Below are 55078 nucleotides of genomic sequence, written 5' to 3' on the forward strand. Positions count from 1 at the left end.
ATCGGTGATCGCAACGTCACCACCGTGCCATGGCCGCTCGCCCCTCAGAGCAAGCCCCGTTCTCTCTCCAAAACTTTTTGCAGAACCTTCAGCACACTATCCCTTCCATGTACCAGACAGTGCGGCTGGTCGGAGACACCGTCAAGGAGGTCATCGCCAGTTCGTCGCCGGCGGGCGAAAAGGCGGATTCCTATTTCAACGCCTCCTTCATCCTCGGCGGTCAGATCAAGGGCAGCGCGCCGCGCCTGTTCATGATCTATCCGGAAGGCAATTTCATCGAATCCACCGACGACACGCCGTTCTTCCAGATCGGTGAGACCAAATACGGCAAGCCGATCATCATCCGCGCTTATGAAAGGACGATGAGTTTCGCCGAGACGGTGAAGTTGCTGCTTGTGTCGTTCGACTCGACGCTGAAGTCGAACCTGTCGGTCGGCCTGCCGCTCGACCTGCTGTTCTATGAAAAGGACACCTTCAAGGTCGGCCTCAAAAAGCGAATAACCCAGGATGATCAATATTATCGCACGATCTCGGATAGCTGGTCGAACGCGCTGAAGACTGCCTTTGCCAGCTTGCCTGATTTTCCCGAATGAAAACCTTCGTTTTTCGTGCTCTTTGATGGCGGCTCGACGAGGCGCTACGGAGGCGAAGATGAATAGCAACGAATTCCGCGAATGGTCGCTGCGAGCGGCCGAATGGGGCGCCGACTACAGAGACAGCCTTCGCGAAAGACCGGTGCGGCCGTTTGTCGAGCCGGGCGAAATCTTCAAAAGCATCGATGTCGCACCGCCGGAAAATGGCGAAACGATGCAGGCAATCTTCGCCGATTTCGAGCAAAAGATTCTGCCGGGCATGACGCACTGGCAGCATCCGCGTTTCTTCGCCTATTTCCCGGCCAATGCGGCACCGGCCTCGGTCGTGGCCGAGTATCTGGTTGCCGCCATGGCCGCGCAATGCATGCTTTGGCAGACCTCGCCGGCGGCAACCGAACTCGAGACGCGTGTCGTCGACTGGATGCGGCAGGCGCTTGGTCTGCCGGAGGGATTTTCCGGCGTCATGCAGGATTCGGCTTCGTCGGCGACGCTTGCCGCCGTGCTGACCATGCGCGAGCGCGCGCTCGACTGGCAAGGTAACAAGAACGGCTTGCAACGCCAGCCGGTCGTGCGGGTCTATTCTTCCGGCCAAGTCCATACTTCCATCGACCGGGCGATCTGGGTGTCGGGCATCGGCGAGGCGAACCTCGTGCGCATTCCGGTCGCCGGACGCTTCCGCGCCATGCAGACGGCGGCTCTGGAAGCCGCGATCGTCACCGACCGCGAAAACGGCATGCTGCCGGCGGGGATCATCGCCAGCGTCGGCGGCACAAGTACCGGCGGCACCGACGATGTGGCGGCTGTTGCCGCGGTGGCTAAGCGGCACGGGCTCTACCTGCATGTCGATGCCGCATGGGCTGGCTCCGCCATGATCTGCCCCGAGTTCCGGCATTTCTGGGCAGGCGCCGAACATGCGGATTCCATTGTCTTCAACCCGCATAAATGGCTGGGCGCACAGTTCGATTGCTCGATGCAGTTCATCCGTCAGCCGGAAGACCTCGTGCGCACGCTGGCGATCAAGCCCGAATTCCTGAAAACGCATGGCCGCGACGGAGTCATCAACTACTCCGAATGGTCGGTGCCGCTTGGCCGGAGGTTCCGCGCGCTGAAACTTTGGTTCCTGCTGCGTGCACATGGCTTGGAAAATCTGCGGACCATGGTCCGCAACCATGTCGCCTGGAGCGAGAGCCTCGCCGCAAGGCTGGCAAAGGAACCGGATTTCGAGATCGTCACCGAGCCGATGCTGTCGCTGTTCTCGTTCCGGCATCTCGCGGCTGCGGGCGCCGACTCTGACGAGCACAATTTGCGGTTGGTCAGCGCGATCAACGATGACGGCCGCATCTACCTGACGCAAACCCGGGTGGACGGGAAGGTGGCGATCCGCTTTCAGGTCGGGCAGTTCGAAACGACAGCGGCGGATGTCGATACTGCTTTCGAGGTCATTACTGAAATTGCGCGCGGCCTGGGCTGACCGGCATCATCGAGGGTGCGCCGGGGCTTTTCTTGCAGTCACCTGATCTTCCTGTTCATGGCTTTCGTTTTCCGTTATAGACAAGTAAAACGAAAACGAGAGGTTGCTAGATGTATCTGTCGCCGCGTCATTCCGAAATCATCCAGATGGCCAAGGACCATGGCCGCGTACTGGTCGAGGAGTTGGCGACGCATTTCAACGTGACGCCGCAGACGATCCGCAAGGATCTCAACGATCTCTGCGACCAGCGGCTTTTGTCTCGCATTCATGGCGGGGCATTGTTCCCGTCCGGCATCGAGAACATGGAGTATGAGGCTCGGCGCAAGATCGCCGCCGAGGAGAAGGAGGCGATCGGCCGCGCAGCAGCCCGGCTGATCCCCGACAACGCGTCTCTTTTCATCAATATCGGAACAACGACGGAAGCTGTCAGCAAGTCGCTGCTCGATCACAGCGGCTTGATGGTCATCACCAATAACATCAATGTTGCCAATAGGATGCGCGTTTATCCTTCGATCGAGGTGGTGATCGCCGGCGGTGTCGTACGCGGTTCCGACGGCGGTGTGGTCGGCGAGGCAGCGGTCGATTTCATCCGGCAGTTCAAGGTCGATTTTGCGGTGATCGGCGCCTCGGCCATCGATCACGACGGCGCACTGCTCGACTTCGATTTTCGCGAGGTGAAAGTCGCGCAGGCGATCATCGCCAACGCGCGGCATGTGATCCTCGTGTCGGACCAGACCAAGTTCGAGCGCACCGCGCCCGTCCGCATCGGCCATCTGTCGCAGGTCAACACCTTTATCACCGATCGTTGCGACATCCCATCGGTGCGTAAGATCTGCCAGGAGGCAGAAGTTCAGCTGATCGAAACGTCGCTCTCCTAGAGATGCCGTTGCGGCATCCTGTCGCCAATCATATTTCGTTTGACATTCGTTATCATTTCGAAATAATTCCCGTACGGTTTCGCAAGAACCCAAAAATGCTGCGATGCGAAATCGAGGGAGGATTGTTTGGGCGCATCACCGATCCATGACATTTTCGTCATCGGTGGCGGCATCAATGGCTGCGGCATCGCCCGCGATGCCGTTGGGCGTGGGTTTTCGGTATTTCTTGCCGAGATGAACGATCTGGCCAGCGGAACCTCTTCCGGCTCGACCAAACTGATCCATGGCGGCTTGCGCTATCTCGAATTCTACGAGTTCCGCCTGGTGCGCGAAGCGCTGATGGAACGCGAGGTCCTGTGGAGGAACGCGCCGCATATCATCTGGCCGATGCGCTTCGTGCTGCCATACGCCAAGGGGCTGCGTCCGGCCTGGCTGATTCGTCTCGGGCTTTTCCTCTACGACCATATCGGCGGGCGCAAATTGCTGCCGCCGACGAAAACGCTGGACATGGCCAAGGATCCGGCCGGCAAACCGCTAAAGCCGCTGTTTCGAAAGGCGTTCGAATATTCGGACGGTTGGGTCAACGATGCCCGGCTGGTTGTGTTGAACGCCCGCGACGCTGCCGAACGCGGCGCAACCATTCGAACCCGAACAAAGGTCGTCAGCGCACGCCGCGAAGGCAATCTCTGGACGGTCAGGCTTGAAAACGTGCGGACCGGCGATACCGAGGAGGTCAAGGCGCGGCTGCTGGTCAATGCCGCCGGCCCGTGGGTCGATCAGGTGCTGTCGGCCACCGTCGGCTTGAACGACGTGCACAATGTACGCCTCGTGCAAGGCAGCCACATCGTCGTTGGCAAGAAATTCGACGACCCACGCGCCTATTTCTTTCAGAACAAGGACGGGCGCATCATTTTCGCCATCCCCTATGAAGACGAGTTCACGCTCATCGGCACCACCGACCGGGACTATCCCGGCGATCCGCACGACGTCAGGATCAGTGATGTCGAGATCGACTATCTCTGCGCTGCGGCAAGCGAATATTTCGCGCAGCCGGTCAAGCCGTCGGATATCGTCTGGACCTATTCCGCGGTGCGCCCGCTCTACGACGATGGCGCCTCAAAGGCGCAGGAAGCCACCCGCGACTATGTGCTGAAGGCCGATGGAGGCGAGGGTGCCGCCCCGATCGTCAATGCCTTTGGCGGCAAGATCACCACCTACCGCCGATTGTCGGAATCGATGCTCGAGAAGATCGAGGGTTTTCTCGGCAGGCGCGGCAAGCCATGGACGGCAAACGCGCCGCTGCCGGGCGGTGACTTTCCCGTCACTGGCTTCGATACCGAGCTGGCGAAACTGAAAACGGCGTACCCGTTCCTCGACGCCCGGCTGGCCCGCCGGTTGACCCGGCTCTACGGCACCCGCGCAAGGAAGCTGCTGGGCCTCGCCAAATCGAACGTCGATCTTGGCCGCAACTTCGGCGCCGATCTCTACGAAGCCGAGGTGCGCTACCTCGCCGAAAACGAATGGGCAATGACTGCCGAGGATGTATTGTGGCGCCGGACCAAGCGCGGCCTGCGTCTCAGCCGTGAGCAGGCGGCAGTGCTCGAGGAGTTCATGCGCGGAATAAGCCGGCAGCACGTAGCGGCTGCCGAATAGGAACGGCCGACTGATGCAGAAAGCCTGGGAGGAGGCATCATGCTTGAACTGAGAAACGTGACGAAGACGGTGGGCGCGGCGGAACATATCCGCGATGTCTCGCTGACGCTTCAGCACGGCTCGCTCAACGTCCTGCTCGGGCCGACGCTCTCCGGCAAGACCAGCCTGATGCGGCTGATGGCGGGCCTCGACGTGCCGACCTCGGGCTCAGTCTGGTTCGATGGCAAGGATGTCACCGGCATGCCGGTGCAAAAGCGCAACGTCGCCATGGTCTACCAGCAATTCATCAATTATCCGGCGATGACGGTCTACGAAAACATCGCCTCACCGCTGCGGGTAGCCGGCACGGATCAGGCAACGATCGACAGGGAGGTGCGCAATGCGGCCGCCCTTCTCAAACTCACGCCCTATCTCGACCGGACGCCTCTCAGCCTGTCGGGCGGCCAGCAGCAGCGCACCGCGCTGGCCCGCGCCATCGTCAAGAATGCCAGCCTCGTGCTGCTCGACGAGCCGCTCGCCAATCTCGACTACAAGCTGCGTGAAGAATTACGCGCGGAACTGCCGAAAGTCTTCGCGGCCGCCGGCACAATCTTTGTTTATGCCACGACCGAGCCGCACGAGGCCTTGCTGCTCGGCGGCAACACGGCAACGCTCTCCGAGGGTAGCATCACCCAGTTTGGGCCGACCATCGAAGTGTTCCGCAAACCGGTCGATCTGGTGACGGCGAGGACCTTCGCCGATCCGCCGCTCAACACCATCGTGCTTGCCAAGAAGGGCCTGGATTTCCTGCTCGAGGGCGGCGTGAAATTGCCGGTGCCGGCGGAACTCTTCGGCATTGCCGATGCGATCTATACGATCGGCTTCCAGCCGCATCATCTGTCCCTCGATCGGCCCAACGCCGCCGCAGTGCCGGTGCGCGCAAAGGTGACGATCACTGAGATCACCGGATCGGAAAGCTTCATCCATCTCGATTTTGCCGATGCGCGCTGGGTCATGCTGACCCACGGTATTCGCGACTTCGAGCCGGACGAGGAGGTCGAGGTGTTCATCGACCCGCGCCACATCATGGTCTTCGACGAGCACGGCCGCGCCGTGGCCGCGCCGAAGCTGGCGGCTTAGGAGGAAGCGATGGCGCGCATCGATGTCAATCATATCCGTCACTCCTATCTGCAGAACCCGCGCACGGATGCCGATTTCGCGCTGAAGGAAGTGCACCACACCTTCGAGGATGGCGGCGCTTATGCGCTGCTCGGCCCGTCCGGCTGCGGCAAGACTACGCTGCTCAATATCATTTCGGGATTGCTGCATCCCTCACACGGCCAGTTGCTGTTCAACGGCAGGAACGTGACCAATCTGTCGACCCAAGAGCGCAACATCGCCCAGGTCTTCCAGTTCCCGGTGATCTACGACACGATGACGGTCTACGACAATCTGGCGTTCCCGCTGCGCAATCGCGGCGTGCCGGAGGCCGACGTCGACCGTAAGGTGCGCGAAACGCTGGAGATGACCGGGCTGGCCGATATGGCCAAACGAAAGGCCCGCGGACTGACAGCCGATCAGAAGCAGAAGATCTCGCTCGGGCGCGGGCTGGTGCGCTCCGACGTCAACGCCATCCTGTTCGACGAGCCTTTGACCGTCATCGACCCGCATATGAAATGGGTGCTGCGCTCCCAGTTGAAGCAGCTTCACCGCCGCTTCGGCTACACCATGGTCTATGTCACGCACGACCAGACCGAGGCGTTGACCTTCGCCGACAGGGTGGTCGTCATGTATGACGGCGAAATCGTACAGATCGGCACACCGGCAGAGCTGTTCGAGCGCCCGCGCCACACCTTTGTCGGCTATTTCATCGGCTCGCCCGGCATGAACGTCATGCCGGTGGCGATCGACGGCAAGACTGCGCGGCTGGGCTCGCAGCAGATCGAACTGCCGGGCGTGCCCAAGGCGGGTGAGGGCGCCATCGAGCTCGGCATCCGTCCCGAATATGTGCGCCTGGGCAGACAGGGCATGGCCGTCCGGATCAGCAAGGTCGAGGACGTCGGCCGCCACAAGGTGGTCCGTGCCAATCTCGAAGGGCGCGAGATCGCCGCCGTCATCGGCGAGGACGAGACAGTTCCGGCTGATCCGAAGGTGCGGTTCGACCCAGCCGGCATCAACATCTATGCCGATTCCTGGCGCGTCGAGATGGGAGCCTGAAGTGGAAAAGACCTGGAACAATAGAGCCTGGTTCCTGGTGTTGCCGGTGCTGCTGCTGGTGGCGTTCTCGGCGGTCATACCGCTGATGACGGTCGTCAATTATTCGGTGCAGGACACTTTCGGCAATAACGTCTTCTTCTGGGCCGGCACGGAATGGTTCGAGGAACTGCTTTCCTCGAGCCGCTTCTGGCAGGCGATGATCCGCAACCTTGTCTTCTCCTTTATCATCCTGGCGATCGAAGTGCCGCTCGGCATCTTCATTGCGCTCAATATGCCGAAGAAGGGTTGGGGCGTGCCTGTGTGCCTTGTTTTGATGGCGTTGCCGCTGCTGATCCCGTGGAACGTCGTCGGCACCATCTGGCAGGTGTTCGGGCGCAACGACATTGGCCTGCTCGGCTATTACGTCAACGCGCTCGGCATCGACTATAATTATGTGCAAGACCCATATGACGCCTGGGTCACGGTCATCATCATGGACGTCTGGCATTGGACCAGCCTCGTCGTCCTGCTCTGCTATGCCGGCCTGGTCTCGATTCCGGATGCCTTTTATCAGGCAGCCAAGATCGACGGTGCCTCGCGCTGGGCGGTGTTCCGCTACATCCAGCTGCCGAAGATGAACCGCGTGCTGCTGATCGCCGTGCTGCTGCGCTTCATGGACAGCTTCATGATCTACACGGAGCCGTTCGTGGTCACTGGTGGCGGCCCCGGCAACTCGACGACCTTTCTTTCGATTGATCTCGTCAAGACCGCGCTCGGCCAGTTCGACCTCGGCCCGGCGGCGGCGATGTCGCTGGTCTACTTCCTTATCGTCCTGCTGTTGTCGTGGGTGTTCTACACCGTGATGACCAATTATGACGCGGAGCGTTGAGATGAGCCGCACCGAAGAGAGAGCCGATAGGGTGAGCGAGACGACAGCTTCGGAAGGGCTCGCCAGCACGCTACGGCAGGACGAGATCGCACGGCTGATGCGCCGTCGCGGCGAGGAGTCGCGCTGGTGGTGGATCGTGCCGACGCTCTACATCGTCGTTCTGCTTTTGCCGATCTACTGGCTCATCAATATGAGCTTCAAGACCAATGGCGAGATCGTCTCGTCGCTGACTCTCTACCCGCACGCGCCGACATTGGCGAATTACCGCACCATCTTCACCGACGCGTCCTGGTATTCGGGCTACATCAACTCGATCACCTATGTGGTTATGAACATGGTGATTTCGGTGGCTGCGGCACTGCCTGCTGCTTATGCTTTTTCGCGCTATCGCTTCCTCGGCGACAAGCATCTGTTCTTCTGGCTGCTGACCAACCGCATGGCGCCGCCGGCGGTGTTCGCGCTGCCATTCTTCCAGCTTTATTCGGCCTTCGGCCTTATCGACACCCATATCGCCGTGGCTCTGGCGCATTGCCTGTTCAACGTGCCGCTGGCGGTGTGGATCCTCGAAGGCTTCATGTCGGGCGTGCCCAAGGAGATCGACGAGACCGCCTATATCGACGGCTATTCGTTCCCGCGCTTCTTCATCAAGATCTTCATGCCGCTGATTGCGAGCGGCATCGGCGTGGCGTGCTTCTTCTGCTTCATGTTCTCGTGGGTGGAGCTCTTGATCGCCCGCACGCTGACGACCACGGATGCCAAGCCGATTGCCGCGACCATGACCCGCACCGTTTCGGCCGCCGGTATGGATTGGGGGCTGCTCGCCGCCGCCGGCGTGCTGACGCTGATTCCGGGCGCGCTCGTCATCTGGTTTGTGCGCAACTACATCGCCAAGGGCTTTGCCCTGGGGAGGGTATGATGGAACAGGTCGACAGAAGCCCATGGTGGTGGGCCGTGCTGTTTCTTGCCCTGGTCGTCGTGGCCTGGGTGGCACTTCAAATCGATTTCGTGGCGATAACGGTGGGCTTCAGCGACCCGGCCAATATCCGCCTGTGGGGATTTAACCTCTCGTCCAACCTCGATTTTTCGTGGATGGCCTGGACGTGGCCGACCGCGGCCTTCTTTGGAACCATCTTTCTGCTGCTTTGCGGCATGGCGGTGTGGGAATACGTCTCGCCGGGCGGCAATCCGCGCGTCGGCGTACTGCGCTTCGAAACGACGCGCGGCGACCGCCTGTTCCTGTCGCTGCTGGGCAGCGCCTTTATCCATCTCGCTTGGCTGGGTCTAGTCGGACCCAATCTGTGGTGGGCTCTCGCTCTCTCCGTGGTCTTCGCCGTCGGCGTGTTCCGCTACGTATAGAGGGGGAAACTGTTGGAACGGCGGCGTGCCGGCCGCCGATCCAGATCGCACTTTGAACTTTAACAGTGGAGGAAATACATGCGACGGCAATTCTTGACATCAACAACTGCGCTTGTCCTGTTGCTCGGGGCCAGCAATGCCTATGCCGGAATGGACGAGGCCAAGGCCTTCCTGGACAAGGAAATTGGCGACCTCTCGACGCTCGACCGTGCCGGCCAGGAAGCCGAAATGCAATGGTTCATCGATGCCGCGAAACCTTTCGCCGGCATGGATATCAAGGTGGTCTCCGAAACCATCGCCACGCATCAGTATGAATCGCAGGTGCTTGCGCCGGCCTTTACGGCCATCACCGGCATCAAGGTCACGCATGACGTCATCCAGGAAGGCGACGTTGTCGAGAAGATCCAGACCCAGATGCAGACCGGCCAGAACCTCTATGACGGCTGGGTCAACGATTCCGATCTGATCGGCACGCACTGGCGCTACCAGCAGGTGCGCAACCTGACCGACTGGATGGCAGGCGACGGCAAGGATGTCACCAACCCGAATCTCGACCTGAAGGATTTCATCGGCACCTCGTTCACCACCGCGCCCGACAAGAAGCTCTACCAGCTTCCCGACCAGCAGTTCGCGAACCTCTACTGGTTCCGTTACGACTGGTTCAATGACGAGAAGAACAAGGCGGACTTCAAGGCCAAATACGGCTACGACCTCGGCGTGCCGGTCAATTGGTCGGCCTATGAGGACATCGCCGAGTTCTTCACCGGCCGCGAGATCGACGGCAAGAAGGTCTACGGCCATATGGACTATGGCAAGAAGGACCCGTCGCTCGGCTGGCGGTTCACCGACGCATGGCTGTCGATGGCCGGCAATGGCGACAAGGGCATTCCGAACGGTCTGCCCGTCGACGAATGGGGCATCAAGGTCGACGAGAATTCGCGACCGGTCGGTTCCTGCACGGCGCGCGGCGGCGACACCAATGGTCCGGCTTCCGTCTATGCCATCCAGAAGTACCTCGATTGGCTGAAGGCCTATGCACCGGCGGAAGCCCAGGGCATGACCTTCTCCGAGTCAGGGCCGGTGCCGGCGCAGGGCGCGGTTGCCCAGCAGATCTTCTGGTATACCGCGTTCACCGCCAGCATGGTCGACGCCAGCGCCAAGGCGGTGCTGAACGACGACGGCACGCCGAAGTGGCGCATGGCGCCGTCGCCGCATGGCGTCTACTGGAAGGACGGCATGAAGCTTGGCTATCAGGACGTCGGTTCCTGGACGCTGATGAAGTCGACGCCGACCGACCGCGCCAAGGCCGCCTGGCTCTACGCGCAGTTCGTCACCTCGAAGACGGTCGACGTGAAGAAGAGCCATGTCGGCCTGACCTTCATCCGCGAGAGCACGATCCACGACAAGAGCTTCACCGAGCGTGCGCCGAAGCTCGGCGGCTTGATCGAGTTCTACCGCTCGCCGGCACGCGTCCAATGGTCCCCGACCGGCACCAACGTGCCGGATTATCCGAAGCTGGCACAGCTCTGGTGGCAGGCGATCGGCGATGCTTCGTCGGGCGCCAAAAGCGCGCAAGAAGCAATGGACTCGCTCTGCGCCGAGCAGGAAAAGGTGATGAGCCGCATCGAGAAGTCGGGCGTCCAGGGCGATATCGGCCCGAAGATGGCCGAAGAGCATGACCTCGCCTACTGGAACGCCGATGCGGTCAAGAAGGGCAATCTCGCTCCTCAGCTCAAGATCGAGAACGAGAAGGAAAAACCGGTCACCATCAACTATGACGAGCTGGTGAAGAGCTGGCAGCAATAGGGCTGTTTGATGCGGGCGTTCGCGCCCGCATCGCCATACTCAGGGGAGGCGGCATGTTGCCGTCTCCCCTGTTTGCGTGAACGGCTCCGCGCCATCGGGCGTCGAGACATCGTAGCACCTTGAATTCGCTTCGACGGGAGAGAGAATGACCGGATATATCCTCGCAATCGACCAGGGCACGACATCGAGCCGGGCGATCCTGTTCGACGACAAGATGAAGGTCGTCGGCAGCGGGCAAAAGGAATTCACCCAGTATTATCCGGCCTCCGGCTGGGTCGAGCATGATCCCGAGGAAATCTGGTCAAGCGTCGTGGAAACGGTGAGGGCCGCGCTGAAGACAGCCGGCCGCAACGCAGCGGACGTTGCCGCGATCGGTATCACCAACCAGCGCGAAACCGTCGTCATCTGGGACAAGGAGACCGGCGAGCCGATCCACAACGCGATTGTCTGGCAGGACCGCCGCACCGCGCCGCTATGCCAGAAACTGAAGAAGCTGGGGCTGGAGAAGAAATTCACGAAAAAGACCGGCCTGCTGCTCGATCCCTATTTCTCCGGCACCAAGATCGCCTGGATGCTGGACAAGGTGAAGGGCGCCAGAAAACGCGCCGAGAAGGGCGAACTGCTGGCCGGCACCATCGACAGCTTCCTGATTTGGCGCCTGACTGGCGGCAAGGTCCACGCCACTGACGCCACCAATGCCTCGCGCACGCTGGTCTACAACATCGAACAAAACGCCTGGGATGACGAGTTGCTGGCCATTCTTGGTATACCTGCAAGAATGCTGCCGCAGGTGAAAGACTGTGCCGATGATTTTGGAATGACCGACAAAAGTCTGTTCGGCGCAGAGATCAGAATCCTCGGTGTGGCCGGCGACCAGCATGCGGCGGCGATCGGCCAGGCCTGTTTCGAGCCGGGCATGATGAAATCCACCTACGGAACCGGTTGCTTCGCGTTGCTCAACACCGGCAGCGATCTGGTGCGTTCGAAGAACCGGCTTTTGACCACCATCGCCTACAGGCTGAACGGCAACACCACCTATGCCTTGGAGGGCTCTATCTTTATCGCCGGCGCCGCCGTGCAGTGGCTGCGGGACGGCATCAAGGTGATCGGCAAGGCCGAGCAGAGCGGCAAATTGGCGGCGGAGGCCGATCCGACGCAGAACGTCTATCTGGTGCCGGCTTTCGTCGGGCTCGGCGCACCGCACTGGGATGCCGAGGCGCGGGGCGCCATCTTCGGGCTGACCCGCAATTCGGGGCCGGCGGAATTTGCCCGCGCGGCGCTGGAATCCGTTGCGTTCCAAACGCGCGATCTGCTCGACGCTATGCGCAAGGACTGGAAGGGCGCTTCGGCCAAGACTGTGCTCAGGGTCGATGGCGGCATGGTGGCGTCGGACTGGACCATGCAGCGGCTGGCCGACATTCTCGATGCGCCGGTCGACCGGCCGACAATTCTCGAGACGACCGCGCTTGGTGCGGCATGGCTGGCCGGCTCGAAGGCCGGTGTCTGGCCGAAGGCGCGGGAATTCGCCAGGAGTTGGGCGCTCGAGCGCCGGTTCAAGCCGGAGATGGATGCTTCGACACGTGCCGCCAAGCTGGCAGGTTGGCGCCACGCTGTGCGCAGGACGCTAAGCGTGCAATAAGCAGGGAGGGCACCGGCTTCGCACCCATGAAACCCGCGCCGTTGCGGGCGCGGGCTTACAGTCTCTAATCACGACTCAGTAAGGCGACCGGCACTGCCGGCGCGGACCGTAATTGGGCTGGTAGGTGTTGTCAGAGGCACGATAGCTCCGGTAATGGTCATAGCACCACTGCACATGGGCATCGCCGCGATAGACTCGATTCTGGTTGTTGATGATAGCGCCGGTAATCAGCGCACCGGTGGCGAAAGCGGCCAGCGGGAACCAGTAGTCGCCATGGCGGCGATAGCCGCGACGATATTCGCGATAGCCGCGATGGCCACGCCAATACATGCCGTCGTCACGCGCAAAACTGCGCCGGGAGAAATCGCGACGCGAGAAATCGCGATTGAAATTCCGGTGCCTCCGCCACGGCTCGTACTGAACGGTCTGGACATTCGAGGTGAGCCCTTGGGCAGGGGGCGCATAGCTGGGCTGAGCGTTGACTGGCACGATCTCCGCGGCAGCGAATGAGATCGAAAGGGTGGTCGCCAGCAGGCCCGACATGATTCTATTCATGATCTTCTCCTTGAAACGCGTGTCCCTTGTCGCGGAAAAACGGGCAGGCTGCGCAAATTGTTCCGCTAAGAATCCCAAGTTGCTGATCTGCAAAGGTTCTCTCGATTCGCTGCTTGCGCTTGTCCCGCAAAGCGCGAGCTTCGGACTTGCGCGAGACGGAGGCAATTCCGTCAACGCCGAAGCGCACCGCACGGCATGATGACGCGACAGGAAAGTCCGGTTTGGGAGCCGTCTTTTTCCGGTTGACCGGCAGAGGCACTCTCCCTATGTTCCGCGCAATTTCGAGGGCGGCCTTTCTGAGCCCGCGGGAGCGCGTAGCTCAGCCGGTAGAGCAACTGACTTTTAATCAGTAGGTCATGGGTTCGAATCCCATCGCGCTCACCAAATCCACAGTTTTCAACAGGTTGCGAGAGGTGAGGGCGGGTTTTTGTGTCCGCGGAAGTTGGTGTCCGCACTATGTCCGAACAGATGCGCCAAATGAAAGGCCAGACTATGACGCCCATCAACATTGCCTTGAATGACATAGCGCTAAATCAACTGACCGCTCGACACCGCGAGGTCATGTTGGATGTCATCCTGGTCTGGGCCAAGTTAGACGGCGCAATGGGCCTGATGGTCGCGAAGATACTCAATATGCACCCGGTGGACGGTGCCGACTTTGTTCAGCAGCTCTCTACACCAAAGCGGTTTAATGAGATTTATCGAAAGCTAAGATCACAACCAGGCGGCGAGGCCGCGGCGCGTAGCATGAAGAAACACAAGCGGCAGTATGAATTGCGGTCAAAGGTGCGAAATCGAATCGCTCATTCGAATTGTGCAGGTCACCTTAACAGCAGACCGAACTGGATTGTGTTTCTGCGCTACGAAAGGGAAGGTGACGGCTTGGCCGTTGAAGTCACCTCGATCGAGGAAATGCAAGACGCTATCCGCTGGGGAAGGGCAATGACAGACTTGGCCCTCAAAGCGTCGGAAGTCAGTTCAGAGCCCGTGAGCAAACAGGCTAAGTCAGAAGCCCGCCACCGTGAGGCAGCGGGCCAAATTCGCCAAATCGGGGCAGTAGAGAGGAGGAAACGCACGAAGCTTGCAGTCTGAGTCTATATTAGCAAAATCTTGATTAAGGCACCGGCCGCCCCAGACTCCCGTACATGGCGCGGGGCATTGGCATCGGTGACGTGGTTGCGATCACGGCCACGGTACGCAGGCGGGTCACCGACGACCGTATCAGCGTCTCAATCCCCTCCTACAACTTCCCGCATTCGATCGTGGACAGCAAATCCAAGGTCAAGCGGGGTCAGCAGATCGAGCTGATGGGCGAGGTCACGCGCATAGACGAGGAAGGCGGCAAGGTGACAATCGACCTGGGACCGCTGGTGACGGTCGATCTCGGGAAGGTCAAGCCGGTCGAGAAGTACAGGCCGCCCAAGCGCAAAAAGCCGTTGCGTGACATGGTGGATTAAGGTCACTGCACTGGCCGGCGAGCTTGCGTTTTCCTCAACAAGGGACAAAGCTCGCGCGCTCAATGCGGGGAGATTTGAGATGTGCCGGCTAACGCTTCTACTTTCGGGAATAATCCTGATGATGACCGCTTTGCCAGCCGGAAGCGGCCTCATGGATGAAGGCACGTGTAAACGAGGCGCGACGATGTACGGCTTCGATCTCGCCGATCACATCAATGCCGTAAGCGAGCGCTTGGTGGCCTGCGTCAACTTTATCAACGACCGGGAGGTCGAGAACCACAACAATCAGCAGAAATTGCTCCGGGAACTGGCGCAGCAAATCGCTTCGCTGGAGGCCAGAGTTAGTGAACTGGAACGGCGGTAGACAATGACCGAACTCGATGACCAATTTGCCGACGTGCTGGAAAAAATCCCCCTTATGACAGACACGGAATTAGTTTCGACATACGGCGGCCTTGCGAAGAAATTCCCGGTTCTTTTGGATCCCCCTAATTCTTGGGCTGATAGGGTCCTAGAGACATACCGAGAAGAAATTCGTCGGCGAGGGTTGAATACTCGCTGACCTTGCGTCGTTCTAGAGGTGCTTCGCTTCCTCACGGGCCGCGCCGCACTTCCAGTCAGGGAAAGAGCCGATCGTGTATCGACGAGCGAGTCCGGTAGTTCAGGATGAAGGCACGGGCACCGGCCTTGCTGACGCGGATGCCAAAGCCCTTCACGTCGTCATCATAGGTGATTTTGTGTACGGCCCGGAGACATGGGTAACAGTTTGTACCTACGACATGGGTGACAGCCTCGTGCCGAACGCATGCAGTGGCGTTAGCCGCCCGCGCCATCGTCCATCATCGTGCCGGTGAGCGCCTCATAGGCTCTGCTGCACACCTGAGAACCCGGACAATCCTTCACGATAAGCACTGGCGCCACGGTAAGAACCGCCGCGGCAAGGATTTGCAGGAAAAGAACGACGGCGCTTACCTTCCTGCCGAACGCGCCGGCCAGGAAAAAGTAGAGACCCTGGGCCATGCAGGCTGCCGTCAGAAGGCCCAGAAGCGTGCTGGTCGCTCTTGCAAAGGGCGTTATGTAGCCGTCGGGAAAACCCGACATGCCGAGATCCATCGACCATTGCAGCGCCAGCATGACGCTCAGAGCTGACCAGACAAGGGCCGTCATACGAGTGAACAGCGTCTGCTTTGGTTTGTTGCTCGGATCGGCCATCGGATCACGTCGGAATTGCTTGCCGGGACATGCGCAAGTTCTGGGTCAAATCAGTGAGACGTTGCCGCCGGCATGGCGTTCGAGCCGGGCGGCGAGGTCGAGCTCCAGCAGCACCATGAACACTTGGGCGGGATGCAGGCCGGTGTGGCGGATGATCTCGTCCACTGATACCGGCGTCGGGCCGAGCGCTTCGACGACGCGGTCGCGATCGTCCTCGCGCGGCGGCGGTGTTGCCGAAAAGTCGGGCGGCTCTTCAAGCGGCGATGTCCTTGGCGACCAGCCGCCGACCAGCGGCGCTATGGCACTGGTGATATCGGCGGCCTCGGTCACAAGGGTGGCGCCGTCCTTGAGCAGGCCATTGGCGCCGGCGGCGCGCGGATCGAGCGGTGAACCGGGAACGGCGAAAACCAGCCGCCCCATCTCGCCGGCGAGGCGGGCGCTGATCAGCGAGCCGGAGCGCTGTGCGGCCTCGACCACTACCAATCCCAATGCAGCACCGGCGACGAGCCGGTTGCGGCGCGGAAAGTCCTGTGCGCGCGGCTGCCAGCCAAACGGCATTTCGGAAATGATGGCGCCGCCACCCTCGGCGATCTCGTCGCACAGGCCGGCATTTTCGGGCGGGTAGGGCAAATCGAGGCCGCCGGCGAGCACGCCGATCGTGCCGGTCGAAAGGCTGCCCCGGTGCGCGGCCGTATCGATGCCGCGCGCCAGGCCGGAAACAATGCCATAGCCGTCGCGGCCGAGATCCGCCGCCAGCATCCGCGCCATCTTGATGCCTGCCAGCGATGCGTTGCGAGCGCCGACGATAGCGACCGCTGGCAAGCGGAACACCGCGCTGTTGCCCCTGACCGCGAGCAGCGGCGGCGGATGATCCATGCTTTTCATCAGCGGCGGATAATCCGCCTCGCCGATGCCGACGAAGCGGGCGCCGGCCCGCCGGGCCGTCTCCAGCTCCGCCTCGACCTCGGCAATGGACGGGATGCGGACGATTTTTTTGGCGCCACCCGAAATCATCAGCTCGGGCAGCATCGATAATGCTGCTTCGGCCGAACCGAACCGGTTGATCAGGTCGCGAAAGGAAGCCGGGCCGACATTCGGCGTGCGGATCAGACGAAGCCAGCTCAGCCGCTGCCGGTCGCTGAGGCGCGGCCCGGAGTCGGGCTCGCTCACTCCTTGGCCCCGATCTTACCCTCGGTGCCGGCAAGCAGCCGCACAATGTTGGCGCGGTGCTTTACGATGACGATGAGGCTCATCGCCGCGAAAAGCCCGGCAATCTGCTGGGTGCTCAGGAAATACAGGGCAACTGGCACGACGACCGCTGCCGTCAGTGCCGCAAGCGAGGAGAAGCGGAACAGGAAGGCCACCGCCAGCCAGACGACGGCGAAGATCAGCGCCACTTGCCAGGCAAGGCCGATCAGCACGCCAAGGTAAGTGGCGACACCCTTGCCCCCCTTGAAGCCGAGCCAGACCGGAAAAAGATGACCTGAAAACGCGCCGAATCCGGCCCAAAGTCCGAGCTCGGGTGCAAAGCGGCCTGCGATCAACACCGCCGCGGTGCCCTTCAGCGCATCGAGCAGCAGCGTGGCCGCGGCCAAGCCCTTGTTGCCGGTGCGCAGCACATTGGTGGCGCCGATGTTGCCGGAGCCGATGTTGCGCACGTCGCCGAGGCCGGCGGCACGGGTGATCAGCAGGCCAAACGGGATCGAGCCGAGAAGATAGCCGAACACCAATGCCAAGACGGGACTGTAAACCATTGTTCCCCCGAACTTTCCTTGGCTGAGCGAATTTGAAGACGTGACACCCGCTTCGTCCTAGGCCGAAAACACTGTGCGGCCCGCCACCATCGTTTGCAAGACCTTGCCTTGCAGTCGCGCGCCTTCGAAACAGGTGTTTTTCGAGCGTGAGCGGATGCCGCTCTCGGTAACGACCCATGGCTCGTCCAGATCGACGAGCGCAAGGTCGGCCAATGCCCCCGGTTTCAGCGTGCCGCCGGGCAGGCTGAACAATCTTGCCGGCGCGGTCGACAGTGTCTCGATCAGCCGCAGCAGCATCACGTCGCCATTGTGATAGAGCCGCAGCGCTGCGCCTAACAGCGTTTCCAGCCCGATGGCGCCGGCCGCAGCATCGGCAAAGGGCAGGCGCTTGGTGTCGACGTCCTGCGGGTCGTGCGAGGAGACGATGAGGTCGATGGTGCCGTCCTTGATCGCTTCGATCATCGCCAGCCGGTCTTCCTCGGCGCGCAGCGGCGGCGTCAGCCGGAAGAAGGTGCGGTACTCGCCGACATCGTTCTCGTTGAGCGACAGATTGTGGATCGACACGCCTGATGTGACGTTGGCGCCATCGGCTTTTGCGCGCGCCACCCCGTTTGCCGCCATCGCCGTCGAGATCTTGGCCGCGTGATAGGCGCCGCCCGTCAGCCGCGCCAGCGCCAGATCGCGCTCCAGGGGGATGGATTCGGCCTCGCGCGGAATACCGGCAAGGCCGAGCCAACTTGCATATAGGCCTTCATTCATCACGCCTGACGAGGCGAGATCGGCATCCTGGGTTTCGTGGGCGATCACGCCACCGAAATCGCGCGCATAGGTCAGCGCCCGGCGCATCACCAGCGCGCTGGCAACAGAATGCCTGCCGTCGGTGAAGGCGACCGCGCCGGCCTCCCGCAGCAGGCCGAATTCGGTCATCTCGCGGCCTTCCAGCCCCTTGGTGATCGCCGCTGCCGGAAAGATGTTGACGATGGCTGTATCCTTGGCGGTGCGCAGCACGAATTCGACCAGCGCCACATTGTCGATCACCGGGTCGGTATCGGGCATCATCACAATCGAGGTTACGCCGCCGGCCGCTGCCGCCACGCTGGCCGAGGCGATGGTCTCCCGGTGTTCGCCGCCCGGTTCGCCGATGAAGACACGCGCATCGATCAGGCCGGGGATGATCGCCTTGCCGGCGCACTCGATGATCGTGGCGGCTTCGGGCGCGCCCTGGTTCAAGGCCGCCTTGCCAGCGGCAACAATTTTGCGCCCTTCGACGATGACGGTGCCGATCTCGTCGATGCCGCGCGATGGGTCGACGATGCGGGCGCGGCTGAAGACCGTTATGCTCATCGGCCCCGACCCTCGTCGTTTCGACGCGGGTCGAGCAGCGCTTCCATCACCGCCATGCGTACGGCGACGCCCATCTCAACCTGTTCCTGGATAACGCTTTGCGGGCCGTCGGCGATCTCCGAGGCGATCTCGACGCCGCGGTTCATCGGGCCGGGATGCATAACCAGCGCACCGTCCTTGGCCGCCTTCAGCTTCTCGGCGTCGAGGCCGAAATAGCGGAAATATTCGCGTACCGACGGTACGAAGGCGCCTTCCATACGTTCGCGCTGCAGGCGCAGCATCATTACCACGTCGGCGTCCTTCAGACCCTCGGCCATGGAACGGGTGACGATGACGCCCATCTTCTCGATGCCGGCGGGCAAAAGCGTCGAAGGGGCGACGACCCTGACCTGGGCACCAAGCGCGTTGAGCAGGATGATATTGGAGCGGGCCACGCGCGAATGCAGGATGTCGCCGCAGATCGCCACGATCAGCTTCGACAGCGGACCCTTGGCGCGGCGGATGGTCAGTGCGTCGAGCAGCGCCTGGGTAGGATGCTCATGGGCGCCGTCGCCGGCATTGACCACCGAGCAGCCGACTTTTTGGGCAAGAAGTGCTGCCGCGCCGGCCGATTGATGGCGGATGATCAATATGTCGGGACGCATGGCATTCAGCGTCATCGCAGTATCGATCAGCGTCTCGCCCTTTTTCACCGAAGAGCTCGCTACGGACATGTTCATGACGTCGGCGCCGAGCCGTTTGCCGGCCAGCTCGAACGACGATTGCGTACGGGTCGAGGCTTCGTAGAACAGATTGATCTGGGTGCGGCCGCGCAGCGTCGATGTCTTCTTGTCCGATTGCCGCGAGATGGCAACGGCCCGGTCCGCCCGGTCGAGCAGAAGCTCTATGTCGGCGGGGGAAAGATCGCGGATGCCCAGAAGATGGCGGTGGGGATAAAGTGGCAGGGACGATGCGTCGGTCATCTCAAGTCGCTGCTATAGGGGGGAGGCTCCGCGGCTGCAAGCATCGGCTTGGGATTGGATCGGTTCTCCCCGGGATTTTCGTCGCGCGCCGCTGGCCATAGGCTATAAACCGCCTTGGCTTTGGATTCGCAGCCTTCAGGTGATAAGGACGAAGCGTGACTGACGACGTGACCAACCAGCCGCCGCCGCTGGCCGGCGGCAACGCCTGGCGGGGCGATCCGTTGCTGATCCAGCTTGCCGAGCGCTTTTCCGATCCGGTGCGTAAGGACCTCGACGGGCTTGGCCGTTTCGTTCTGACCCATGAAGCGCAGGAACTGGCTCGTCTTGCCAATGTCGAGACGCCGAAGCTCAGGACCCATGATCGCCAGGGCCGGCGCATCGACCAGGTCGAGTTCCATCCCGCCTATCACGCGCTCATGCGCCGCTCTGTTGCCAACGGGCTGCATTCGTCGGTTTGGGAGAATGGCGACGCCGAGATCGGCCGTCGCCACCAGGTGCGCGCCGCGCGCTTTTATCTCACGGCTGAGCTCGAGACCGGGCATCTCTGCCCGATCACCATGACCAGCGCTTCGCTGGCAGCGCTGATGGCCAGCCCGAAGCTGTTTCGCGAATGGGCGCCGCGGGTGACGACGCGCAAGTACGATCAAAGCCAAAAGCCGCCGGTCGAAAAAGCAGGGCTGACACTCGGCATGGGCATGACCGAGAAGCAAGGCGGCACCGATGTCCGCTCCAACGTCACCAAGGCGGAGCGCGCCGGCAGCGGGTTTTATCGCCTGACCGGCCACAAATGGTTCATGTCGGCGCCGATGTCGGATGCCTTCCTGGTGCTCGGACAGGTGCCGGAGGGACTGTCGTGCTTTCTCGTGCCCCGCTTGCTCGGCGACGGATCCGGTAACGGCTTCCGTTTTCAACGGCTGAAGGACAAGCTCGGCAACCGCTCCAATGCCTCGTCGGAGGTGGAATTCGTCAGTGCCATCGGCGAGATGGTCGGCGAGCCCGGCGCCGGCGTGAAGACGATCATGGATATGGTGACCCTGACGCGGCTCGACTGCGCTGTCGCCTCGTCGGCGATCATGCGGGCCGGACTGGCCGAGGCTGTCCACCACACGCGCCACCGCAAGGTGTTTGGAACCAATCTGATCGAGCAGCCGCTGATGCAGCGTGTGTTGGCCGATATGGCGCTCGACGTTGCCGCCGCTACCGCGCTGTCGTTCCGGCTGGCGCGCTCCTTCGACGAGGCGGCCGGCGACCGCGGCGAGGCGGCCTTCGCCCGCGCCATGACGCCTGTCGTCAAATACTGGGTCTGCAAGATTGCGCCGCCGCTGCTCTATGAAGCGATGGAGTGCCTCGGCGGCAATGGCTATGTCGAGGAGGGGCCGCTCGCCCGCTACTATCGCGAAGCTCCGGTCAACGCGATCTGGGAAGGTTCAGGCAACGTCATGGCGCTCGACGTGTTGCGCGTGCTCGGCCGCGCGCCGGGCCTGTTCGACGACGTGCTGGCCGGCATCGACCGCGATCTAGGCGCCGGCGGACGCGGCACCGTCGGCGTGCTCAAGGCGGCAATGCAGGTCGCAGCAACCGACGAGGGCTCGGCGCGGCTGTTGACCGAGCAATTGGCATTGTCGGCGGCGGCGGCAGAGCTTCGCAGGCTGGGGGCAGGGCGGATCGCCGACGCCTTCGTGGAAACGCGCCTCGCCGGCCAGTGGCGCAATACCTATGGCATGATCGATTCGCGCCATGATGCCCGCATGATCATCGATACGCTCTACCCGCCGATCAACTAGGTGCCGTCGCCAAACTCGCTGCCGCTCTCGCGCCCCTGTGGATGGCCGTTAACCTTAACGAATGGTTTCCGTTGCGGCGGCCGGTGGCAAAGCCCAATGTTATGGTTAAGGCAAGGACTGTTCAGCTTGAGCGGCTTTGCCCTGCGAAGCGGGAGCGTCATGCGGCATATTCTGAGCTCTTTTCTGGCATTGCATTGGGCGGCCGTTTTCGCCCTGCTGGCGTTCATCTGCATCGACGGGAATCGAGGCGTGGCGACGGCCCTTGGCGTACTGGGCGTTCCCGTCCAGAACACTCGATTTGCCGATCTCGAAAACGCCGTCGTCGTGGCACCGCTCGCCGTGGCACTGCTTGTCGTCGCGGTGTTGTTCTGCTGGGCCTTTGTTGAAGCACTGACCAGCCACGCGACCAACCCGGATCCTGCCGACAGCGTCGTGCGGATCGCCTTCATCTCCGCCTTGGGCGTGCTGTCGCTGATAGTCATCGGCGGCGCCGCGCAAGGCATCAATGGGCTGTTCATGGTTGTTGCGGTGCAATTGGCGGCACTTCTGGCGTCCTATGTCGCGATGCTCGCCGAGCGGCGGTCGGCCGTTGCCGCGGCAGTTCCAGGGACCGGCGACATCCGAGCGGCCGCGCATGTCATGGCCAAGGCAGCGGCGCATAATTCCTCGCTTGCCCGCATTTCCGGCCGGCTGGATTCGAGGGACGACCGCTGATGCGCACCTTGTTCGCGCTTTGGGCGGCTCCGCTCCTCTTGTTTTGGGGCTGGTTCTTTCTGTCGCTCAACGACATCAATTTCGGCTACGTCATGCTGAGCCGTCAATTGCACGATCTCGTCTTCCAGCTCTATGGACAGATGCTCGGCGTCGATCCGGCACTCATTCCGGGCATGGTGGCGAAAGCTTGCGTGTTCGATGGGCTGCTGCTGACGGGGTTCTGGGCATTTCGCCGCCGCAAGGCAATTGGTGGCTGGATCACGGCGATGCGCAACCGCTATTTCGACCAGGCATCGACGCCGAGCACCTGAAGCATATGCATGAGGCTTTGAAAAATATACCCGCTCGAATCCTCGACGTAGCGATTGGGGCGCTAACCCAAGCTAATCAACATGCGGTTTATTACGATCCTGGCATGGATCACTGGACCGATATGTCTGTTCTAAACGCCGCCATGGCCGGCGAATTGTTCATCAAAGCGATCGTAGCAAAGGAGCATCCGCTCCTAATATTTCGCGACCTATTTCAACTCGACGACCCGGTCAATCAAGATTTAAAAATCGAACATATCATCGAGAAGGGAAAGACCTACAATTTTGAACATCTTGCAAAACTGCTCTGGGTAGCTACCGGCGAACGCCTTCCCGACTTGGATAGCTTTGAAAAGTTGCGCAAAGCGCGCAATGCTATCCAGCATTTTTGCTCGCCTGGCGAGAACGTGGACCTTCGTAGGCTCGCGCTAAGTTCTTGTACAAGAATATAAATCCACTCATAAACAAACATTTTGGTCTGTGCGCTGTCGAACATCACGAAGATCACAGTGTTGGCTACGACTATGTCGTTGACTGCGTCATCGGCCACGAACTGCTTTTCTCAATTCCCGATAAATTCGAGGTTACTGAGATCGATCTAGCTGAAGCAATTGACGGCACGAGCCAGGAGTACCGCAAAGTGCTCAAGGCACATTTCGCGGCCAGTGGGCTGAACCTGGAGGAGATAGCTCGACGCTCATGAGCAAAAGGGCACCACTTGATGCTCAAGGCTTTCGCACGATTGTTGCGCAGGAAGAGGACATCAACGCCGAACGAATTCACTATTGCTACCAAATTGGTTCCACGTTCGTGCATCTCTCTCTGATGGAGGATGCCATCATCAATGCGATGTCGATTTGTGGCCGGATTAAGGTGTCGAAGCTCCTCGGAGCCGATAGCGCCGCGTGGGAACTGATCCAGAAGCGAGACCAGCTTCAAAGCTCGACCCTAGGAAATCTTATCACGACCTTGTCGAAGCATGGGGTGGCACATGCAGGTATCGCATACCTCAATGGGTGAAATCGAAACGCGACTTCTTCGTTCACCGCCTCTTCAATGAGGGCGCGTGGCCGGGAGAGCTAGGCTTTCGGGCCCTTCAACGGCAGTGTCGAATGCTCCTTTTTCTAGACTAGAGGCCATTTTCGCACGCGCAAGCCAAAAAATCTGGAAGATTTTTAGCCGTGCGAATCTGATGGAGTATGTCGATCTCGGCCCTGATGGAGCTCTCTTGATACCAACAGATTTGGCCAAGAAGCTTCAAAGCTAGCTTTCTCAGCAAAGAATCCCGGTCGGACGGGGCACGCAGCAACGTGCGACAATACAAACATCGCAATCCGTGTTTCGCGATATGGAATTCTCCAGCATGCCAAGGCGCGCCAAGCGATAGGGGTCACGCATCTCCGCCACTTAGCATTTTCCGTAATTCATGATGTGAATATCATCGTGAAATTCATGAAAATATGTTTGACTTTTGCCGAGCGTCTTGGCTATCTGATATTCATCGGATGTATGCGGAGGAAGATTTGGCAGGAAAAAATGAGAAACGTGAAAATTTTGTAAGACTGGCGGAAGGGCGTACCCAGCTTGCGCTGGACGCTATCAGGAAAATCGGCAATCTTTCGAACAGTCGAGCGTACGAATACACGGATGCTGATGTTAAAACGATCGTCAAAGCCTTGCGTGACGCGACGACGGAAATAGAGCGAAAATTCAGTTCCACCACAGGTGAGACTTTCAACAAGTTCAAGCTCAAGGGGCAACCGCAGTGAAAGCCGAACCGCTTAACATCAACGACAAACGGTTCCTTATTAATCGCCTGATTGAACAGGCGCCTGTCAGCACCCTAATTCGAGAGTTCTTCAAGAACGCAGATGAAAGCGCGGCGCTGGCACCGGTCGGAAATCGGCGCATCGAGATTTATCCTGTCGAGATCGATAGAGTGCGCAAATTAGCCTTCTGGAATACCGGTCCTGGCATGGACGGTGCGGAGCTTAAGAGGGCGACCGACCTATCCTCATCGATCGGCAAGGACATGGCTCTTGATGCCAATTTTGGGATCGGAGCCAAAGTGTCCGGACTGACGATGTCTAAGGCCGGGATCAGATATCGTTCATGCAAGAACGGCTCAGTGTCCGAAATAACCATCGGCTACGACAAGGAAGAAGGCACATATGTCCGCTTCCCTGCGATGCTGCCGGACGGCAGTTACGATACCGTCTATGACGTCACTGCGGCGGCTGTCGCCGAAGGCAGACAAACGCAATACGACTGGACCGAAGTGATTCTTTTCGGTGAAAGCGAGGATCATGACACCGTCGCGGAACCTTTGGGCAGAGGAAAATCTGTCGATCGCAGCTATGTACCAAGTACCATCTTTCGTCGCTTCGCCGCCTTCTCCGAGGGAGTTGAAGTTCGCATCGACGTCGCGATGACCAAAGGAGGCGGCAAAGATGAAACTGGCAAATACCGGCAACTCAGACCACTCGCGGACGTTCTCGATAAGCTGCCCAATAGCCAGCGCGTCCACGACGCTGACACCGGCCTGACTATCCATTACATTCACGACCCGAAGCACCCGATGTCGAGTCATTCGCTCAGTGCTCGAGCCAATCCGGCAACCTCGTCCACCACCTTCTGCGCGGTGGTGCATAAGAGCGAACGCTATGACATCAAAACCAGCAAAGCTTGGTCAGCAGCAGCACCGAAATTCGGTATCCCGTTTGGCTCGAAGGTGCTTACGGTTGAAATCGAAATCCCTGACACGATGGCGCTTTCCAACCAATATCGCGATGGGCTCATGTGGCCCAAAGACCGTGCACCACTGACCGCAGAAGACTTTGTCGACTATGTCCGGGAGTTGATGCCGGATTGGGTGAAAGATGTCATTCGATCCGAGTCACCGGAATCCGATGACAATCTGGATGACATCCAAACCGACCTCCAAAAACTTTTAGATGAGTTTCGCGTGCCTACGGTGGCGTTCAAACCTTCTAGAAACTTTAGCGCGTTGAACATGGAAAGCCACTTTGAGGGTAGCGACGCAAGCGAGCGCGTAGATATCGACCAAGATCTTCCTGGGAACACTGAATTCATCGGCCCCGATGAGCCGACTGGCCGCAGTGGTGCACGTGCTACGCAGGAAAAAGTTCGCAAAGCACCAGCCGGTTCTAAGCCCTCCAAAGCGATGCAGGCGCTGGAGCGCGTGCCCACCATCACGATCCTGTTAGACCCCGATGAGATTTCCGACAAGGGCGTAAAAGGCCGTGCTGGACGATACTACAGCGAATCTCAAACGCTCTTTGTCAATGGCCTGTACCCAATCATAGAACGTATGGCCGCCGATTTGGAACGGGAACTCGTAGGCACGGGGGAGCCCGAGGTTGTGCGATCGGAATGCCTCCGTGCAGCACGCCGATCAGCGGCGTTTCGCGTCGGGAAAGTGACTTGCTACGCCATCAGCAAGCGTCTTTCTGACGACTGGTCGGCCGACGATCTTGAAGGGGCAACATCTCCCGAATCTCTTTCAATGGCGGCGGACGATTACAAGCAAGGTCTACAAACAGCCAAAAAATTGGCGCGCGAAATGATTAAAGCTTCCAAGCTCGAAAGGGTTGATGCAGCGTGACGGGCCACTGATGTGCACGGAGGAGCCTTTTCCCGATTGCGCCAATCGCACCGCGGCAGGTAAGCGATGATGACGGCTTCAGAAGATCAATACAGAGGGCATTTCAAGATTGGCAGGTGCAATCTTCCAGACAAGTTGACAACTTGTCGGCCCTCAGTCGCGTCGAAGTCCTTTCGGAAAAATTCGTTCATATTCGCGACGAACAGATACGGGCCATCCTTGGCGTGTCGAAGGGTGGTGAAAAACTAGCGATCTGCGAAGCAATTGGTCTTGGCGTTAAGGGTTTGCAAGCAGGCTCTGAAGCCGGTCGAGAACACCCTGTAGGATGAAGGCCGCAGCTGCCGAATCGATCTTGCCGGCGCGTTTCTTGCGGGAAAAATCCATCTCGATCAACGTCCGCTCGGCCGCCACCGTCGACAGCCTCTCGTCCCAGAAGACGAAGGGCAGATCGGTCAATCCAGCCATATTGCGCACGAAAGCGCGGGATTTTTGGGCGCGCGCGCCTTCCGAGCCGTCCATATTGATGGGGAGGCCGATCACCACGGCGCCGGCATTTTCCTTCTGTAGCAGAGCGAGCAGCACTGCGGCATCGAGCGAGAATTTCCTGCGCATGATGACAGCGCGCGGGTGGGCGAAGGACAAGCCGCGATCGGAAACCGCCACGCCGATCGTCTTATCGCCGAGGTCGAGACCGGCCAGGGTCTTGCCGCCGCCGAGCCGGGCCGGCAACTCCTCGATGGTGATGATGCCCAATGGCTTTTCCTTTGACCGCGACGCCGCACGTCCTATACGCGCAAAGCGTGCGCGGCACTTTAATTTCGCCGTCGGCGTTCTATCCTCTACCGAAGCAAAAATCGAGGAAAGCATTGATGAAACTGACCTGGTACGGACATTCGGCATTCCGAATCGAAATCGAAGGCGCGAAAATCCTCATCGACCCCTATCTGGTCGGTAATCCGTCGTGGACGGGTGGGTGGGAAGGGCCGGCCGAAGGGGTCACGCACGTGTTGCTCACCCATGGCCACAGCGACCACATCAGCGGCGCCATCGAAGTGCTCAAGAAGAGCGGCGCGATGCTGGTCGCCAATTTCGAGATTTGCATGTACCTGGTCGGCAAGGGCGTCGGTAACAAGCAGATCAATCCCGGCAATATCGGCGGTACGGTCGATTGCAGCGGCTTCACCACCACCTTCGTTCAGGCTCTGCATTCATCGTCGTTTCCGGGCGAGGGCGGCCAGAATACCTATCTCGGCAATCCGGGCGGGCTTGTCCTGCACTTCCCCGAGGACAAGACGCTTTATCACATGGGCGACACCGACATCTTTTCCGACATGGCCCTGATCAACGAGTTGCATGAACCGAAGATCGGCATCGTGCCGATCGGCGATCGCTTCACCATGGGCGGCGCGGTGGCAGCCCTTGCCTGCCAGCGTTTCTTCAAGTTCGAGACGGTCGTTCCCGCTCACTTCGGCACATTTCCGATGATAGATCAGACCGCCGACAAATTCGTGGCCGGGCTGGACGGATCGGGTGTGAAAGTGGCGTTGCCGAAGATCGGCGAGACGATTACGCTGTAGCGACAGCGAACCGGAATGACGACATGGATCTGAGAAACTCTCTTTGCATTTCCATGCTGGTTGCCGCGTCGCCGGCGCTGGCCGCCGAGGATTTCATCAACGGGGTCTATCTGCAATCGGAGGATCTCTGCGCGCAGGCCAAAAAGGATACGCTGCAGACGGTGATCGAGGGCGGCAATATCGTGCTGTCGGCAAATGGGCTGGAAAGCATCGAATATAATTGTGAATTCCTGCAGATCACCAAAGCGACACGCTCACCAAGCTGGGCGGTGACCGCTATATGCCAGGAGCCGGGCTACGTCTTTCCCGATGTTCTCTCACTGACACAGATGAGCCCGAAGCAGATCGACCTGGTATCGGTACGGCCTGCCGCCGACGAAGGCGAGCAGAGCGGTAACGGCGGCAGTTATTTCCTCTGCGACGGCGTCACGATGCCATAGGGCAGTTGTCGGCACGATGCATGTTGCGCGGCACGCGCTGCGCCGCTATAGCGCTGGTTTTCCCCGAGGCACAAACATGTCCGTTGATATAAAAACCGTGAAGCGCGTCGCGCACCTTGCCCGTATTGCGGTGAGCGAGGAGGATGCAGAGCGTATGACCGGCGAATTGAACGCCATTTTGGGCTTTGTCGAGCAGTTGAATGAGGTCGATGTTTCCAGCGTCGAGCCGATGACCTCGGTCACGCCGATGGCAATGAAAAAGCGCCAGGACGTCGTCACCGACGGCGGCAAGGCAGCTGACATCGTCGCCAACGCGCCAGCGACCGACGAGAATTTCTTCCTTGTGCCGAAGGTCGTGGAGTAGCAGGCCGATGGCAATCGACATCGCCGCTGAGACGCCGCTGCAGGACGATGTGCGTGGGCTGGTCGAAGAGCTGAACGCCACATTGCTGGAGCTGACGCCGCCGGAGCATTGCTATCATTTGACCGTCGAGCAGATGGCGGATCGCGACACGACCGTTTTCATCGCCCGCGATGACGGCCTTGCCATCGCTTGCGGCGCACTGAAGCGCCACGATGCTGTGGTCGGCGAGGTCAAGCGAATGTATACGCGACCTTCGCATCGCGGCCGCAAGATCGGCGCGAAGATTGTCGAGCGTATCGAGGCGCTGGCGCGCCAAGAAGGGCTTAAGCGTCTGGTGCTGGAGACGGGGGACCGTCATCCCGCCGCCTGGACCGTCTACGAACGCGCCGGTTTTTCCCGCTGCGGCCCGGTACTGGATTATCCCGATTCCGAGTGGTCGGTATTTTACGAAAAGAGCCTTGCCTGATGACCGACCTGACCCAACTGACGATTTCGCAGGCCCGCGCCAAATTGCGTTCCAGGGAGATCACCGCCACCGAAGTCACCGAGGCCTATCTATCGGCGATCGAGCGAGCCAATCCGGCGCTCAATGCCTATGTCGTGGTCACCGACGACAAGGCGCGCGACATGGCCAAGGCCTCCGACGCGAAATTGGCCAAGGGCGAGGGCGGGTCGCTCGAGGGTATCCCGCTCGGCATCAAGGATTTGTTCGGCACCGAAGGCGTCCACACCCAGGCCTGCAGCCATGTGCTAGACGGCTTCATGCCGCGCTACGAATCGACGGTCACGGCCAATCTGTGGGCGGATGGCGCCGTCATGCTCGGCAAGCTCAACATGGACGAGTTCGCCATGGGCTCGTCCAACGAGACCTCGTATTATGGGCCCGTGATCAACCCGTGGCGGCGTTCGCGCCTCGACACGGTGGTGATGCCGACGACACATCAGGGCGAGGGTGGCTTCGTTTCGGCGTGCGGCACCAGGACCGCGCGCACGTTGGACAATGCCCAACTGGTGCCGGGCGGTTCGTCCGGTGGATCGGCATCAGCCGTCTCGGCCTTCCTGTGCGCAGGCGCCACCGCCACCGACACCGGCGGCTCGATCCGCCAGCCCGCCGCCTTCACTGGCACAGTCGGCATCAAGCCGACCTATGGCCGCTGCTCGCGCTGGGGGATCGTAGCGTTCGCCTCGTCGCTCGACCAGGCCGGGCCGATCGCGCGCGACGTCCGCGATGCCGCGATCCTGTTGAAGTCGATGGCTTCGGTCGACCCGAAGGACACGACGTCCGTCGACCTGCCGGTGCCGGACTACGAGGCGGCGATCGGCCGCCCGATCAAGGGCATGAAGGTCGGCATCCCCAAGGAATATAGAGTCGACGGCATGCCCGCGGAGATCGAGGCGCTGTGGCAGAAAGGCATTGCCTGGCTGCGGGATGCCGGCGCCGAGATCGTCGATATCTCGCTGCCGCACACCAAATACGCGCTGCCGGCCTATTACATCGTGGCGCCTGCCGAAGCCTCGTCCAACCTCGCCCGTTACGACGGGGTCCGCTATGGGTTGCGCGTGCCCGGCAAGGACATTGTCGACATGTATGAAAAGACCCGCGCCGCCGGCTTCGGGCGCGAGGTCAAGCGCCGCATCATGATCGGCACCTATGTGCTTTCCGCCGGCTACTACGATGCCTACTATCTACAGGCGCAGAAGGTTCGAACCCTGATCAAGCGCGACTTCGAAAATGTGTTCGCCGCAGGCGTCGACGTCATCCTGACGCCGGCAACGCCTTCCGCCGCCTTCGGCATCGCCGACGAGGACATGGCCGCCGACCCGGTCAAGATGTATCTCAACGACATTTTTACGGTGACAGTGAACATGGCCGGCCTGCCCGGCATAGCGGTTCCGGCTGGGCTCGACGCCAAGGGGCTGCCGCTCGGCCTGCAGCTGATCGGCCGGCCCTTCGACGAGGAAACGCTGTTCCAGACCGCCCATGTCATCGAACAGGCGGCCGGCACATTTCAGCCGGATAAATGGTGGTAGGATCGTTTCTCATCTGAGGGGGTGAGGGATGTTCTTCTATGTCTCCAAGATTCTCTGGTTCTTCGTTCAGCCGTTGAATCTCGCGATCTTCCTGCTGCTGGCGGGGCTGGTCGCGGCGATGTTCGGCCGGCGGCGATTGGCGGCCGTTGGCAGCACTCTTGCCTTCCTCATCCTTGTTGTTGCGACATGGAGCCCGCTCGGCCCCATGATGCTAAATCCGCTGGAGGAGCGCTTCCCCAGGCCGCCGCTGCCGGAAAAGGTCGACGGTATCATAGTGCTTGGCGGCAGTCTGGATGGTGCCGTCAATCTGGTGCGTGGCGGCTATGAAATGAACTCCAGTGGCGACCGGATGGTCGAGGCGGCCGTGCTGGCGCGGCGGTTTCCGACAGCGAAAGTCGTTATCTCCGGTGGCAGCATCGAAATCTTCCGCGGAGGCGAAGGCGATGCAGATACCGCACCGCGTCTTTTTGCCGCTCTCGGCGTGGCGGCCGATCGGCTGATCCTCGAGAGCAAATCCCGCAACACCTACGAGAACGCTGTCTTTACCAGGGAACTGGTGATGCCGAAACCAGGCGAGACCTGGTTGCTGGTGACCTCGGCCTTCCGCATGCCACGCGCCAAGGCGCTGTTCGACAAAGCCGGCTTTTCGACCATTCCGTGGCCAGTCGACTATCGCACCTCCGGTAGGGAAGGCATCGCCACGTTCCCCTATCCCGGCGACTGGCTGGAGGTCACCACTGTTGCGATCCGCGAATGGATAGGGCTCACCGCCTACTGGCTGTCGGGCCGCATCGATCGGCCTTTTCCCGGGCCGGGCGGCTGACCGAGCACCGCCTGCCGCGCCGCCGAGAAAAACTGGCGGCGCACCAGCACCGCCAGCAGCAGCAGCGTCGAAAGCACGAAAACGGCGGGATCGACGAACCAGCCAAGATAGCCAATCGAGAAGAACACGCCGCGCAGGCCCGAATTGAAATGCTTCCCGGCCAGCATGTTCATGCGCGCCGCACGCCAGACTGCCGTTTCGGTGACCGGATTGCGCGACGCCTCGCCATGCGGAATCGGCACGGCGCCGATCAGGATCGAGCAATAGTTGAACAGCCGGTAAGCCCAGCCGAACTTGAAGAAGGAAAAGGCCAGGATCAGCACCAGGCCGAACACCTTCGTCTGGAACGCCGCGCGTGAGGACGTGGCGCCAAGCGGCAGGTCACTCAGCACGGTCAGAACCTGGTCGGAGGCGCCGAGCAAAGCAAAACAGCCGCCGATCGCAATCAGCGAACTGGAGGCAAAGAAGGCGGTTCCCTGCTGCAGGCCGCTCATGATGGCGGTGTCGACGATGCGGATCTCGCGCTCGGCCATGGTCCGCATCCAGGCCTCGCGCTGCGCGTTCATCGCCCTCGTCAGCGAGACGCGGCTGACCAGCATTCCGTCCGCGGCGAGCGTATGCAGCACCCACGCGGCAAGGAAGAACCCCAGCGCCGCAAGGTCGGCCATCGATAGATGAAAGGAATCGCTCATGCGTTGCTTTTACCACAGGCGGAGGGGACGCTTCGATGGCCGAAGCTGGAATGTCGCTGCCGGAGCAAACAAGGTCGGCAGGTGCAGCGCCGCAATCTTCAAAACAGCGGACAACACCATGGGAATTCCTATATGTAGACCTCAACAAGGTCCCAGGAGAAAACGCCCACGTGTTCCTTTCGGTTTTCGACCTGTTCAAGATCGGCATCGGCCCATCGAGTTCGCACACGATGGGGCCGATGACGGCTGCACGGCGGTTTCTCGACGAGATTGCGGGAGACGACTGGCCGCGCCCGGCCGGCGCCAAGGTCGACCGGATCGCGGCCAGCCTGCATGGCTCGCTCGCCTATACCGGCATCGGCCATGGCTCCGATCGTGCCGTGGTGCTCGGCCTCGCCGGCCAGACGCCGCAGACGGTGGATCCCGACCAGGCGGACGGCATCGTCGCTCGCATCGCCGCCGAGAAGCGGATCTCGCCGCCCGGCCATCCGTCCTATCGTTTCGACCCGGCAATGGATCTGGTGCTGGATCGCAAGACGCCGCTGCCGGGTCACGCCAATGGCATGGCCTTCTCTGCCTATGACGCCGGCGACCGGTTGCTGCTGAGGCGCGTCTATTATTCGATCGGCGGCGGCTTCGTAGTGTCCGAGGAGGAACTGCAGCGGATGAAAGCAAGGGGCTCGGCGACAACCGAAGGCAAGAAGGTTCCGTATCCGTTCAAGAACGCCGTCGAAATGCTGTCCATGGCAGCGAAAAGCGGGCTTTCCATTGCCGAGATGAAGCGCGTCAACGAGGAGACGCAGATGTCGCGCGAGGAGCTCGACGCCGGCCTCGACGGCATCTGGAGCGCCATGAAGGGCTGCATCGAGCGCGGCCTGTCGCAAGGCGGCATCATGCCGGGCGGACTCAAGGTGCGCCGCCGTGCCCGGATGCTGCGCGACAAGCTGCAGGAGCAATGGCAGCAGAACCGGCCCAACCCGCTGCTCGCCAACGACTGGCTGTCGATCTATGCGATGGCGGTCAATGAGGAGAACGCCGCCGGCGGCCGTGTCGTCACCGCGCCAACCAATGGGGCGGCCGGCACTCTGCCCGCAGTGCTGCGCTACTGGTTGCATTTCCATCCAGAAGCCGACCAGCCCAGCATACGCGATTTCCTGCTGACGGCGGCGGCCGTCGGCGGCATCATCAAAACCAATGCTTCGATCTCGGGGGCGGAAGTCGGCTGCCAGGGCGAGGTCGGTTCGGCTTCGGCAATGGCTGCGGCGGGATTGTGCGCCGTCATGGGCGGCACGCCCGAGCAGGTCGAGAACGCTGCCGAGATCGCGTTGGAACATCATCTCGGCATGACCTGCGATCCGGTCGGCGGGCTGGTGCAGGTGCCGTGTATCGAGCGCAATGCGCTTGGTGCCGTCAAGGCGGTGACCGCCGCTTCGCTGGCCATCAAGGGCGACGGCGTTCATTTCGTGCCGCTCGATGCCGCGATCGAGACGATGCGCCAGACCGGCCTCGACATGAACGAAAAGTACAAGGAAACCAGCCTTGGCGGATTGGCAGTCAATGTCGTGGAGTGCTGAGAGCCAATCTGGTGGCCTGGACCACCACTGTGGAGAAGTCGATCAGGCCGTTGACGCGTTCGCGTGCTGGACTAAACCTTAAACGATGTCTCTCAATCTCATAAAGCTTTGCGTCGGCTGTGACAGCGTCGAGGATCTGGAAGAGTGGATTGCCTTCCGTCTCGACGAGCGGCGCCGCGCCGGCGAACCGGCCGAGCACTACCACACCACCCGCATGGTGCCGACACGCGGCGTCGAGATTACCGACGGCGGCTCGCTCTACTGGGTGATCAAGGGCAATGTCCAATGCCGCCAGCTGATCACCGAAATCCGCCCCTTCACCGATGACGAGGGCATCGGCCGTTGCCATCTGATCCTCGATCCCGACGTCGTGCGCACTGACTGGCAACCGCGCCGTGCATTCCAGGGATGGCGCTACCTGAAGCAGGCGGACGCGCCGGCCGATCTCGGCAAGGGCAAAGCCGGGCTGATCGAGATGCCGCCGAAGCTCAGGCGAGAGCTTGCCGATCTCGGCCTGCTCTGACGCCGAGAACCGCAACGCCAAGACCGCCAGCCGAAGTGCTTGTCCGCAATTGCATCATCGGTCCTCCAGGTCGCCTCATCTGGGCTTGCAAGCCGGGGAACAACGCCACATCTTGAATGTCATGAGCGACAAGAAGCAGCCCGTGCCTGCAAGGGCCAATCCTGCACCGGTCGAGTCTCAATCGAGCACCGGCGAGATCGACGCGTTTCTCCGTCAGGCAAGGACGCTCGCTGCATCCGCCACCGGGTCAGGCAGGCTGATCCTGTCCCTCGACGCGACGATGAGCCGCCAGCCGACCTGGGATCTCGCCTGTGCGCTGCAGGCCGAGATGTTCGACGCCGTCGGCAAGGCCGGGGCGCTCAAGGTTCAACTTGTCTATTTTCGCGGCCTTGGCGAGTGCCGCTCCTCCGCATTCGTCACCGATACCGAAGCTCTGAAGCAGCTGATGACGCGCATCGACTGCCGCAGCGGCCATACCCAGATCGGCAAGGTGCTCGCCCATGCCCTGAAACAGACGGCGGCGGCCAAGGTCAACGCGCTGGTCTATATCGGCGACGCGATGGAAGAAAACATAGATGATCTGGCCGAAAAGGCCGGCAGCCTCGGTCTGCACGGCGTTCCTGTCTTCGTCTTTCAGGAGGGCGATGATGCCGCCGCGGAAAAGGCGTTCAAGGAGATTGCGCGGCTGTCGAAAGGGGCCTGGTTCCGCTTCGATCGGCGGGCTGCCGCAACCTTGGCCGGCCTGCTTTCGTCCGTCGCCGTGTTTGCGACCGGCGGGCTGAAAGCACTGGAGGCCCGGGGCAGACCGGAAGACCGGCTGATGATCGAGCATATGCGGGGCGGCGGAAACTGATGAGCGCAATTATCGCTTTTGTAGCGTTGCTTCTAGTGCTTCTCGGCATGCTCACCATCTTCCTGCGCGCCGATGCGGCGAAGCTTGCAGGCGGCATGAGAACGCTTGGACCTGTACTGCTCGGGCTGGTCGGCGTCGCCGTGCTGCTGGTCGGGCGCGAGGGCATCGGCGGCTTGATCCTGTCGGTTGCGCTCGCCTGGTACGGCTCCATGCGCATGAATCGGCCGGCGGCAAAACTGGCACAAGGCAAGCGTTCGACAGTTCGTACCGCGGCGCTTGAAATGGAACTCGATCACGATACCGGCGGCCTCGAAGGCCTCGTGCTGGCCGGGCGCCATGAAGGCAAGATGCTTGGCTCGATGGGGCGTGCCGAATTGCAGCAACTCTATCGCGAACTCTCAGGCGATCCGGAGAGCCGCCAATTGCTAGAGACGTATCTTGACGGCAGATTTCCCATCTGGCGCAAAGACGCTGATGCGAATGACGGCGAAGGGCTGGGTGTTGCGCCAGGTTCTGGCGCCATGACTAAGGAGGAGGCCTACAAGATCCTTGGTCTTGAAGCGGGGGCTGCCGCGGCGGATGTCCGCAAGGCGCACCGCCGCCTGATGCAGCGCCTGCACCCCGATATCGGTGGCACGTCTTTCCTGGCGGCGCGGATCAATGAAGCCAAGGACGTCTTGCTCTCCAATCACAACTAGTCTCCTTCGACGCAGAACTTTCGGGAAAGATATCGTTTCGCGCGCCGCTTACTGCTGGACGGCGTAGCACTCGATCTTCTTCTTTTTCAAAGCGTTGCAGGCCTTCCAGGCAGCGGTCTTCGAACCGAAACCACCGAACCGGGCGCGGTAGTAGGTGACGCCGTCCTTGTCGAAGGCGACGGTGAAACCGGAGGCATCGGCCAGAACGGAGGGTGCCTGCTTCGTCGCCTTGTCGAGGAAAGCCTTCGCTTCGGCCTGTTTTGGCGACGAGGCGACCTGTATTGCCCAGCCGGATGGCACCGAGGCCGTGCTGACCGGATCGACCTCTGCCGCCGGTTCGGCATAGGCTGCGGCGACCCGGGCTGTCGCCACGTCGTCCACGGTCGCCGCGGCCGTCGTCTTGACCCTCTTGGCCTGAACGACCGGAGTGGTTTCTTCAACGACGGGCGCATTTTCCTCGACAAGGGAGGCAACGGCATCGTCGTTCGGCTTACTGTCCGGTGTCGGCGCGTCATGGTTCGGTAGAAATACCTTGGCCAAGGCTGAAATCGGATTGCCACCGCCAGCCTTGGCAATCAGCACGCCGCCGCCGCTCGACGAGGCCTTCGGCATGTAGGCATTGATCAACCCGGCCATCTGGCTGTCGCGGCTGCCGCCGGATCTGCCGCCCATGACCACCGCTACGATCCGCCGATCGCCATCCGAGACCGAGGAGACCAGATTGTAACCGGAGGCGCGGGTGTAACCGGTCTTGATGCCGTCGACGCCCTTGATGCGTCCGAGCAGACGGTTATGGCCGTTGATGCGCTGCCGCCCATAAAGAAAGGAGCGCTGCGAGAAATAGCCGTAATATTGCGGAAAATGCTCTCTCAGGGCGATGCCGAGCATCGCCATGTCGCGCGCGGTTGTGAACTGGCCGGGATCAGGCAAGCCGTTGGCGTTGCGGAAAACGGTTCCCCTCATGCCCAGCGCCCGCGCCTTGGCGGTCATCATGCGGGCGAAATTGGCTTCATTGCCGCCGAGCATCTCGCCAAGCGCCGTTGCGGAATCGTTTGCCGATTTGGTCACCATCGACAGGATCGCGGTCTCGACCGTGACCGAGCTGCCGCGCTTGACGCCTAGCTTCGTCGGCGGCTCGGCAGCGGCATTGGCCGAGAACACGACCGGGGAATTCTTGCTGATCCTGCCCTTCGCCAATGCCTCGAACGTCAGATAAAGCGTCATCATCTTGGTAAGCGAAGCCGGATAGCGCCGGCCATCGGCATCCGACGAATAAAGCACCTTGCCGGTCTTGGCATCGATGACGATGGCCGCCGACTTGGCCGCCATGGATGAAGCCGCGTCCGCGACGACGAAGCTCATCGCCATAGCGAGGATCATGATCGTTTTGAGGGGGGACGCGGATTTGGAAACGAAGCCCGACAACGCCTTACGCACTGATAGTTCCTTTGAATTTCCGTTGCCTTGGAGGCGGCAAAGGGGTCCTGCCTCACCTTCGGCCACGCTAACGCGGGCAGCGTTACCAATCCGTTTATGGTAACCGCCGCGTTCACCATTTTCTGCGGGATTGAGCTTCTCTTTATTCGAATCTTAGCGATTGCCGGCAGCTCACGATGCGCATTGCCGCGGGAATCTTGACTTTTGTGCACTGCACAATATATTTACACGCATTGCACAACGCGGCCCGACAAGGCGCGTCTATCGTCCAAGGCAACCGTTCAAGGGAAAGCGTGAAATGACCCAGACCTATGAAGATTTCAGCAAATACGGCAAGGAATTTGCGGACACCGGATTGAAGAGCTTCGCCTCGCTGTCCAAGGGTGCACAGGCTATCGCCGCCGAGGCGGGCGAGTACACCAAGAAAAGCTTCGAAGCCGGTAGCGCCGCTGTCGAGAAGCTCTTTTCCGCCAAGTCGCTGGACAAGGCGATCGAGATCCAGTCCGACTATGCCAAGCAGTCCTATGAGAGCTTCGTCACCGAGGCCACCAAGCTTGGCGATCTCTATGCCGAACTCGCCAAGGAAGCTTACAAGCCGTTCGAATCGATCGTCGCCAAGGCGAAGTAAATTCGACGAACATTCCGAGCCGGCCCCTGGGCTTGCAAAGACAAACCCGGTCGCGAACGCACGGCCGGGTTTTTTCATGCCAGCTCGAAATCGGGGGCCTACGGTCTTCACGATTTGAAAAATCGGGCAAGTTTGGCCACCTAGCCATATTGTCAGCTAAACAGAAGGGCTTAAAATCGTCCATCGAACACCTACATGTCGAGCATGCATGAGGATTCGAAAGAGGCAGGACTACGTGACTACAGGTTTGACTGCCACGAGCTACGTGGTGCGAATGCAGAACGGCAGCAACGGCAATGAGGCCGGTCGCGGCACGGCCGTCATCACGCGCACAAAAACCAAGACCAAGAAGCCCAGTCTGTATCGGGTCCTCATTCTTAACGACGACTACACACCCATGGAATTCGTGGTCCACGTGCTGGAGCGCTTTTTCCAGAAGGACCGCGAAGCCGCCACACGCATAATGCTTCATGTTCACAATCATGGGGTGGGCGAGTGCGGGGTCTATACATTCGAGGTGGCCGAGACCAAAGTGTCTCAGGTCATGGATTTCGCCCGACAGAATCAGCATCCGCTGCAATGCGTGATGGAGAAGAAGTGAGGTAACATGCCGGCTTTCTCCCAAGGCCTGGAAAAGGCGCTTCACCAAGCGCTGACGCTCGCCAATGAGCGGCACCATGAATATGCAACCCTTGAACATTTGCTGCTCGCCCTGATCGACGACACCGAGGCGGCGGCCGTCATGCGTGCCTGCAACGTCGATCTCGACGAGTTGAAGCATACGGTTCTCACCTATATCGACACCGAGCTCGACAATCTCGTCACCGGCTACGATGAAGATTCCAAGCCGACTGCCGGTTTCCAGCGCGTCATCCAGCGCGCGGTGATCCATGTGCAGTCGTCAGGCCGCGAGGAAGTGTCCGGCGCCAACGTGCTCGTCGCCATCTTCGCTGAGCGTGAAAGCCACGCCGCTTACTTCCTGCAGGAACAGCAGATGACCCGCTACGACGCGGTCAACTACATCTCGCATGGCATCGCCAAGCGCCCCGGCGCTTCCGAGACGCGTACCCCGCGCGGCGCCGACGACGAGCAGGGCAGCCAGAGCGGAGCCGAGCCGCAGGAGGAAGGCGGCAAGAAGAAGCAGCAGCAGGACGCGCTGACTGCCTATTGCGTCAACCTGAACAACAAGGCCAAGGCCGGCAAGATCGATCCATTGATCGGTCGCGAGAGCGAGATCAACCGGACCATCCAGGTGCTGTGCCGCCGCTCCAAGAACAACCCGCTCTATGTCGGTGATCCCGGCGTCGGCAAGACGGCTATCGCCGAAGGCCTCGCTAAGCGCATTGTCGAGGGTGACGTTCCCGAAGTGCTGCACAATGCCACCATCTTCGCGCTCGACATGGGCACGCTGCTGGCCGGCACCCGCTATCGCGGCGATTTCGAGGAGCGGCTGAAGCAGGTCGTCAAGGAGCTCGAGGATTATCCCGGCGCCGTGCTGTTCATCGATGAAATCCACACCGTGATCGGGGCAGGGGCCACCTCCGGCGGCGCCATGGATGCATCGAACCTGTTAAAACCCGCACTGTCGTCCGGCGCCATCCGCTGCATCGGCTCGACCACCTACAAGGAATTCCGCCAGTTCTTCGAGAAGGACCGCGCGCTGGTGCGGCGCTTCCAGAAGATCGACGTCAACGAGCCGACGGTCGAGGACGCCATCGAGATCATGAAGGGCCTCAAGCCTTATTTCGAGGAGTTCCACAAGGTCCGCTACACGAGCGAGGCGATCAAGGCTTCGGTCGAACTCTCGGCGCGTTACATCAACGACCGCAAGCTGCCGGACAAGGCGATCGACGTGATCGACGAGACCGGCGCCTCGCAAATGCTGGTGCCGGAAGCCAAGCGCAAGAAGACCATCGGCATCAAGGAGATCGAAGCGACGATCGCCACCATGGCGCGCATCCCGCCGAAGACGGTTTCCGCAGACGACGAGAAGGTGCTGCAAGGCCTCGACATCGAGTTGAAGCGCGTCGTTTACGGCCAGGACACCGCGATCACAGCGCTGACCTCGGCCATCAAGCTGGCGCGGGCCGGCCTGCGGGAACCGGAAAAGCCGATCGGCTCGTACCTGTTCTCGGGCCCGACCGGTGTCGGCAAGACGGAAGTGGCCAAGCAGCTCGCCGCCTCGCTCGGCGTGGAGCTGATCCGCTTCGACATGTCGGAATATATGGAACGCCACACCGTTTCGCGGTTGATCGGCGCGCCTCCCGGCTATGTCGGCTTCGACCAGGGCGGCCTTCTGACCGACGGCGTCGACCAGCATCCGCATTGCGTGCTGTTGCTCGACGAAGTCGAGAAGGCGCATCCGGACCTGTTCAACATCCTGTTGCAGGTCATGGACCACGGCAAGCTGACCGACCATAACGGCAAGCAGATCGACTTCCGCAATGTCATCCTGATCATGACTACCAATGCGGGCGCATCCGATGCGCAGCGCGCGGCGATCGGTTTCGGTTCGACCAAGCGCGAAGGCGACGATGTCGAGGCGATCAACCGGCTGTTCACGCCGGAGTTCCGCAACCGTCTCGATGCGATCATTCCGTTCGGCTCGCTGCCGGTGCCGGTCATCCATCAGGTGGTGCAGAAGTTCGTCATGCAGTTGGAAGCGCAGCTTTCCGAGCGTGGCGTGACCTTCGACTTGTCGCAGGATGCAATCGCATGGCTGGCCGACAAGGGCTATGACGAGCGCATGGGCGCCCGGCCGCTTGGCCGCGTCATCCAGGAGCACATCAAGAAGCCGCTGGCCGACGAGGTGCTGTTCGGCAAGCTCAAAAAGGGCGGCACGGTGCGTGTCACCGTCGAGAAGAAGGAAACCGGCGAGACCGGCCTGAAGCTCGAATCGCTCGCCGACGAGGCGCCGGTGAAGCCGAAGAAGGAAGAGCCGGACGACGTGCCGAAGGCCAAGAAGGCGGTGGCGAAGAAGCCCGCTGCAAAAAAGGCGGTGGCGCAGAAGCCGGAGCCCAAAGGTAAGGACGGCGGCAAGCGCAGTCTCGTGCCGCAACTGCCGCGTAAGAACTGACGAACCAGCCAGTAAAAAAGCCCCGGAAACGGGGCTTTTTTTGTGACACCCTCCGGTTAAGCACCCGGCGCCCGCCGGAGCAGTTTGCGCCGGTTCAGCTTGCCAGCGCCATCCTTATCTTGCCGGCGTTCTGGGCCAGGACTTCAGGCTTTTCCATCTGTCCGCTGTGCGGTTTCAGGGGAATCCCCTCGAAGCGCGGAATGACATGGACGTGAAGGTGAAAGACAGTCTGCCCCGAAGCTGGTTCGTTGAACTGCATAACCGTGACGCCATCGGCATCGAAGGCCTTCTTTACGGCCCGCGCAACTTTCTGGACGTGAGCGAAGAGCGGGCCAAGCACCGCCGGATCCGCGTCAAGCAGGTTGCGCGACGGCGCTTTCGGCACCACCAGCGTGTGACCCTGTCCTTGCGGCATCACATCCATGAAGACAATGACCGCTTCATCCTCGTAGACGCGATGCGAAGGGATTTCTCCGCGCAGGATTTTGGCGAAGATGTTGCTGCTGTCGTAGGTTGCTTCGGCCATGGCGCGCGCTCCGGTTCTTGGCTCGCTGTCTCGTGTAGCGAAGCTGTTCCGGGCGGGCAAGATGATCGATCGACATCGGCCGTGCGGGCCCGCGCGGCTGGGCGATTGGGCTCGCTACCCTACTCCGCCATGTCCTTGCGGAACGGGGTGTGCTCTTCCAGATATTCGCTCATTCGCTCGACTTCGCGCCGCTCGCGCTGGAGGTAGTCGGCCACTGCATTGCGCAGACCTGGATGGGCGATATAGTGCGCCGAATGCATCGTCACGGGCCGGTAGCCGCGCGCCAGCTTGTGCTCGCCCTGAGCACCGGCTTCAACCACCTTCAGCTTGCGCGAGATGGCGAAATCGATTGCCTGATGGTAGCAGACTTCGAAATGCAGGAATGGGTGGTCCTCGATGCAGCCCCAGTTGCGGCCGTAGAGCGCGTCTGAGCCGATGAAGTTGATGGCGCCCGCTATGTAGCGTCCGTTGCGTTTGGCCATGACCAGCAGGGTGTCGTCGGCCATGCGCTCGCCGATTAGGGAGAAGAAATCGCGGTTGAGGTAGGGCCGGCCCCACTTCCTGCTGCCGGTATCCATGTAGAACGCGAAAAAGTCGTCCCAGGCCTTTTCGGTCAGATCCTTGCCGGTCAGCCAGTCGATCGAGATGCCGTTGGCGAGCGCCTCGCGCCGCTCTTTCTTAATTGCCTTGCGCTTGCGCGAGGCTAATGTCGCGAGAAAATCGTCATAGCTCGAAAAACCTTCGTTGAAGAAGTGAAACTGCTGGTCGGTGCGATGCAGGAAACCGGCCGCCGCGAATATCTGGACATCGTCCTCCGGCGCGAAGGTGACATGGGCGGAAGACACGCCGAGCTTATCCGTCACCGCCTTCAGGCCGGCCGCAAGACCGGCCTTGACGGTGGGACTGTGCTCGCCCTTGCCGACCAGCAGGCGAGGGCCGGTGACGGGCGTGAACGGCACCGCGCATTGCAGCTTCGGGTAGTAGCGCCCGCCGGCGCGTTCGAATGCGTCCGACCAGCCATGGTCGAATACATATTCGCCCTGGCTGTGCGACTTCAGATAGCAGGGGACCGCCCCGAGCAGCTTGCCTCGGGCGGTTTCCAGCCTCAGGTGATGGCCTTGCCAGCCGGTACGCCGAACAGCGCAGCCGGAATCTTCCAGCGCGCTCAAAAAAGCTAATGAAACAAGTGGGTTGTAGCCGTTTTCGGCATCGCCGCGTGTAGTGCCGCCGAGGTTGTCCCATTCAGCGCTGGTAAAGGCCCCGATGCCCGCCGCGATGCGGATCGACAGCTCCGCGTTCGCCGTTTGTCTTTCGCAGTCGTCCCCTTGATCCATGAGGCTTACTTAAGCTCGCTGCTGACCCATACAAGCCCGCTCAAGCAAGCCGTACCAGATCTGGCTCGAATCCTTCGAACGTCATCTGGTCGGCATATTTGAAGGTCAGGTCGACGGCAGGCCGGTCGTGCACGGTCCAGGTGATCACCGGCATCCCGAGTTTTTCTCGCACGAAGGAGACGAACCGGTTCGGCAGATCGCCGGCGGCGTAGGAGGTGAAGGCGATGTCATGCGCCAGCATGGCGAAATGCGCCTCGATCAGGTGGTTGTCGTTGCCGTAGGCGGTCAACCCGCCGGGTATGCCGGGAGCATATTTCGGGAACTCTCGGATCAGCCAATGGTCGAACGACATGATCGCAGTCTTGCCCTTGTATTGCTTGAGCATCTTACCGACGCTTTCGACCAGGCCGTCGTCGTGCCCGGCAGCTCCTTTCAGTTCGACAACCATCGGCACACGGCCGTCGACCAGATCAAGCGCCTGCTGCAGCGTCGGCAAATGGTCGGCGGTGCCGCCGACCTTCAGCGCGGTGATTTCGGCAGCCGTACGCTGCCAGACGAAGCCGTTTTCGCCGGTCAGCCGCCGCAGATCGCCATCGTGGATGATGACGGGGACGCCGTCGGAAGACAGGTGCACGTCGCATTCAATCGCGTAGCCACGCTCGGCCGCCGCGGCGAAGGCGGAAAGGGTGTTCTCCCAGCGCGTCTTGTTCATGTCGTGGAGGCCGCGATGGGCGACGGGCCGGGCGGTCAGCCAGGAAAGATCGGTCATGGTTGCAGTCCCGGTCATTCGACTTCGAAGATCGCTTCGATTTCCACTGCGGCATTAAGCGGCAGGGAGGCGGTGCCGACGGCGGAGCGAGCGTGCGTGCCGCGATCGCCGAGCACCGCGGCGAGAAAATCCGAGGCACCGTTGGCAACCAGATGCTGTTCGACAAAGTCCGGTGCCGAGGCGACGAAGACGGTGATCTTCACCAAGCGACGGATTTTCTCGAGATCGCCAAGTGCTGCCTGGGCTTGCGCCAATATGTTGATCGCACAGTATTTTGCGGCTTCCTTGCCGGTCGCGGTGTCGACATCGCTGCCAAGCAGTCCGCTCGCCTGGAGCTTGCCGTCCTTGAGCGGCAACTGCCCGGCGGTGAACAGCAGATTGCCGGTCCTGCAATAGGGCACGTAATTGGCGGCGGGCGCGGCGGCGGCCGGCAGCGTCACGCCGAGATCGCTTAGCCGCTTTTCGATTGTTTCGCTCATGCTATTTCCCTATTGCTTGAAGGTGCCGCGCAGGCCGGGCCGAAATTGCTATTTTTGCCTCGCTTCCGCCACGACTTTTTTTAAGCTGGACCATCTTTCCATGCGGCCTGCCATTAGCCGCGATGATCGGAGCACCCCATGCGCGCAACGCGCCTCGCATTCAACGCCGTTCTCTTGACAGCGGCTTCCTGGGCGGCTCCCGCTTTTGCGGTGCCGGCGCTGCAGGCGCATCGCGCGGTTTACGACATTTCACTCGACAAAGCCTCCGACCGCTCCGGCATCACCGGCATCACTGGCCGCATGGTCTACGAGTTCAACGGCTCCCCTTGCGAGGGCTATACGGTAAAGTTCCGTTTGGTGACCCAGATCGTAACCAGCGACAACACCAGGCTGACAGACCAGCAGATGACCACCTTTGAGGACGCCGAGGGCAAGACCTTCTCCTTCGTGAACAAATCCTTTGTTGACCAGAACCTCGACAAGGAGGTCAAGGGTACCGCAACGAAGGAGGCCAACGGTCTCAAGGTCGATATCGACAAGCCCGAGAAGAACAGCCTGGAACTCGCGCCGACCCAGTTCCCGACCCAGCAAATGGTCGAAATGATCGGCAAGGCGGAAAAGGGCGAGCGCTTCTACGAAACCAACCTGTTCGACGGCTCTGAGGATGCCAACAAGGTGGTGACCACCACCGTCGTCGTCGGCAAGCAAGCCGATGCCGACAACGCCGATCCGGAAGCGCCGGCGCTGGCCAAGCTCGCCACCGACAAATACTGGCCGGTCGACATCGCCTATTTCGATGATGCCGACAAAGGCGGCGAGGAGGTGCCGGAATACCGGATCAGCTTCAAGCTGCACAAGAACGGCATCACGCGCGATCTCGTCATGGACTATGGCGAGTTCTCGATGACCGGCAAACTGGTCAATCTGTCGCTGTTCGATCAGCCAAAGACCTGCCCGTCGAAATAGGCTCGAACCAACGACAAGCCGCCGGCCGCTATCCGGGATAGTAGCGCTTGATCTTGCGGGCGTGTCGTATCGACTTGAGCATGCCGCAATTGCCCATCATCGCCTAACGACGGTAAGCGCCGTGGGGGAGCAGGTTGAGCAGGATCGACGTTTTTGTGGCGCCGCGGCCCAATGCGACGCTGATCAAGGCCATGACGTTCGTCAACCGAATTGTCATGCTGCACGGCATTCCAGGCTTTCGCGACCTGTTGCCGTTCAACCGTCTGGCCGGTTTGCGCGGCGTCGCCAATGTCCGCCACATCTATTTTCCAGAGGATGACCGGCAAAGGCTGAAGGCTTGTTGCGGTGCGGGCAAGGCGACGTTCATCACGCCCAACCATCCCGAATTCTTTACCGACTGGATGATCGACAAGGAGGTCGTCTCGCGGGTAAGCCCGCTGACGGCATCCTGGGCCACGCACGGCGTCGTCAACGGGCTTGGCCGGCTAATGCAGAAATTCTGGTTGGCCAACAATCTGATCGCGCAAATCCCGGGCAACAGCGCGGCCGCCAAGGAACATTCGGTGGCCTGGGCGCTGAAGGGGCACGGCGTGCTCCTGCATCCCGAAGGCGGTGTCGGCTGGCATGCCAACATCGTTGCCCCGCTGCTGCCAGGTGCGGTCGAAATGCGGTTCGAGGCGCTGAAGCGCGGCCGCCTGACGGATCCGGATTTCAAGGTTTGGATCGCGCCCGTGATCTGGAAGCTTGCTTTCACGGGGAATGTCGAGGCACCGCTGGCAAAGGAATGTGCCTATGTCGAGCACAGCCTGAAGATCGAACGCCGTGCCGCCGATTCGCTGCCGGAGCGCATCCATCATATCTATGCGACGTTGCTGTCGCGCGATGAGGCTGCATATGGCCTGCGGTCCGATGAGCGGGTTTCGTATGACGCACGTCAAAAAGACCTGCTCGCGGAACTCGGCCGTCGCCTTGCTGAACTTGTCTCGGTCGACGCCGACACGCTCGACACTGCCGAGCTTTTGCGGCGCTCGCGGCGCTGGCTGCGGGAGAACATAGACGGCGCCGAAAACCAGGCGCAGGTCCGAACGCTGGCAGATACGATCCAGCGACTGCAGCGTGTCGGGCCGTGGGCCTCAGCCAATCCGCGCATCACGCAGGAGGAGATCGCCGAACATTTGAAGCGGATCCGCAACGACTATTGCAAAGGTACGCTGCGCGATACGATCAACCGTTTCGTGCCGCAGCCGGCAGGCCCACGCCGCGCCTATGTCCGGGTACCGGAGCCGCTTGGCTTGCACGCCTATCAAGGCTCCGTAGAGGAGGCACTCGCCGAACTGCACCACCGGATGCAGGAGACCGTCACCAGGACGATGACGCAACTCGAGGCCGGCGGCGCCTTCATTTTCTGTGCCAATCCCTTCTATCATCGTTAGCGGCGTGTTGGTCGGCGCAAGATGAAGGAGTGCGGCAAACCTCATGGCGGTCTATGTCGATGCGGCGATCTGGAAATGGGTCGGCCACCGCTGGTGTCATCTGCTGGCAGACGATACCGACGAGCTGCATCGCTTCGCCGCGCAGCTCGGCGTCAAGCGCTCGTCCTATCAAGGGCCACCCAAGACATCGGCGCCGCATTATGACATAACCGGGCTGGAGCGTGACCGCGCAGTGCGGTTAGGCGCCATCGAATGCACCCGCGAGGAGATCGTCGCTGTTTTCCGGCGTGTGCGGGTGCCGAAGGGGAAGATGCGACAATGACACCGGTGCGCTGATCGCCGCACGCTGAGCCGCAAGACGCCACACCGCTTGCGTTTGTCGCGCTTCCCCTCTATATGCGCGCTCATTCCACACACGGACTTTGGTGTCTGCCCGGGAGAAATCCGGCTGAAACCTCCGGTGGCGTTTGAGGACAAAGTCCAAAAATGCCTGTGTCCGTGGAGGCTAACCGGAAAGGAAATAAGAATGGCTCTGCCTGATTTCAGCATGCGCCAGCTATTGGAAGCTGGCATTCACTTCGGCCACCAGACCCACCGCTGGAATCCGAAAATGGCGCCCTATATCTACGGCGCCCGCAACAACATCCACATCATCGACCTCTCGCAGACGGTGCCCCTGCTGCACCAGGCGCTGAAGCAGGTTTCCGACACTGTTGCCAAGGGCGGCCGCGTGCTGTTCGTCGGCACCAAGCGCCAGGCCTCCGACATTGTCGCCGATGCCGCGCAGCGCTCGGCCCAGTACTATGTCAATTCGCGCTGGCTCGGCGGCATGCTGACCAACTGGAAGACGATCTCGAATTCCATCCAGCGCCTGCGCAAGCTCGACGAGATGCTGGCCGGCGAGGCTCAGGGCCTGACCAAGAAGGAGCGCCTCAACCTCGATCGCGAGCGTGAAAAGCTCGACAAGGCGCTGGGCGGCATCAAGGATATGGGTTCGACGCCCGATTTGATGTTCGTGATCGACACCAACAAGGAAGCGATCGCCATTCTCGAGGCCAAGCGTCTCGGCATCCCGGTCGTTGCCATCATCGATTCCAACTGCGACCCGGACAAGATCGACTTCCCGATCCCCGGCAATGACGACGCGGCCCGCGCCATCCAGCTGTATTGCGATCTGATCGCCAAGGCAGCTATCGACGGCATCGCCCGTCAGCAGGGCGCGCTCGGTGTCGATATCGGCGCATCGGTCGAGGCTCCGGTCGAGCCGGCGCTCGAGCAGACCCCGGCCGCCGAGAGCCCGGCAGCCCAGACCCCGGAAGCATAGTAGCGAAGGCCGGCTGCGGCCTTCATCTTTCCAATATGTTGGCGCGGTAAGCGCTACCGGCACCAGGCGCATCATCGAAAATCGATGGTGCGTCAGTGCATTTAGACAAAGAGGCGACAATGAGCATTTCGGCTGCACAGGTCAAAGAACTCCGCGACTTGACCGGCGCGGGCATGATGGACTGCAAGGCGGCGTTGAACGAGACCAACGGCAATATGGAAGAAGCCATCGACTGGCTGCGCAAGAAGGGCATTTCCAAGGCCGACAAGAAGGCTGGCCGTACCGCTGCCGAAGGCCTGATCGGCGTCGATTCGGGCGTCCGCGAGGCAGCGATCGTCGAGGTCAATTCCGAGACGGACTTCGTTGCCCGCAATGCTGCGTTCCAAGAGATCGTCGCCAATGTCGCGAAGGTCGCGCTTGCCTATGGCGGCAAGACCGAAGCCGTTGCCGCCGCTCCCTATCCGGGCTCGGGCAAGTCGGTCGCCGAGACCATCAAGGACGCCGTCGGCACCATCGGCGAGAATCTGGGCTTCCGCCGCTCGGCCAAGCTCACCGTCGAGCACGGCGCTGTCGCAACCTACGTTCACAATGCGGTCGCCGACGGCCTTGGCAAGCTCGGCGTGCTGGTGGCCATCGAGACGACAGGCAACGCGCATGCCGCGAACGCCTTCGCCCGTCAGGTTGCCATGCATGTCGCTGCCACCAATCCGATGGCCTTGACCACTGAAGAGCTCGATCCGGCCGCGGTGGAGCGCGAGAAGGCGATCTTCGCCGACCAGGCACGCCAGTCCGGCAAGCCAGAAGCGATTATCGAGAAGATGGTCGAGGGCCGTTTGCGCAAGTTCTACGAAGAGGTCGTGCTGCTCAAGCAGGCTTTCGTGCTCAATCCCGACATCACCGTCGAGAAGGCGCTGAAGGATGCCGAAAGCGAGATCGGCGCGCCAGCCAAAATCGCTGCCTACCTGCGCTTCGCGCTCGGTGAGGGCATCGAGAAGGAAGAGACCGATTTCGCGGCGGAAGTCGCGGCAGCGGTCAAGAAGTAAACTATTCGTTTAAAAGTCTTTTTCGGCCGGGTGTCCGCGAGGATGCCCGGCCGATTCTTGCGCGGCGTAGGATCAACTCAAGGACGACCTCGGCGCGCTCGATTTCGACATTGCGCAGGACCTTCGGGCACGGCTCGATGCGGTGAGCCGGTCTTTCACACCCTTTTTCGTATTCGTTCTTCGGCTCGGAAATACAGGATGGCCTTACCGGAGGTCAGACAGTCGGTGACAAGCCGGCTGGCAACATGCCGAACCCGTTCATGCAAGGTGCTTTTGCCGTGTAAGCTGAAGCTGGAAGAGAGTTTTCGGGCTCGGGCGCCGCGTGACATCGTGGCGCCCTTCGTGTATCGGAACGCCCAGTGTTTCGGGGCGCACCGAAACGCGTCACACGCACGATGACGAGGACCAGATGACGGTGAAGCCCCTCTACCGACGTGTCTTGCTGAAAGCATCGGGCGAAGCGTTAATGGGCGAGCAGCATTTCGGCATCGACGTATCGGTGGTCGACCGCATCGCCGCCGACATCGCCGAGGCCCGCGCATTGGGCATCGAAGTCGGTGTCGTCATAGGGGGCGGCAACATCTTCCGTGGCGTCGCAGTCGCGTCAAAAGGCGGAGACCGCGTCACCGGCGACCATATGGGCATGCTTGCCACCGTCATCAATTCGCTGGCGCTGCGCACCTCGCTCAACAAGATCGGCGTCGACGCCGTGGTGCTGTCGGCGATCGCCATGCCCGAGCTTTGCGAAAGTTTTTCGCAGCGTCAGGCGACCGCCTACATGAACCAGGGCAAGGTCGTTATCTTCGCCGGCGGCACCGGCAATCCGTTCTTCACCACCGATTCGGCTGCAGCCCTTCGCGCCGCCGAGATCGGAGCCGATGCTCTGTTCAAGGGCACCCAGGTCGATGGTGTCTATTCGGCTGATCCCAAGAAGGACCCGCACGCGACACGTTTCGAGCGGATCAGCCATGACGAAGTCATCAAACGCGGGCTTTCGATCATGGATACGGCGGCGATTGCACTTGCGCGCGAAAACAACATTCCGATAATCGTCTATTCGATCCACGAGAAGGGTGGTTTCGGCGATATCCTGAGGGGTGGCGGCCGTTGCACGGTCGTCGCAGACGATTGACCGGACCATGAACCCGAAAGGGATCGGTTGCGGATGAGGCTCGAACAGGGCTTACCCTAAGCAGTGAACCCGGGTTAACGGGTCGAGGAGACGATGATGAATGGCGAATACGACGATCTCAAACGGCGCATGGACGGGGCGATCGCCGCGTTCAAGCATGATCTGGCTTCGCTGCGCACCGGCCGCGCGTCGAGCAACCTGCTCGATGCCGTCCAGGTGCAGGCCTATGGCACCACCATGCCGATCAACCAGGTGGCAACAGTGTCGGTTCCGGAACCGCGCATGATTTCGGTTTCGGTCTGGGACAAGTCGATGGTCAGCGCGGTCGACCGTGCCATCCGTGAAGCCAATCTCGGGTTCAATCCTATCGTCGACGGTACCAATCTCAGGATTCCGCTGCCCGAGCTCAACGAACAGCGCCGCAAGGAGCTGGTGAAGATCTCGCACGGTTATGCCGAGAATGCCCGTGTCGCCGCACGACACGTTCGCCGGGACGGCATGGACTTTCTGAAAAAGGCGGAAAAGGACGGCGACATCAGTGAGGACGACCATCGCAAACGGGCCGACCAGGTTCAGAAACTGACCGACGAGACAATCAGCACCATCGACCACCTGCTTTCCGACAAGGAAGCGGAAATCATGCAGGTCTAGGGTCTGGCCACGGCTGGCCCGGAAGTGAGAACATGGCAACGCCCGCGCATGTCGCGATCATCATGGACGGAAACGGACGCTGGGCCAAGGCGCGCGGCTTGCCTCGGCTGGCTGGTCACCGCGCCGGCGTTGAGGCGCTGCGCAAGACAGTGCGCGCCGCCCCCGGCCTCGGCATCTCCTTCCTGACCGTCTACGCTTTTTCGTCGGAAAACTGGTCACGACCGAAATCTGAAGTCAGCGACCTCATGGGCCTGCTGAAGCTTTTCATCCGACGTGACCTCGCCGAGCTGCACCAGAGTGGGGTGCGGATCAGGGTCATCGGTGACAGGGCAGGGCTGCAGCCCGACATAAGGGGCCTGCTTGAGGAAGCCGAAACGCTCACTCTCCGCAACGAAGCGCTGACGCTGGTCATTGCCTTCAATTACGGCGGGCGCGACGAGATCGTGCGCACCGCGCGCAAGCTCGCAGCTGCGGTGGCGCGCGGTGAGATCGACAGCGAGGCGATCACGGCCGAGTCCTTTGCCAGCTCGCTCGATACAGAGGGCATTCCGGATCCGGAACTGGTCATCCGCACCAGCGGCGAGCTTCGGTTGTCGAATTTCCTGTTATGGCAGGCTGCCTATAGTGAACTCGTTTTTCTGCCTTGCTATTGGCCCGACTTCAGTCGCGAGCACCTGTCCGATGCACTGCGCGATTTCGCCGGCCGCGAGCGCCGCTTCGGCGGACTTGCCGCCCAAGATGTCGCCTCAGGCTGAGGAATGAGCAACCTCCAACTCCGGGTCATTTCGGCCGTCGTGCTTGCCATCGTGACGCTTGGCCTGACCTGGCTCGGCGGACTGCCCTTCCGGTTGCTTTGCGCTGCCATGGCGGCGGTGATCTTCTACGAGTGGACGCGGATGAGCCGCCCCGTTGCCCCGGCAGGTGCTAGTCCTATGGCAGGTCTCGGCTTTCTGCCCGAGGCGCTGATCGTGGTCTTTATTGGTGCCCTCGTCGCCGGCCTGCCTGCGTCTTTGCTGCTGCCGCTCGTGGCGGCTCTGGTTGCTGTCACTGCCATCGCGGCGTCGATGCGAAAGGCAGGACCGTGGGAAGCATCCGGCCTTGCCTATGCGGCCGTATCGGGCTTATCGCTGGCCTTCTTGCGTGATGGCGACCATTCAGGGCTGCTGGCCATTCTGTTCCTATTCGCCGTGGTTTGGGCGACCGATATTTTTGCTTATTTCGTCGGCCGCTCCGTCGGTGGCCCAAGGCTGGCGCCGTCGATCTCGCCGGGCAAGACGCGGAGCGGGGCGCTCGGTGGGGTGGTCGGCGGCGTAGTGGCCGGTCTGCTTCTGGCCGCAGTAGCCGGAACGGGCAACCTCGCCGTGCTTGGCGTGGTCGCACTGGTGCTTTCGATCGTCGCGCAGGCCGGCGACCTGTTCGAATCATGGGTCAAGCGACGCCACGGCCGTAAAGATTCCGGCACGCTGATACCCGGCCATGGCGGCATCATGGATCGGGTCGATGGGCTTGTCGCGGCGGCTTTCGCCCTATACGTCATCGGCTGGATTTCCGCGACCGCCGACCATCCGGCACAGGGGCTGTTTCCGGTTTGAACGGCATCGTCGGTGGGCCGGCGCGGGGCTGCGTCATGGATTCGCCTGGATTGATGTCACAGTCGCGGCGTGATCTGCGCCGTGGATGAATTTGAGGGCATGAATTGAACGAGATTCTTCACGCGGTTTTCAGCACGGACGGCCTTGTCCTCGGTACGCTGGTGCCTTTCCTGTTCGTGCTGACCGTGGTCGTGTTCGTCCACGAAATGGGCCATTACCTCGTCGGCCGCTGGTGCGGTATCGGCGCAAAAGCCTTTTCGATCGGTTTCGGCCCAGAGATCATCGGCTTCAACGACAGCCGCGGCACCCGCTGGAAGCTTTGCGCCATACCGCTCGGCGGCTACGTCAAGTTCGTCGGCGATATGAACGCGACGTCGAGCCAGCCCAGCTCGGAGGAGGTCGAGGCGCTGAGCGACGACGAACGCAAGGTTGCCTTCCACACGCAGCCGATCTGGAAGCGGGCGGCGACCGTCGTGGCGGGGCCGCTGTTCAACTTCCTGCTGACGATCGCCGTCTTTGCCGTGCTGTTTTCCATATATGGTCGGCCGGTATACGAGCCGATGGTGGCTGAAGTCACCGAAGGCAGTCCGGCAGCGGCGGCCGGCATCATGCCCGGTGACCGATTCGTCAGCGTCGACGGCAGCAAGGTCGAGACCTTTGCCGACGTCCAGCGTCTGGTTTCGGGCCGCGCCGGCGACAGCATCACCTTCGTTATGTTACGCGGCGGCAAGGAAATCACCGTCACGGCGACGCCGCGTTTGATGGAACAACAAGACGCATTGGGCAACAAAGCCCAGGTGGCCGTGATCGGCGTCATCAACAACAAGGAACTCGGCCAGCCGCGGCTGATCACCTACAGCCCGGCCGGGGCAGTCGGGGCGGCCATCCAGGAAACCGGCCACGTCATCCAGCGCACCGGCCAGTTCCTGCAGCGTTTCGTTGTTGGCCGCGAGGACAAGTGCCAGCTGGGCGGGCCCATCAAGATCGCCAAGATGTCGGGCCAGGCGGCAAAGCTCGGCTTCGAATTGCTCGTCCAGCTTGTTGCATATCTGTCAGTCGGGATAGGAATTCTCAATCTTCTGCCGATTCCCCCCCTCGACGGAGGGCATCTTCTGTTCTACGGCGTGGAAGCTGTCATCCGACGGCCGGTGTCCGAACGGATGATGGAAATGGCTTATCGGAGCGGCCTCATCCTGGTGCTCGGCTTCATGGGTTTTGTTTTCTGGAACGATCTGTTTGGGTGCTGAAATCATGAAGAAATTTGGCTTCAGCGCGACCAATGTTGAGACGCCGTTTACCATGCGTGGGGATATGCGTGACGCGAAAGCCACGCCACAGGGTTAAGTAAATACAAATTAACCAGAAGCCTTGCGTGTAGGGAAAATCCGGTTAATACGGTAGGGGAAATTACCGCACGTCCGGTTTTCTCGCCGTGGGGACTTCGAGAAAAGGTACAAAAGCCCGATGAAGGCAGCATCCAAGTTTCTGAGCGCCGCGTCCGCGGTGGCTATGTCCGCTGCTCTGGTTGTACCAGGCGCGCTCGCAGTGCAGTTCGTTGCCACATCGGCCGCCGAGGCGGCTGTCGTCTCCAGAGTCGAAGTCACCGGCAATCAGCGTGTCGACGCGGACACCATCCGCAATTACGTGACAATCAAGCCCGGCAAGGCGTTTTCCAGCTCCGACATCGACGATGCGGTCAAGGCGCTGTTTGGCACCGGGCTGTTTTCGGACGTGCAGATCAACCAGGTCGGATCGACGCTGGTCATCAAGGTTTCCGAATACCAGGTCGTCAACCAGGTGCTGTTCCAGGGCAACAAGAAGCTCAAGGACAACGCGCTTGCAGCCGCGGTGCAATTGAAGCCGCGCGGCACCTTCTCGCAACAACAGCTCGACGCCGATGTCGAGGCGGTCAAGGCCGCCTACCGGCGTATCGGCCGCGACGATGCCGCCGTGACCACCCAGATCATGGATCTCGGCGACAACCGGGTAAACGTGGTCTTCAACATCAACGAAGGCGGCCGCACCCAGATTGCGGCGATCAATTTCGTCGGCAACAGCGCCTATTCGAGCCGCCGTCTGTCGGACATCATCTCCACCAAGCGCTCGTCCTTCCTGTCGTTCGTGCTGCGCGACGATGTTTATGACGAGGACAAGCTGCGCGCCGACCAGGAGCTGCTGCGCCGCTTCTATTATAATCACGGCTATGCCGACTTCCAGGTCGTCTCGGCTGTCGGCGAACTCGACGACACAACCAACAAATACACCGTTACCATCACGGTGCAGGAGGGCGAGCGGTATACGTTCGGGGACGTCAGCGTCGAAAGCACGATCCCCGAGGTCGACAGCAAGTCGCTTGAATCGGTGGTCGAGACCCACAAGGGCGATGTCTATAACGCCAAGGATGTCGAGGACACGATCATCGCGCTGACCGAAAAGGTCGCCGGTTCTGGTTATGCCTTTGCCCAGGTGACGCCGCGCGGTGACCGCAACTTCGAAAACCACACCATCTCTGTCGTTTATACGATCGACCAGGGCACCAAGGCCTATATCGAGCGCATCGAGATCCGCGGCAACGATCGGACGCGCGACTACGTCATTCGCCGCGAGTTCGATGTCAGCGAAGGCGACGCTTTCAATCAGGTTCTCATCCAGCGCGCGAAGAGGCGGCTGGAAGCACTCGATTATTTTGAGAAAGTCGAGATTTCCACCGTTCCGGGCTCTGAGCCTGATCAAGTCGTGCTGGTGGTCGACGTGGTCGAGAAATCGACCGGTGAGTTCTCGGTCGGTGCCGGTTATTCGACTGGTGGCGAGACGGCTGGTCCGTCCGTAGAAGGTTCAATCAGTGAGCGGAACTTCCTCGGCCGCGGCCAATTCATCAAGGTGGCGGCTGGCGGCGGCAAGAACTCGCGCGATTACAGCTTCTCGTTTACCGAAC

At 60.9% G+C, this 55078-nt stretch carries 59 protein-coding genes, 1 tRNA gene and 1 pseudogene (1 of these 61 cut by a window edge); 48 read left to right on the forward strand and 13 right to left on the reverse strand.

Annotated features, from left to right (window positions below; all coding sequences use genetic code 11):
* Window positions 1–101: 101 nt before the first annotated feature.
* The 11 genes and pseudogenes from NKJ84_RS23500 to glpK form a co-directional block, all read left to right on the forward strand.
* Window positions 102–593 (forward strand): annotated as a pseudogene (locus tag NKJ84_RS23500) (proteasome-type protease); the annotation flags it as partial.
* Between the two features lie 58 nt (window positions 594–651).
* Window positions 652–2064 (forward strand): pyridoxal phosphate-dependent decarboxylase family protein, encoded by a 1413-nt coding sequence (locus NKJ84_RS23505; RefSeq protein WP_352508448.1) that lies wholly within the window; start codon window positions 652–654, stop codon window positions 2062–2064.
* 110 nt (window positions 2065–2174) lie between these two features.
* Entirely contained in the window at window positions 2175–2942 is a 768-nt protein-coding gene (locus NKJ84_RS23510; RefSeq protein ID WP_254817352.1) for a DeoR/GlpR family DNA-binding transcription regulator, read from the forward strand.
* Window positions 2943–3068: 126 nt separating this feature from the next.
* Entirely contained in the window at window positions 3069–4595 is a 1527-nt protein-coding gene (glpD, locus tag NKJ84_RS23515; RefSeq protein ID WP_352508449.1) for a glycerol-3-phosphate dehydrogenase, read from the forward strand.
* A 39-nt stretch (window positions 4596–4634) separates the two neighbouring features.
* The gene (locus tag NKJ84_RS23520; protein ID WP_254817350.1) at window positions 4635–5714 is read left to right on the forward strand and encodes an ABC transporter ATP-binding protein; all 1080 of its coding nucleotides are present in this window, start codon (window positions 4635–4637) and stop codon (window positions 5712–5714) included.
* A 9-nt stretch (window positions 5715–5723) separates the two neighbouring features.
* Window positions 5724–6791, forward strand: a complete 1068-nt coding sequence (locus NKJ84_RS23525; RefSeq protein ID WP_352508450.1) for an ABC transporter ATP-binding protein — start codon at window positions 5724–5726, stop codon at window positions 6789–6791.
* Window position 6792: 1 nt separating this feature from the next.
* The gene (locus NKJ84_RS23530) at window positions 6793–7659 is read left to right on the forward strand and encodes a carbohydrate ABC transporter permease (protein ID WP_023674893.1); all 867 of its coding nucleotides are present in this window, start codon (window positions 6793–6795) and stop codon (window positions 7657–7659) included.
* Window position 7660: 1 nt separating this feature from the next.
* Window positions 7661–8575: a carbohydrate ABC transporter permease gene (locus NKJ84_RS23535; protein ID WP_352478954.1), complete on the forward strand. Its 915-nt coding sequence runs from the start codon at window positions 7661–7663 to the stop codon at window positions 8573–8575.
* A 173-nt stretch (window positions 8576–8748) separates the two neighbouring features.
* Window positions 8749–9015: a DUF2160 domain-containing protein gene (locus tag NKJ84_RS23540; protein ID WP_352508493.1), complete on the forward strand. Its 267-nt coding sequence runs from the start codon at window positions 8749–8751 to the stop codon at window positions 9013–9015.
* A 78-nt stretch (window positions 9016–9093) separates the two neighbouring features.
* The gene (locus NKJ84_RS23545) at window positions 9094–10821 is read left to right on the forward strand and encodes an ABC transporter substrate-binding protein (RefSeq protein WP_254817346.1); all 1728 of its coding nucleotides are present in this window, start codon (window positions 9094–9096) and stop codon (window positions 10819–10821) included.
* A gap of 145 nt (window positions 10822–10966) precedes the next feature.
* The gene (gene glpK, locus NKJ84_RS23550) at window positions 10967–12460 is read left to right on the forward strand and encodes a glycerol kinase GlpK (RefSeq protein WP_352508451.1); all 1494 of its coding nucleotides are present in this window, start codon (window positions 10967–10969) and stop codon (window positions 12458–12460) included.
* Window positions 12461–12535: 75 nt separating this feature from the next.
* On the opposite strand, the gene NKJ84_RS23555 is transcribed toward glpK, so the two are convergent.
* Window positions 12536–13015, reverse strand: coding sequence for a BA14K family protein (locus NKJ84_RS23555; RefSeq protein ID WP_254817344.1), 480 nt, complete (start codon window positions 13013–13015; stop codon window positions 12536–12538).
* Between the two features lie 308 nt (window positions 13016–13323).
* Here NKJ84_RS23555 and NKJ84_RS23560 point away from each other — a divergent pair.
* The 5 genes from NKJ84_RS23560 to NKJ84_RS23580 all read left to right on the forward strand — a co-directional run bounded on the left by NKJ84_RS23560 (window position 13324) and on the right by NKJ84_RS23580 (window position 15034).
* Window positions 13324–13399, forward strand: a tRNA-Lys gene (locus NKJ84_RS23560).
* A 72-nt stretch (window positions 13400–13471) separates the two neighbouring features.
* Window positions 13472–14107, forward strand: a complete 636-nt coding sequence (locus tag NKJ84_RS23565) for a hypothetical protein (protein WP_352508452.1) — start codon at window positions 13472–13474, stop codon at window positions 14105–14107.
* Between the two features lie 53 nt (window positions 14108–14160).
* Entirely contained in the window at window positions 14161–14472 is a 312-nt protein-coding gene (locus NKJ84_RS23570; protein WP_352508453.1) for a hypothetical protein, read from the forward strand.
* 118 nt (window positions 14473–14590) lie between these two features.
* A complete protein-coding gene (locus NKJ84_RS23575) occupies window positions 14591–14836 on the forward strand; it encodes a hypothetical protein (RefSeq protein WP_352508454.1) in 246 nt (81 codons plus the stop codon).
* 3 nt (window positions 14837–14839) lie between these two features.
* Complete coding sequence (locus tag NKJ84_RS23580) at window positions 14840–15034, forward strand: hypothetical protein (protein WP_352508455.1); 195 nt, start codon at window positions 14840–14842, stop codon at window positions 15032–15034.
* Between the two features lie 254 nt (window positions 15035–15288).
* Here NKJ84_RS23580 and NKJ84_RS23585 read toward each other — a convergent pair whose 3' ends face one another.
* Genes NKJ84_RS23585 through NKJ84_RS23605 form a run of 5 tightly spaced genes read right to left on the reverse strand, consistent with a single transcriptional unit; the run spans window position 15289 to window position 19744 of the window.
* The gene (locus tag NKJ84_RS23585) at window positions 15289–15684 is read right to left on the reverse strand and encodes a hypothetical protein (RefSeq protein WP_352508456.1); all 396 of its coding nucleotides are present in this window, start codon (window positions 15682–15684) and stop codon (window positions 15289–15291) included.
* 45 nt (window positions 15685–15729) lie between these two features.
* The gene (gene dprA, locus NKJ84_RS23590; protein ID WP_352508457.1) at window positions 15730–16854 is read right to left on the reverse strand and encodes a DNA-processing protein DprA; all 1125 of its coding nucleotides are present in this window, start codon (window positions 16852–16854) and stop codon (window positions 15730–15732) included.
* On the reverse strand, window positions 16851–17438 hold the full coding sequence (plsY, locus tag NKJ84_RS23595; protein WP_352508458.1) for a glycerol-3-phosphate 1-O-acyltransferase PlsY: 588 nt from the start codon (window positions 17436–17438) through the stop codon (window positions 16851–16853). Before plsY ends, dprA begins: the two co-directional genes overlap by 4 nt.
* A 57-nt stretch (window positions 17439–17495) precedes the next feature.
* On the reverse strand, window positions 17496–18782 hold the full coding sequence (locus NKJ84_RS23600) for a dihydroorotase (protein WP_352508459.1): 1287 nt from the start codon (window positions 18780–18782) through the stop codon (window positions 17496–17498).
* The gene (locus NKJ84_RS23605; RefSeq protein WP_352508460.1) at window positions 18779–19744 is read right to left on the reverse strand and encodes an aspartate carbamoyltransferase catalytic subunit; all 966 of its coding nucleotides are present in this window, start codon (window positions 19742–19744) and stop codon (window positions 18779–18781) included. Before NKJ84_RS23605 ends, NKJ84_RS23600 begins: the two co-directional genes overlap by 4 nt.
* Before the next feature lie 155 nt (window positions 19745–19899).
* Here NKJ84_RS23605 and NKJ84_RS23610 point away from each other — a divergent pair, with 155 nt between their 5' ends.
* From NKJ84_RS23610 to NKJ84_RS23645, 8 genes are all read left to right on the forward strand, one after another.
* Window positions 19900–21528, forward strand: a complete 1629-nt coding sequence (locus NKJ84_RS23610; protein ID WP_352508461.1) for a DNA alkylation response protein — start codon at window positions 19900–19902, stop codon at window positions 21526–21528.
* Window positions 21529–21687: 159 nt separating this feature from the next.
* On the forward strand, window positions 21688–22242 hold the full coding sequence (locus tag NKJ84_RS23615) for a hypothetical protein (protein ID WP_254817337.1): 555 nt from the start codon (window positions 21688–21690) through the stop codon (window positions 22240–22242).
* Window positions 22242–22553 (forward strand): DUF6105 family protein, encoded by a 312-nt coding sequence (locus tag NKJ84_RS23620; protein ID WP_352478942.1) that lies wholly within the window; start codon window positions 22242–22244, stop codon window positions 22551–22553. The genes NKJ84_RS23615 and NKJ84_RS23620 overlap by 1 nt, the downstream gene beginning before the upstream one ends.
* A 5-nt stretch (window positions 22554–22558) precedes the next feature.
* Window positions 22559–23005, forward strand: coding sequence for a hypothetical protein (locus NKJ84_RS23625; RefSeq protein WP_352508462.1), 447 nt, complete (start codon window positions 22559–22561; stop codon window positions 23003–23005).
* Window positions 22990–23256 carry a hypothetical protein gene (locus NKJ84_RS23630; RefSeq protein ID WP_352508463.1) on the forward strand — a complete coding sequence of 89 codons (267 nt, stop codon included), beginning with the start codon at window positions 22990–22992 and terminating at the stop codon, window positions 23254–23256. Before NKJ84_RS23625 ends, NKJ84_RS23630 begins: the two co-directional genes overlap by 16 nt.
* Complete coding sequence (locus tag NKJ84_RS23635; RefSeq protein WP_352508464.1) at window positions 23253–23573, forward strand: hypothetical protein; 321 nt, start codon at window positions 23253–23255, stop codon at window positions 23571–23573. Before NKJ84_RS23630 ends, NKJ84_RS23635 begins: the two co-directional genes overlap by 4 nt.
* 503 nt (window positions 23574–24076) lie before the next feature.
* Complete coding sequence (locus tag NKJ84_RS23640) at window positions 24077–24322, forward strand: hypothetical protein (RefSeq protein ID WP_352508465.1); 246 nt, start codon at window positions 24077–24079, stop codon at window positions 24320–24322.
* The gene (locus NKJ84_RS23645; protein ID WP_352508466.1) at window positions 24319–26178 is read left to right on the forward strand and encodes a hypothetical protein; all 1860 of its coding nucleotides are present in this window, start codon (window positions 24319–24321) and stop codon (window positions 26176–26178) included. The genes NKJ84_RS23640 and NKJ84_RS23645 overlap by 4 nt, the downstream gene beginning before the upstream one ends.
* 276 nt (window positions 26179–26454) lie before the next feature.
* Here NKJ84_RS23645 and ruvX read toward each other — a convergent pair whose 3' ends face one another.
* Window positions 26455–26931, reverse strand: a complete 477-nt coding sequence (gene ruvX, locus NKJ84_RS23650) for a Holliday junction resolvase RuvX (RefSeq protein ID WP_352508467.1) — start codon at window positions 26929–26931, stop codon at window positions 26455–26457.
* Window positions 26932–27047: 116 nt separating this feature from the next.
* On the opposite strand from ruvX, the gene NKJ84_RS23655 reads away from it, so the two are divergent.
* The 6 genes from NKJ84_RS23655 to NKJ84_RS23680 all read left to right on the forward strand — a co-directional run bounded on the left by NKJ84_RS23655 (window position 27048) and on the right by NKJ84_RS23680 (window position 31413).
* Window positions 27048–27755 (forward strand): metal-dependent hydrolase, encoded by a 708-nt coding sequence (locus NKJ84_RS23655; protein ID WP_352508468.1) that lies wholly within the window; start codon window positions 27048–27050, stop codon window positions 27753–27755.
* Window positions 27756–27778: 23 nt separating this feature from the next.
* Window positions 27779–28195: a hypothetical protein gene (locus NKJ84_RS23660; RefSeq protein ID WP_352478939.1), complete on the forward strand. Its 417-nt coding sequence runs from the start codon at window positions 27779–27781 to the stop codon at window positions 28193–28195.
* A 76-nt stretch (window positions 28196–28271) separates the two neighbouring features.
* Complete coding sequence (gatC, locus tag NKJ84_RS23665; RefSeq protein WP_352508470.1) at window positions 28272–28559, forward strand: Asp-tRNA(Asn)/Glu-tRNA(Gln) amidotransferase subunit GatC; 288 nt, start codon at window positions 28272–28274, stop codon at window positions 28557–28559.
* Between the two features lie 7 nt (window positions 28560–28566).
* The gene (locus NKJ84_RS23670) at window positions 28567–29025 is read left to right on the forward strand and encodes a GNAT family N-acetyltransferase (protein WP_352508471.1); all 459 of its coding nucleotides are present in this window, start codon (window positions 28567–28569) and stop codon (window positions 29023–29025) included.
* Complete coding sequence (locus NKJ84_RS23675) at window positions 29025–30590, forward strand: amidase (RefSeq protein ID WP_352508472.1); 1566 nt, start codon at window positions 29025–29027, stop codon at window positions 30588–30590. The genes NKJ84_RS23670 and NKJ84_RS23675 overlap by 1 nt, the downstream gene beginning before the upstream one ends.
* A 28-nt stretch (window positions 30591–30618) precedes the next feature.
* Window positions 30619–31413: a YdcF family protein gene (locus tag NKJ84_RS23680; protein WP_352508473.1), complete on the forward strand. Its 795-nt coding sequence runs from the start codon at window positions 30619–30621 to the stop codon at window positions 31411–31413.
* Here NKJ84_RS23680 and NKJ84_RS23685 read toward each other — a convergent pair.
* The gene (locus NKJ84_RS23685; RefSeq protein ID WP_352508474.1) at window positions 31362–32105 is read right to left on the reverse strand and encodes a DUF599 domain-containing protein; all 744 of its coding nucleotides are present in this window, start codon (window positions 32103–32105) and stop codon (window positions 31362–31364) included. The genes NKJ84_RS23680 and NKJ84_RS23685 overlap by 52 nt on opposite strands.
* A gap of 170 nt (window positions 32106–32275) precedes the next feature.
* On the opposite strand from NKJ84_RS23685, the gene NKJ84_RS23690 reads away from it, so the two are divergent.
* The 4 genes from NKJ84_RS23690 (at window position 32276) to NKJ84_RS23705 (ending at window position 35753) form a co-directional block, all read left to right on the forward strand.
* A complete protein-coding gene (locus NKJ84_RS23690; RefSeq protein ID WP_352508475.1) occupies window positions 32276–33679 on the forward strand; it encodes an L-serine ammonia-lyase in 1404 nt (467 codons plus the stop codon).
* A gap of 85 nt (window positions 33680–33764) precedes the next feature.
* Entirely contained in the window at window positions 33765–34202 is a 438-nt protein-coding gene (locus NKJ84_RS23695; protein ID WP_352508476.1) for a DUF1489 family protein, read from the forward strand.
* 121 nt (window positions 34203–34323) lie between these two features.
* Complete coding sequence (locus NKJ84_RS23700; RefSeq protein ID WP_352508477.1) at window positions 34324–35055, forward strand: vWA domain-containing protein; 732 nt, start codon at window positions 34324–34326, stop codon at window positions 35053–35055.
* Entirely contained in the window at window positions 35055–35753 is a 699-nt protein-coding gene (locus NKJ84_RS23705) for a DnaJ domain-containing protein (RefSeq protein WP_254817325.1), read from the forward strand. Before NKJ84_RS23700 ends, NKJ84_RS23705 begins: the two co-directional genes overlap by 1 nt.
* A 48-nt stretch (window positions 35754–35801) precedes the next feature.
* Here NKJ84_RS23705 and NKJ84_RS23710 read toward each other — a convergent pair whose 3' ends face one another.
* A complete protein-coding gene (locus NKJ84_RS23710; RefSeq protein WP_352508478.1) occupies window positions 35802–37190 on the reverse strand; it encodes an SPOR domain-containing protein in 1389 nt (462 codons plus the stop codon).
* Between the two features lie 298 nt (window positions 37191–37488).
* Here NKJ84_RS23710 and NKJ84_RS23715 point away from each other — a divergent pair, with 298 nt between their 5' ends.
* The 3 genes from NKJ84_RS23715 to clpA all read left to right on the forward strand — a co-directional run bounded on the left by NKJ84_RS23715 (window position 37489) and on the right by clpA (window position 40894).
* Window positions 37489–37818: a phasin family protein gene (locus NKJ84_RS23715; protein ID WP_023674920.1), complete on the forward strand. Its 330-nt coding sequence runs from the start codon at window positions 37489–37491 to the stop codon at window positions 37816–37818.
* Window positions 37819–38092: 274 nt separating this feature from the next.
* Window positions 38093–38419 carry an ATP-dependent Clp protease adapter ClpS gene (gene clpS / locus NKJ84_RS23720; protein WP_023717744.1) on the forward strand — a complete coding sequence of 109 codons (327 nt, stop codon included), beginning with the start codon at window positions 38093–38095 and terminating at the stop codon, window positions 38417–38419.
* Between the two features lie 6 nt (window positions 38420–38425).
* Window positions 38426–40894, forward strand: coding sequence for an ATP-dependent Clp protease ATP-binding subunit ClpA (gene clpA / locus NKJ84_RS23725; protein WP_023674922.1), 2469 nt, complete (start codon window positions 38426–38428; stop codon window positions 40892–40894).
* A gap of 94 nt (window positions 40895–40988) precedes the next feature.
* Here the strand turns inward: clpA and NKJ84_RS23730 are convergent, their stop codons facing one another.
* From NKJ84_RS23730 to NKJ84_RS23745, 4 genes are all read right to left on the reverse strand, one after another.
* On the reverse strand, window positions 40989–41420 hold the full coding sequence (locus NKJ84_RS23730; RefSeq protein ID WP_352508479.1) for an HIT family protein: 432 nt from the start codon (window positions 41418–41420) through the stop codon (window positions 40989–40991).
* Between the two features lie 119 nt (window positions 41421–41539).
* On the reverse strand, window positions 41540–42754 hold the full coding sequence (locus tag NKJ84_RS23735; RefSeq protein ID WP_352508480.1) for a GNAT family N-acetyltransferase: 1215 nt from the start codon (window positions 42752–42754) through the stop codon (window positions 41540–41542).
* A gap of 40 nt (window positions 42755–42794) precedes the next feature.
* Window positions 42795–43523, reverse strand: coding sequence for a glycerophosphodiester phosphodiesterase (locus NKJ84_RS23740; RefSeq protein WP_352508481.1), 729 nt, complete (start codon window positions 43521–43523; stop codon window positions 42795–42797).
* Between the two features lie 14 nt (window positions 43524–43537).
* The gene (locus NKJ84_RS23745) at window positions 43538–44002 is read right to left on the reverse strand and encodes a RidA family protein (RefSeq protein WP_352508482.1); all 465 of its coding nucleotides are present in this window, start codon (window positions 44000–44002) and stop codon (window positions 43538–43540) included.
* A 138-nt stretch (window positions 44003–44140) separates the two neighbouring features.
* Here NKJ84_RS23745 and NKJ84_RS23750 point away from each other — a divergent pair, with 138 nt between their 5' ends.
* The 11 genes from NKJ84_RS23750 to bamA all read left to right on the forward strand — a co-directional run.
* Window positions 44141–44968 (forward strand): cell envelope integrity EipB family protein, encoded by an 828-nt coding sequence (locus tag NKJ84_RS23750; RefSeq protein WP_023674927.1) that lies wholly within the window; start codon window positions 44141–44143, stop codon window positions 44966–44968.
* Window positions 44969–45102: 134 nt separating this feature from the next.
* On the forward strand, window positions 45103–46401 hold the full coding sequence (locus NKJ84_RS23755) for a lysophospholipid acyltransferase family protein (protein WP_352508483.1): 1299 nt from the start codon (window positions 45103–45105) through the stop codon (window positions 46399–46401).
* A 43-nt stretch (window positions 46402–46444) separates the two neighbouring features.
* Complete coding sequence (locus NKJ84_RS23760; RefSeq protein WP_352508484.1) at window positions 46445–46723, forward strand: DUF4031 domain-containing protein; 279 nt, start codon at window positions 46445–46447, stop codon at window positions 46721–46723.
* A 204-nt stretch (window positions 46724–46927) separates the two neighbouring features.
* Window positions 46928–47725: a 30S ribosomal protein S2 gene (gene rpsB / locus NKJ84_RS23765; protein WP_254817316.1), complete on the forward strand. Its 798-nt coding sequence runs from the start codon at window positions 46928–46930 to the stop codon at window positions 47723–47725.
* 119 nt (window positions 47726–47844) lie between these two features.
* A complete protein-coding gene (gene tsf, locus NKJ84_RS23770; protein ID WP_352471655.1) occupies window positions 47845–48768 on the forward strand; it encodes a translation elongation factor Ts in 924 nt (307 codons plus the stop codon).
* A gap of 409 nt (window positions 48769–49177) precedes the next feature.
* Window positions 49178–49900: a UMP kinase gene (gene pyrH, locus NKJ84_RS23775; protein ID WP_023674934.1), complete on the forward strand. Its 723-nt coding sequence runs from the start codon at window positions 49178–49180 to the stop codon at window positions 49898–49900.
* A gap of 96 nt (window positions 49901–49996) precedes the next feature.
* A complete protein-coding gene (frr, locus tag NKJ84_RS23780) occupies window positions 49997–50551 on the forward strand; it encodes a ribosome recycling factor (RefSeq protein WP_352508485.1) in 555 nt (184 codons plus the stop codon).
* 32 nt (window positions 50552–50583) lie between these two features.
* Window positions 50584–51306: an isoprenyl transferase gene (locus NKJ84_RS23785; protein ID WP_352508486.1), complete on the forward strand. Its 723-nt coding sequence runs from the start codon at window positions 50584–50586 to the stop codon at window positions 51304–51306.
* A gap of 3 nt (window positions 51307–51309) precedes the next feature.
* A complete protein-coding gene (locus tag NKJ84_RS23790; protein WP_352508488.1) occupies window positions 51310–52143 on the forward strand; it encodes a phosphatidate cytidylyltransferase in 834 nt (277 codons plus the stop codon).
* A gap of 104 nt (window positions 52144–52247) precedes the next feature.
* The gene (rseP, locus tag NKJ84_RS23795; protein ID WP_352508489.1) at window positions 52248–53390 is read left to right on the forward strand and encodes an RIP metalloprotease RseP; all 1143 of its coding nucleotides are present in this window, start codon (window positions 52248–52250) and stop codon (window positions 53388–53390) included.
* A gap of 217 nt (window positions 53391–53607) precedes the next feature.
* Window positions 53608–55078: the 5' portion of an outer membrane protein assembly factor BamA gene (gene bamA, locus NKJ84_RS23800; protein ID WP_352508490.1), read on the forward strand. 881 nt of this gene lie beyond the right edge of the window; only the first 1471 of its 2352 coding nucleotides appear in the window; it begins with the start codon at window positions 53608–53610; its stop codon lies off the right edge, out of view.

Source organism: Mesorhizobium sp. M0048 (genome assembly GCF_040323405.1).
GTDB lineage: Bacteria > Pseudomonadota > Alphaproteobacteria > Rhizobiales > Rhizobiaceae > Mesorhizobium.

Excerpts from the sequence above, each read along its gene's own strand:
- NKJ84_RS23505 (WP_352508448.1), top strand. The coding sequence starts at position 652 with ATGAATAGCAACGAATTCCGCGAATGGTCGCTGCGAGCGGCCGAATGG.
- NKJ84_RS23510 (WP_254817352.1), top strand. The coding sequence starts at position 2,175 with ATGTATCTGTCGCCGCGTCATTCCGAAATCATCCAGATGGCCAAGGAC.
- NKJ84_RS23520 (WP_254817350.1), top strand. The coding sequence starts at position 4,635 with ATGCTTGAACTGAGAAACGTGACGAAGACGGTGGGCGCGGCGGAACAT.
- NKJ84_RS23525 (WP_352508450.1), top strand. The coding sequence starts at position 5,724 with ATGGCGCGCATCGATGTCAATCATATCCGTCACTCCTATCTGCAGAAC.
- NKJ84_RS23535 (WP_352478954.1), top strand. The coding sequence starts at position 7,661 with ATGAGCCGCACCGAAGAGAGAGCCGATAGGGTGAGCGAGACGACAGCT.
- NKJ84_RS23540 (WP_352508493.1), top strand. The coding sequence starts at position 8,749 with ATGGCCTGGACGTGGCCGACCGCGGCCTTCTTTGGAACCATCTTTCTG.
- NKJ84_RS23545 (WP_254817346.1), top strand. The coding sequence starts at position 9,094 with ATGCGACGGCAATTCTTGACATCAACAACTGCGCTTGTCCTGTTGCTC.
- glpK (WP_352508451.1), top strand. The coding sequence starts at position 10,967 with ATGACCGGATATATCCTCGCAATCGACCAGGGCACGACATCGAGCCGG.
- NKJ84_RS23555 (WP_254817344.1), bottom strand. The coding sequence starts at position 13,015 with ATGAATAGAATCATGTCGGGCCTGCTGGCGACCACCCTTTCGATCTCA.
- NKJ84_RS23565 (WP_352508452.1), top strand. The coding sequence starts at position 13,472 with ATGTCCGAACAGATGCGCCAAATGAAAGGCCAGACTATGACGCCCATC.
- NKJ84_RS23570 (WP_352508453.1), top strand. The coding sequence starts at position 14,161 with ATGGCGCGGGGCATTGGCATCGGTGACGTGGTTGCGATCACGGCCACG.
- NKJ84_RS23575 (WP_352508454.1), top strand. The coding sequence starts at position 14,591 with ATGATGACCGCTTTGCCAGCCGGAAGCGGCCTCATGGATGAAGGCACG.
- NKJ84_RS23580 (WP_352508455.1), top strand. The coding sequence starts at position 14,840 with ATGACCGAACTCGATGACCAATTTGCCGACGTGCTGGAAAAAATCCCC.
- NKJ84_RS23585 (WP_352508456.1), bottom strand. The coding sequence starts at position 15,684 with ATGGCCGATCCGAGCAACAAACCAAAGCAGACGCTGTTCACTCGTATG.
- plsY (WP_352508458.1), bottom strand. The coding sequence starts at position 17,438 with ATGGTTTACAGTCCCGTCTTGGCATTGGTGTTCGGCTATCTTCTCGGC.
- NKJ84_RS23600 (WP_352508459.1), bottom strand. The coding sequence starts at position 18,782 with ATGAGCATAACGGTCTTCAGCCGCGCCCGCATCGTCGACCCATCGCGC.
- NKJ84_RS23605 (WP_352508460.1), bottom strand. The coding sequence starts at position 19,744 with ATGACCGACGCATCGTCCCTGCCACTTTATCCCCACCGCCATCTTCTG.
- NKJ84_RS23615 (WP_254817337.1), top strand. The coding sequence starts at position 21,688 with ATGCGGCATATTCTGAGCTCTTTTCTGGCATTGCATTGGGCGGCCGTT.
- NKJ84_RS23620 (WP_352478942.1), top strand. The coding sequence starts at position 22,242 with ATGCGCACCTTGTTCGCGCTTTGGGCGGCTCCGCTCCTCTTGTTTTGG.
- NKJ84_RS23625 (WP_352508462.1), top strand. The coding sequence starts at position 22,559 with ATGCATGAGGCTTTGAAAAATATACCCGCTCGAATCCTCGACGTAGCG.
- NKJ84_RS23635 (WP_352508464.1), top strand. The coding sequence starts at position 23,253 with ATGAGCAAAAGGGCACCACTTGATGCTCAAGGCTTTCGCACGATTGTT.
- NKJ84_RS23655 (WP_352508468.1), top strand. The coding sequence starts at position 27,048 with ATGAAACTGACCTGGTACGGACATTCGGCATTCCGAATCGAAATCGAA.
- NKJ84_RS23660 (WP_352478939.1), top strand. The coding sequence starts at position 27,779 with ATGGATCTGAGAAACTCTCTTTGCATTTCCATGCTGGTTGCCGCGTCG.
- gatC (WP_352508470.1), top strand. The coding sequence starts at position 28,272 with ATGTCCGTTGATATAAAAACCGTGAAGCGCGTCGCGCACCTTGCCCGT.
- NKJ84_RS23670 (WP_352508471.1), top strand. The coding sequence starts at position 28,567 with ATGGCAATCGACATCGCCGCTGAGACGCCGCTGCAGGACGATGTGCGT.
- NKJ84_RS23675 (WP_352508472.1), top strand. The coding sequence starts at position 29,025 with ATGACCGACCTGACCCAACTGACGATTTCGCAGGCCCGCGCCAAATTG.
- NKJ84_RS23680 (WP_352508473.1), top strand. The coding sequence starts at position 30,619 with ATGTTCTTCTATGTCTCCAAGATTCTCTGGTTCTTCGTTCAGCCGTTG.
- NKJ84_RS23685 (WP_352508474.1), bottom strand. The coding sequence starts at position 32,105 with ATGAGCGATTCCTTTCATCTATCGATGGCCGACCTTGCGGCGCTGGGG.
- NKJ84_RS23695 (WP_352508476.1), top strand. The coding sequence starts at position 33,765 with ATGTCTCTCAATCTCATAAAGCTTTGCGTCGGCTGTGACAGCGTCGAG.
- NKJ84_RS23700 (WP_352508477.1), top strand. The coding sequence starts at position 34,324 with ATGAGCGACAAGAAGCAGCCCGTGCCTGCAAGGGCCAATCCTGCACCG.
- NKJ84_RS23705 (WP_254817325.1), top strand. The coding sequence starts at position 35,055 with ATGAGCGCAATTATCGCTTTTGTAGCGTTGCTTCTAGTGCTTCTCGGC.
- NKJ84_RS23715 (WP_023674920.1), top strand. The coding sequence starts at position 37,489 with ATGACCCAGACCTATGAAGATTTCAGCAAATACGGCAAGGAATTTGCG.
- clpS (WP_023717744.1), top strand. The coding sequence starts at position 38,093 with ATGCAGAACGGCAGCAACGGCAATGAGGCCGGTCGCGGCACGGCCGTC.
- clpA (WP_023674922.1), top strand. The coding sequence starts at position 38,426 with ATGCCGGCTTTCTCCCAAGGCCTGGAAAAGGCGCTTCACCAAGCGCTG.
- NKJ84_RS23730 (WP_352508479.1), bottom strand. The coding sequence starts at position 41,420 with ATGGCCGAAGCAACCTACGACAGCAGCAACATCTTCGCCAAAATCCTG.
- NKJ84_RS23735 (WP_352508480.1), bottom strand. The coding sequence starts at position 42,754 with ATGGATCAAGGGGACGACTGCGAAAGACAAACGGCGAACGCGGAGCTG.
- NKJ84_RS23740 (WP_352508481.1), bottom strand. The coding sequence starts at position 43,523 with ATGACCGATCTTTCCTGGCTGACCGCCCGGCCCGTCGCCCATCGCGGC.
- NKJ84_RS23745 (WP_352508482.1), bottom strand. The coding sequence starts at position 44,002 with ATGAGCGAAACAATCGAAAAGCGGCTAAGCGATCTCGGCGTGACGCTG.
- NKJ84_RS23750 (WP_023674927.1), top strand. The coding sequence starts at position 44,141 with ATGCGCGCAACGCGCCTCGCATTCAACGCCGTTCTCTTGACAGCGGCT.
- NKJ84_RS23760 (WP_352508484.1), top strand. The coding sequence starts at position 46,445 with ATGGCGGTCTATGTCGATGCGGCGATCTGGAAATGGGTCGGCCACCGC.
- rpsB (WP_254817316.1), top strand. The coding sequence starts at position 46,928 with ATGGCTCTGCCTGATTTCAGCATGCGCCAGCTATTGGAAGCTGGCATT.
- tsf (WP_352471655.1), top strand. The coding sequence starts at position 47,845 with ATGAGCATTTCGGCTGCACAGGTCAAAGAACTCCGCGACTTGACCGGC.
- pyrH (WP_023674934.1), top strand. The coding sequence starts at position 49,178 with ATGACGGTGAAGCCCCTCTACCGACGTGTCTTGCTGAAAGCATCGGGC.
- frr (WP_352508485.1), top strand. The coding sequence starts at position 49,997 with ATGAATGGCGAATACGACGATCTCAAACGGCGCATGGACGGGGCGATC.
- NKJ84_RS23785 (WP_352508486.1), top strand. The coding sequence starts at position 50,584 with ATGGCAACGCCCGCGCATGTCGCGATCATCATGGACGGAAACGGACGC.
- NKJ84_RS23790 (WP_352508488.1), top strand. The coding sequence starts at position 51,310 with ATGAGCAACCTCCAACTCCGGGTCATTTCGGCCGTCGTGCTTGCCATC.